The 46,100-nt window shown below is 51.0% G+C and carries 41 protein-coding genes, 1 pseudogene and 1 other annotated feature; of the genes and pseudogenes, 11 read left to right on the top strand and 31 right to left on the bottom strand.

Annotated features, from left to right (window positions below):
• Nucleotides 1-4,970: pseudogene (gene air / locus ATB02_RS22200) on the bottom strand (inverse autotransporter adhesin EaeX/Air); the annotation flags it as partial.
• Nucleotides 4,971-5,172: 202 nt separating this feature from the next.
• Nucleotides 5,173-6,357: a purine ribonucleoside efflux pump NepI gene (gene nepI / locus ATB02_RS22195; protein ID WP_001288548.1), complete on the bottom strand. Its 1,185-nt coding sequence runs from the start codon at nt 6,355-6,357 to the stop codon at nt 5,173-5,175.
• 233 nt (nt 6,358-6,590) lie between these two features.
• Between nepI and ATB02_RS22185 the strand changes: the two genes are divergently transcribed.
• Both ATB02_RS22185 and ATB02_RS22180 read left to right on the top strand, forming a co-directional pair.
• Nucleotides 6,591-6,944 (top strand): type II toxin-antitoxin system RelE/ParE family toxin, encoded by a 354-nt coding sequence (locus ATB02_RS22185; RefSeq protein WP_001521686.1) that lies wholly within the window; start codon nt 6,591-6,593, stop codon nt 6,942-6,944.
• Complete coding sequence (locus tag ATB02_RS22180; RefSeq protein WP_000125643.1) at nt 6,928-7,251, top strand: helix-turn-helix domain-containing protein; 324 nt, start codon at nt 6,928-6,930, stop codon at nt 7,249-7,251. Before ATB02_RS22185 ends, ATB02_RS22180 begins: the two co-directional genes overlap by 17 nt.
• A 115-nt stretch (nt 7,252-7,366) precedes the next feature.
• On the opposite strand, the gene ATB02_RS22175 is transcribed toward ATB02_RS22180, so the two are convergent.
• Entirely contained in the window at nt 7,367-7,819 is a 453-nt protein-coding gene (locus ATB02_RS22175; protein ID WP_001353562.1) for a DUF1198 domain-containing protein, read from the bottom strand.
• A 52-nt stretch (nt 7,820-7,871) separates the two neighbouring features.
• On the bottom strand, nt 7,872-9,206 hold the full coding sequence (gene adeQ, locus ATB02_RS22170; protein ID WP_024166224.1) for an adenine permease AdeQ: 1,335 nt from the start codon (nt 9,204-9,206) through the stop codon (nt 7,872-7,874).
• Between the two features lie 174 nt (nt 9,207-9,380).
• On the opposite strand from adeQ, the gene adeD reads away from it, so the two are divergent.
• The gene (gene adeD, locus ATB02_RS22165) at nt 9,381-11,147 is read left to right on the top strand and encodes an adenine deaminase (protein WP_105272244.1); all 1,767 of its coding nucleotides are present in this window, start codon (nt 9,381-9,383) and stop codon (nt 11,145-11,147) included.
• A 45-nt stretch (nt 11,148-11,192) separates the two neighbouring features.
• Here the strand turns inward: adeD and uhpT are convergent, their stop codons facing one another.
• The 9 genes from uhpT to ivbL all read right to left on the bottom strand — a co-directional run bounded on the left by uhpT (nt 11,193) and on the right by ivbL (nt 21,761).
• Nucleotides 11,193-12,584 carry a hexose-6-phosphate:phosphate antiporter gene (gene uhpT, locus ATB02_RS22160; protein ID WP_000879194.1) on the bottom strand — a complete coding sequence of 464 codons (1,392 nt, stop codon included), beginning with the start codon at nt 12,582-12,584 and terminating at the stop codon, nt 11,193-11,195.
• 137 nt (nt 12,585-12,721) lie between these two features.
• Nucleotides 12,722-14,041: an MFS transporter family glucose-6-phosphate receptor UhpC gene (uhpC, locus tag ATB02_RS22155; protein WP_024211947.1), complete on the bottom strand. Its 1,320-nt coding sequence runs from the start codon at nt 14,039-14,041 to the stop codon at nt 12,722-12,724.
• Between the two features lie 9 nt (nt 14,042-14,050).
• A complete protein-coding gene (gene uhpB, locus ATB02_RS22150; protein WP_001355057.1) occupies nt 14,051-15,553 on the bottom strand; it encodes a signal transduction histidine-protein kinase/phosphatase UhpB in 1,503 nt (500 codons plus the stop codon).
• Complete coding sequence (gene uhpA, locus ATB02_RS22145; RefSeq protein WP_000633668.1) at nt 15,553-16,143, bottom strand: transcriptional regulator UhpA; 591 nt, start codon at nt 16,141-16,143, stop codon at nt 15,553-15,555. Before uhpA ends, uhpB begins: the two co-directional genes overlap by 1 nt.
• A 161-nt stretch (nt 16,144-16,304) precedes the next feature.
• Nucleotides 16,305-17,834, bottom strand: a complete 1,530-nt coding sequence (locus tag ATB02_RS22140; protein ID WP_032185538.1) for a hypothetical protein — start codon at nt 17,832-17,834, stop codon at nt 16,305-16,307.
• A gap of 213 nt (nt 17,835-18,047) precedes the next feature.
• Nucleotides 18,048-19,313, bottom strand: coding sequence for a hypothetical protein (locus ATB02_RS22135; RefSeq protein WP_105272243.1), 1,266 nt, complete (start codon nt 19,311-19,313; stop codon nt 18,048-18,050).
• Nucleotides 19,314-19,574: 261 nt separating this feature from the next.
• Nucleotides 19,575-19,865, bottom strand: a complete 291-nt coding sequence (ilvN, locus tag ATB02_RS22130; protein ID WP_001181706.1) for an acetolactate synthase small subunit — start codon at nt 19,863-19,865, stop codon at nt 19,575-19,577.
• Nucleotides 19,866-19,868: 3 nt separating this feature from the next.
• Entirely contained in the window at nt 19,869-21,557 is a 1,689-nt protein-coding gene (ilvB, locus tag ATB02_RS22125; RefSeq protein ID WP_100733592.1) for an acetolactate synthase large subunit, read from the bottom strand.
• 105 nt (nt 21,558-21,662) lie between these two features.
• Nucleotides 21,663-21,761 carry an ilvB operon leader peptide IvbL gene (ivbL, locus tag ATB02_RS22120; RefSeq protein ID WP_001300753.1) on the bottom strand — a complete coding sequence of 33 codons (99 nt, stop codon included), beginning with the start codon at nt 21,759-21,761 and terminating at the stop codon, nt 21,663-21,665.
• Between the two features lie 564 nt (nt 21,762-22,325).
• On the opposite strand from ivbL, the gene tisB reads away from it, so the two are divergent.
• Nucleotides 22,326-22,415 carry a type I toxin-antitoxin system toxin TisB gene (gene tisB / locus ATB02_RS22100; protein WP_000060506.1) on the top strand — a complete coding sequence of 30 codons (90 nt, stop codon included), beginning with the start codon at nt 22,326-22,328 and terminating at the stop codon, nt 22,413-22,415.
• A gap of 123 nt (nt 22,416-22,538) precedes the next feature.
• Here tisB and ysdE read toward each other — a convergent pair whose 3' ends face one another.
• Entirely contained in the window at nt 22,539-22,613 is a 75-nt protein-coding gene (gene ysdE, locus ATB02_RS26790; RefSeq protein ID WP_211180519.1) for a protein YsdE, read from the bottom strand.
• An 81-nt stretch (nt 22,614-22,694) separates the two neighbouring features.
• Here ysdE and emrD point away from each other — a divergent pair, with 81 nt between their 5' ends.
• Nucleotides 22,695-23,879, top strand: a complete 1,185-nt coding sequence (emrD, locus tag ATB02_RS22090; protein ID WP_024166225.1) for a multidrug efflux MFS transporter EmrD — start codon at nt 22,695-22,697, stop codon at nt 23,877-23,879.
• A 7-nt stretch (nt 23,880-23,886) separates the two neighbouring features.
• On the opposite strand, the gene ATB02_RS22085 is transcribed toward emrD, so the two are convergent.
• From ATB02_RS22085 to ATB02_RS22075, 3 genes are read right to left on the bottom strand one after another with little or no spacing between them, the layout of a single operon-like run.
• Entirely contained in the window at nt 23,887-24,384 is a 498-nt protein-coding gene (locus ATB02_RS22085) for a radical SAM protein (RefSeq protein ID WP_000148071.1), read from the bottom strand.
• Nucleotides 24,381-24,743: a DUF202 domain-containing protein gene (locus ATB02_RS22080; protein WP_001113432.1), complete on the bottom strand. Its 363-nt coding sequence runs from the start codon at nt 24,741-24,743 to the stop codon at nt 24,381-24,383. Before ATB02_RS22080 ends, ATB02_RS22085 begins: the two co-directional genes overlap by 4 nt.
• Entirely contained in the window at nt 24,733-25,080 is a 348-nt protein-coding gene (locus tag ATB02_RS22075) for a YidH family protein (protein WP_000703959.1), read from the bottom strand. The genes ATB02_RS22080 and ATB02_RS22075 overlap by 11 nt, the downstream gene beginning before the upstream one ends.
• A 107-nt stretch (nt 25,081-25,187) precedes the next feature.
• Between ATB02_RS22075 and yidI the strand changes: the two genes are divergently transcribed.
• Complete coding sequence (yidI, locus tag ATB02_RS22070) at nt 25,188-25,637, top strand: protein YidI (RefSeq protein WP_039020312.1); 450 nt, start codon at nt 25,188-25,190, stop codon at nt 25,635-25,637.
• A 48-nt stretch (nt 25,638-25,685) separates the two neighbouring features.
• Here the strand turns inward: yidI and ATB02_RS22065 are convergent, their stop codons facing one another.
• Together ATB02_RS22065 and ATB02_RS22060 are read right to left on the bottom strand one after the other, a co-directional pair.
• The gene (locus ATB02_RS22065) at nt 25,686-27,179 is read right to left on the bottom strand and encodes a sulfatase-like hydrolase/transferase (protein WP_105272241.1); all 1,494 of its coding nucleotides are present in this window, start codon (nt 27,177-27,179) and stop codon (nt 25,686-25,688) included.
• A complete protein-coding gene (locus tag ATB02_RS22060; protein WP_001604219.1) occupies nt 27,176-28,891 on the bottom strand; it encodes a solute:sodium symporter family transporter in 1,716 nt (571 codons plus the stop codon). Before ATB02_RS22060 ends, ATB02_RS22065 begins: the two co-directional genes overlap by 4 nt.
• A 166-nt stretch (nt 28,892-29,057) precedes the next feature.
• Here ATB02_RS22060 and ATB02_RS22055 point away from each other — a divergent pair, with 166 nt between their 5' ends.
• Nucleotides 29,058-29,951, top strand: a complete 894-nt coding sequence (locus ATB02_RS22055) for a helix-turn-helix transcriptional regulator (protein ID WP_001353557.1) — start codon at nt 29,058-29,060, stop codon at nt 29,949-29,951.
• Here the strand turns inward: ATB02_RS22055 and ATB02_RS22050 are convergent.
• Together ATB02_RS22050 and ATB02_RS22045 are read right to left on the bottom strand one after the other, a co-directional pair.
• Nucleotides 29,948-31,270 (bottom strand): 6-phospho-alpha-glucosidase, encoded by a 1,323-nt coding sequence (locus ATB02_RS22050; RefSeq protein WP_039020315.1) that lies wholly within the window; start codon nt 31,268-31,270, stop codon nt 29,948-29,950. The two genes, ATB02_RS22055 and ATB02_RS22050, sit on opposite strands and share 4 nt — an antisense overlap.
• Complete coding sequence (locus ATB02_RS22045) at nt 31,270-32,886, bottom strand: PTS sugar transporter subunit IIB (RefSeq protein ID WP_105272240.1); 1,617 nt, start codon at nt 32,884-32,886, stop codon at nt 31,270-31,272. Before ATB02_RS22045 ends, ATB02_RS22050 begins: the two co-directional genes overlap by 1 nt.
• A 295-nt stretch (nt 32,887-33,181) precedes the next feature.
• On the opposite strand from ATB02_RS22045, the gene ATB02_RS22040 reads away from it, so the two are divergent.
• Nucleotides 33,182-33,898, top strand: a complete 717-nt coding sequence (locus ATB02_RS22040; protein WP_001300779.1) for a GntR family transcriptional regulator — start codon at nt 33,182-33,184, stop codon at nt 33,896-33,898.
• On the opposite strand, the gene ATB02_RS22035 is transcribed toward ATB02_RS22040, so the two are convergent.
• From ATB02_RS22035 to ibpA, 3 genes are all read right to left on the bottom strand, one after another.
• Nucleotides 33,895-35,556, bottom strand: coding sequence for a putative transporter (locus ATB02_RS22035; protein WP_088541972.1), 1,662 nt, complete (start codon nt 35,554-35,556; stop codon nt 33,895-33,897). The two genes, ATB02_RS22040 and ATB02_RS22035, sit on opposite strands and share 4 nt — an antisense overlap.
• A gap of 195 nt (nt 35,557-35,751) precedes the next feature.
• Nucleotides 35,752-36,180 carry a small heat shock chaperone IbpB gene (ibpB, locus tag ATB02_RS22030; protein WP_001243426.1) on the bottom strand — a complete coding sequence of 143 codons (429 nt, stop codon included), beginning with the start codon at nt 36,178-36,180 and terminating at the stop codon, nt 35,752-35,754.
• A gap of 111 nt (nt 36,181-36,291) precedes the next feature.
• Nucleotides 36,292-36,705 (bottom strand): small heat shock chaperone IbpA, encoded by a 414-nt coding sequence (gene ibpA, locus ATB02_RS22025; RefSeq protein WP_001243437.1) that lies wholly within the window; start codon nt 36,703-36,705, stop codon nt 36,292-36,294.
• Nucleotides 36,699-36,771: a sequence feature (ROSE (Repression Of Heat Shock gene Expression) occurs in the 5'-region of heat shock genes and acts as an RNA thermometer to modulate expression.), on the bottom strand. Its footprint overlaps the gene before it by 7 nt.
• A 239-nt stretch (nt 36,772-37,010) precedes the next feature.
• Here ibpA and ATB02_RS22020 point away from each other — a divergent pair.
• Nucleotides 37,011-37,343, top strand: coding sequence for a YceK/YidQ family lipoprotein (locus ATB02_RS22020; protein WP_000620888.1), 333 nt, complete (start codon nt 37,011-37,013; stop codon nt 37,341-37,343).
• Nucleotide 37,344: 1 nt separating this feature from the next.
• Here ATB02_RS22020 and ATB02_RS22015 read toward each other — a convergent pair whose 3' ends face one another.
• Complete coding sequence (locus ATB02_RS22015) at nt 37,345-38,559, bottom strand: DUF3748 domain-containing protein (RefSeq protein ID WP_198600591.1); 1,215 nt, start codon at nt 38,557-38,559, stop codon at nt 37,345-37,347.
• Between the two features lie 100 nt (nt 38,560-38,659).
• On the opposite strand from ATB02_RS22015, the gene cbrA reads away from it, so the two are divergent.
• The gene (gene cbrA, locus ATB02_RS22010; protein WP_105272246.1) at nt 38,660-39,760 is read left to right on the top strand and encodes a colicin M resistance lipid reductase CbrA; all 1,101 of its coding nucleotides are present in this window, start codon (nt 38,660-38,662) and stop codon (nt 39,758-39,760) included.
• Here cbrA and ATB02_RS22005 read toward each other — a convergent pair.
• The 5 genes from ATB02_RS22005 to dgoR form a co-directional block, all read right to left on the bottom strand.
• Entirely contained in the window at nt 39,721-41,058 is a 1,338-nt protein-coding gene (locus tag ATB02_RS22005; protein ID WP_000253459.1) for an MFS transporter, read from the bottom strand. The genes cbrA and ATB02_RS22005 overlap by 40 nt on opposite strands.
• A gap of 74 nt (nt 41,059-41,132) precedes the next feature.
• A complete protein-coding gene (gene dgoD, locus ATB02_RS22000) occupies nt 41,133-42,281 on the bottom strand; it encodes a galactonate dehydratase (RefSeq protein WP_000705257.1) in 1,149 nt (382 codons plus the stop codon).
• The gene (dgoA, locus tag ATB02_RS21995) at nt 42,278-42,895 is read right to left on the bottom strand and encodes a 2-dehydro-3-deoxy-6-phosphogalactonate aldolase (protein ID WP_105272238.1); all 618 of its coding nucleotides are present in this window, start codon (nt 42,893-42,895) and stop codon (nt 42,278-42,280) included. The genes dgoD and dgoA overlap by 4 nt, the downstream gene beginning before the upstream one ends.
• A complete protein-coding gene (dgoK, locus tag ATB02_RS21990) occupies nt 42,879-43,757 on the bottom strand; it encodes a 2-dehydro-3-deoxygalactonokinase (RefSeq protein ID WP_000127068.1) in 879 nt (292 codons plus the stop codon). The genes dgoA and dgoK overlap by 17 nt, the downstream gene beginning before the upstream one ends.
• Nucleotides 43,754-44,443: a D-galactonate utilization transcriptional regulator DgoR gene (gene dgoR, locus ATB02_RS21985; protein ID WP_000174305.1), complete on the bottom strand. Its 690-nt coding sequence runs from the start codon at nt 44,441-44,443 to the stop codon at nt 43,754-43,756. Before dgoR ends, dgoK begins: the two co-directional genes overlap by 4 nt.
• Nucleotides 44,444-44,720: 277 nt before the next feature.
• On the opposite strand from dgoR, the gene ATB02_RS21980 reads away from it, so the two are divergent.
• Nucleotides 44,721-45,377, top strand: coding sequence for a YidX family protein (locus ATB02_RS21980; protein ID WP_105272245.1), 657 nt, complete (start codon nt 44,721-44,723; stop codon nt 45,375-45,377).
• A gap of 43 nt (nt 45,378-45,420) precedes the next feature.
• Here ATB02_RS21980 and yidA read toward each other — a convergent pair.
• Nucleotides 45,421-46,100 (bottom strand): sugar-phosphatase (gene yidA, locus ATB02_RS21975; RefSeq protein WP_105272237.1); only part of this gene is annotated, 680 nt, incomplete at its 5' end.

Raw genomic sequence — 46,100 nt, 5'->3', positions numbered from 1 at the left:
CCGTCAGCCACGGCGTTATCCTGCGTCACCTCCAGACTCGCGATCTGCGCCGTCCTGACATCGGCGATAAACGTGACGTTCCGGCTCTGACTGCTGCTGTTGATACTGGCGGTGACCGCACTGCTGCCCGCCGTCTGGCTGGTGACACTGATTTCCACCGTGCCGTCCTGCCCTGTGATGACAGTCGGAGCGACCGTTGCGCCGTTATCCGCCAACACGCTGACCGCCTGTCCGGCAAGTGCATTCCCGAACGCATCGGTGACCCTCACTTGCAGCGTATTCGCCGTCGCGCCGTCTGCCACCGCGTTATCCTGGCTAACGATCAGATCCGCGATCTGCGCCGTGCTGACATCCGCAATAAACGTCACGTTCCGGCTCTGGCTGCTGTTGTTGACGCTGGCGGTGATCACACTGGTTCCGGCGGTCTGGCTGGTGACACTGATCTCCACCGTGCCATCCGGCTGCGTGGTGACCGTCGGAGCAGTCGTTGCGCCGTTGCCTGCCAACACGCTGACCGTCTGCCCGGCAAGTGCATTCCCGTTAGCATCGGTGACCTTCACCCGCAGCGTATTCGCCGTCGAACCGTCCGCCACCGAGTTATCCCGGGTGACCACCAGATCCGCGATCTGCGCCGTCCTGACATCGGCGACAAACGTGACATTCCGGCTCTGGCTGCTGCTGTTAATGCTGGCAGTGACCGCACTGATTCCGGCGGTCTGGCTGGTGACAGAGATCTCCGCCGTGCCGTCCGGCTGTGTGGTGACCGTCGGAGTGACCGTTGCGCTGTTGTCTGCCGTCACGCTGACCGTCTGCCCGGCAAGCACATTACCGAACGCATCCGTCACCCTCACCCGCAGCGTGTTCGCCATTGCGCCGTCAGCCACGGCGTTATCCTGCGTCACCTCCAGACTCGCGATCTGCGCCGTCCTGACATCGGCGATAAACGTGACGTTCCGGCTCTGGCTGCTGCTGTTAATGCTGGCAGTGACCGCACTGATTCCGGCGGTCTGGCTGGTGACAGAGATCTCCGCCGTGCCGTCCGGCTGTGTGGTGACCGTCGGAGTGACCGTTGCGCTGTTGTCTGCCGTCACGCTGACCGTCTGCCCGGCAAGCACATTACCGAACGCATCCGTCACCCTCACCCGCAGCGTGTTCGCCATTGCGCCGTCAGCCACGGCGTTATCCTGCGTCACCTCCAGACTCGCGATCTGCGCCGTCCTGACATCGGCGATAAACGTCACATCCCGGCTCTGGCTGCTGCTGTTGATGGTTGCAGTGACGGCACTGGTGCCCGCCGTCTGGCTGGTGACACTGATCTCCACTGTGCCGTCCGGCTCTGTAATCACCGTCGGAGCGACCGTTGCGCCGTTGTCCGCCAACACGCTGACCGTCTGCCCGCCCAGCGCATTACCGAACGCATCGGTGACCCTCGCCCGTAGCATATTCGCCATTGCACCGTCTGCCGCTGAGCCGTCTTGCGTCACCACCAGCTCCGCGACCTGCGCCGTACTAACATCAGCAACAAAGTTCACCGTTTTACTATCACTGCTTTGATTGATCTTAGCCTCAACAGTGCTGGCATCCGCTACGGTACTACTCAGCACAACCTCCGCCATGCCATGCACATCCGTCCTGATGTCTGCACTCTGCCCTGCATTGGCAAATACAGCCGCCCCCTTCGTCACCGTAAAGGTGACGGTCTGCTCCGGCAGCACATTGCCAAACTGATCTTCCACCCGGACATTCACCGTATGTCGATCGCTGCCATTCGCCAGCACATCCGGGTTACCCGTTGTCACTTGCATCGAGACAATTTGTGCGCTGGCGGCATCGCCACTAATACTGTAATCATTTGAAGTCAAAGCGCTCGCCCATCCGGACATCTGTAGCTGTGCTTTTAAACCGGTGCCAGGAAGTAAAGCGGTATACGTTGCGGTATAAATGCCTTTTTGATCTTCATTCCAGGTGATGCTTTCCGCTTTTGTATTTGGCAGCTGGATAGCCTGGCTGATAGCGTCTCGTTGCCCCCCGACCAGGTTTTCATAGCTATCCTTGAGCGTTACCGTAACTTTAATCGCACCGCCTGCGGTATAGGTCGTTTTGTCGGTAACGATAGAGGAATAAGCCAGCACAGCTCCGCTTTCGCGGATGACATACGCATCGGATTGCTGCGCGCTACTCCATGTCGATAGTTTCAGCGTGGCGTAATGGCTATTGCCAGCAATCTTCGCGGTTCGGGTGGTGGTGTAAACGCCATCAGACTCTTCGCTCCAGTTACCCGTTTCATTTTTATCTGTACCGCTCACCTCGACCACACCGCTACCCGCCAGCAGCGAAGCCATCCCTTTCACCAGGTTTTTCTGCTCATCCATAAGGGTAACTGACACTTTTATCTTGCCACCCGCGGTGTATGACACATCGTCCGTCTTGATGGTGGAGGTCAGCTGCGAGATATCGCCAGTAATAAAGCTCACTTCCACAGACTGACTACTACCATTGATCTCGGCCTTGATAAGACTGTTTACCGCCTGGTCACTGGCAAGGTTAACGCTGGCAATCCCGTCTTTATCTGTCGTCACAATACCGCCATTTGGATCGGCAAAAACCGCCGCACCATTCACGACCGTGAAGGTAACATTTTGTCCCTGCAGTAAATTTTGATGCACGTCCCTGACCGTCACAGCGACGGTATTGTGATCGCGTCTGGCAACTGCGTTATTCGCGGTGATCTGCATCGCAGCGATTTTGGCGGTATCTTTATCACCCGCAATACTGAACGCATCCGAATGCTTGGTTTGCCAGCCGGGCATCGTCAGCTGGGCCGTTAATTTGTCGCCAATGAGATGGGCCGTATAGTTTGCTTTGTAAACTCCCTCACTTTCTTCCGTCCAGGCACTAACAGCGTCAGTCTTCGTGTTGTCTACTTTAACAGCCTGTTTAAGAAGTTCTTTTCTTCCGGTAACCCCGTTGCCATTCTCATCTTTCAGGGTCACTTTTACGCCTATCGGCTTACCCGCGACGTAATTATTCTGGTCTGTTTCAATCATGGAGTCCGCTCGGGATGCCATATTAGCCACAATGGCAATCAGCGCTGGTGTTTTAGCAACATCGTCGCCGTTAAATTGTGGCATCAGCGACAACGCGCCTGACGTCTTCCCGGAGGTAACTAACTGGGTATAGGTTCCGTTACCGTTGTCTTTCCATTCGCTTAGGGCGAAATCTTGCAAACCTTTCGCATGGGTTTTTAATGTCATACCCGGGATAGGCTTGCCGCTGGAATCTCGCGCGGTATAGGTCAGCGTTGAGATTGATTTTCCATCCGCAAGCAGAATTTGTAGATCGACAGAAAGCGTTGAATCAGCGAGGCTTAGTGTGGGTTTTTCCACGACCACCATACTTTCTTCACGCCGGGAGAAATTTCCTTTCGAATCTTCCGCTGTAACCGCTATCGGGTAAGTGTTGTCGGTTTCAGGCATTACCGTAAATCGGTAGGGTGGAATAGTGACCTGAATATCCTTGCCGGAAACAGCAACTTTCCCGCCCGCATATTGCAAGGAAGCGGCTTCGATGTCATAACCTTTCAGCGCGTATTTGGTTTGTAAGGAAGAAACCAGCGATTTAACCTCGCCCGGCTTGCCTTTCAGCGGATCGGTCAGCGTCAACCGCACCAGCTCTTTCTTGCGATATTCGAGGACAATATTGTTATTACGATCGACCAGGTCATAGCGACTGCCCGCAAGGCTGCGTCGTGCTGCAACTTCAGCCGGATCGAGCTGTTTTTGCAGTGAATGACCGGGTTGCAACGTCAACTCCATACCAATTCGGGTGTCGTTTTCTCCCTGTTTGCCCTGCCGTTGCTCGGCACTAAAGGAGATCAGGGGAACGGGGGTGTAACTCAAACCTGCGGTAATCGCGTGAGGATCATTTTGTCGCTCGTCTTTACCAAACAGCGCCACTTCATCGCCATAATATTGTTCATAGACCAACTTGCCGCCCAGCTGCGGCCAGGCCGGTAACCAGCCTTCGGCGCGAAGATCCCACCCGTTCGCCGGACGTGCTTCATAGTCATTGTCGAGTTCCGGTGCACTACGCCAGTTACTGAGGCGCAGATAACCGTTGCCGCTCAGTTTCAGGTAATCGCGCCAGTATTCAACGCCCATCCCGGTTCGGGTGTGATAGCGGCTCAGGTCATGATCGATAAACAGGTTTATGCCCGACATCCAGCTCGGAGTGAAATAACGCCAGCCGATACCGTGGTTCGTTTGAGTGCGATCATCCGTACGGTGGAGTGCATGCTGGCTGAAGACCAGGTTATCTGGCGTTTCGTACCAGGGATGGAGAAATTCAAATGAAGAGCTTTTAAGGCTGAAATCTTCATCAACACCCAGAGATACCCGGGCAGTTCCCCAGCGGCTGAGCCAGTCTGTCGCCTGCGCAGACACAGAAGAAGCCACCCAGCCACGCGCCATACTCGCAGCCTGTTCGCTGTCCATATCGCGCGCTAAAAGTGTCCCACTTTGTTGCGCCACTTCCGCGACCTGCATTTGTGGATCTTTACCGTCGCGCTCCATCTGCATTGCTTTCAGAGTGCGCGCTTCAGGGCTGTTACTGTTGATGAGTGGTACATCTATCTCATCGCCCTGACGCACATTGTCAAAGCCCCGCGCAAAGGTACGGAACTGATTTAGGCGACGTAATTCATCAACGGTAATACCAAAGCGTGCCGCGACCGTTGGTGGCGATTCCAACGCCCCCAAGGTGTATGGAATAGTTTTAACGTTCGACAGGATCAGTGACGCGGCAGTATCCGAATGCGCAGGGTTAACATGCGTCGGGGCAGCAGCCATAACAGGGAAAATAGTTTGTGTTATCAGGCAAATACCGGCGGTCAGACGACGTAAAAGATCCCCCAATCCACATATGGTTTTATCACCCCGACGATCGCCATTCCCATGCGCTTTCCCTGCCATTTGTCATCCCTGTCGCTATGCGTTCAGATTAAATGACCTTTCTTTAACATGAGGGAAAATGATGATTCATGATTAGCAAATGATGAATACAGGCGGAATAATGGAAATAACAACAAGATAAGAACAATACCTGATCAAGGGTTATCAGGGGGAAGAACAGGAGAGCTTTCCCGCCAGAGCAGTAACCCCTCCTGTAAATACGTTACTTCATTTTCACCTTTGCGGTGACCAATAACGCCGTCAGCAACATCAATGTGCCGGACAACATCAACGGCGAAGTCAGACCAATATTATCCAGCGCATAACCGCCGATTGCCGCGCCACAGGTATTAGCAAGCTGAATAACCGCCACCTGAATAGACCCGGCTTTTTCTGCCTGATCGGCCAGTGAGCGGGTGATCCACGTTGACCAGCCGACAGGAACCAATGCAAAAGTTAGCCCCCAGATAATCGCCACGCCGGTAGCAACGATTTTATCGCTTCCCCACAACGTCAGCACCAACGCACTCACAGCCAGTATTAACGGCGCGCCTGCTAAGGCCAGTTTTACCGAACGTTTAAGAATGAACGACGAAAGCGACGTACCAATAAAGCTGGCGATACCAAAACTCAACAGCACCAGAGTTAAGCCATCCACGCCGAATCCCGCCAGGTTCATATACACCGGGCGAATATACGTGAAGAAAGCAAACTGCCCGGCGAAAGACATGAAGATGGCGATCATCCCTGCCATCACACCCGGACGTTGTAATAAGCGGAAAGTATTTTGTTTCTGATGCGAGGGTTCGCCTGGCAGCGAAGGCAATGATTTGATAATCCAGAAAATACACAGCACGCCCATCACCGCCGCCGCATTAAAGACATTGCGCCAACCGATAAGCTCGCCTAAAAAACTGCCCAACGGTGCGGCAATCACCAGCGCAATAGAAACCGCGCCGAAGATCACCGACAGCGCCTTCGGCACCGTACGCGGCGGCACCAGACGCATGGTCAGCGACGCCGACATCGCCCAGAACCCGCCCAGCGCCAGTCCCAGACAGGCACGACCGATTAAAAGCAAACTGAATGAGTTAGCAAAGGAAACCAGCAAGCAGGAGAGCGTCAGCAAAACGGCAAACAAAATAACAACGTAGCGGCGGTCAGTGGCCTGAATTGTCTGGGTAATAAACAAACTGGCAAACATTGCCACAAAGGCGGTCACGGTCACCGATTGCCCGGCAACCCCTTCCGAAATGCCTAAATCCTGGGCCATTGGCGTCAACAAACTGACGGGCAAAAACTCAACGATAATCAGACAGGCGACGCAAAACGCCACCGAGAAAACGGCTGACCAGTTCGGTCGGGTGATGGCATCCGCGCCGCGGTTTTCGGCAATAAATTCACTCATGGTGTTACCCGTGGCATGTTTCAGAGGAAAAGCCGACCACTTTAACACTGAAATGTGTGACACATTTAACGTTTTTGCAACTTTTACGGTGTTGTGGGAAAAGTTCGAGGCTGCTCGAAGAAATAAAAATCATAGGGCAAGCTGATATGCATTTTCGCGATTGGGTTGGGAATAAGGGATAAAGTATTGCACTTGGTGATATACTTTAATAACAGGACCTCAACGATATGCGCGTGTTTAAAACCAAATGGTTTGCAAGGGAAGCCAGGTCTCATGCAATAACAGATGAAGAGTTGTGCCGGGCCATTTTAGAAACGGAGCAAGGTAAAGCTGATGCACTTGGTGGTGGCGTTTTTAAAAAGCGCCTTCACCAAAATCGTGAGCGTGCAATTATTCTGGCAAAAGGGGGAAGCAATTGGTTTTACACGTTTTTATATGCAAAACAGGATATGTCGAACATCAATAGTCAGGAACTGGCTGGGTTTCGTGAACTTGCAAAGCATTATGCCTTCCTGACGAAAGCCCAACTAACAGCAATGATTAACACTAAAGAACTGACAGAGATCTGCTATGACTGCAAAAACTAAATTTAAAAGTCCTGCATTTGAGGCTATTCACAGCGCAGCGGCTGGATTGTCCAGCGTCGATGCTATTTCTGCCGAAACGATGCGTACTTTTGACAAAGCCTGCCTGACCAGCGTGCAAGACTTACAACCTGTTGAGATAAAAGCACTGCGGGAAAAATTAAAAGTGAGTCAGCCCGTCTTCGCTCACTATCTCAATACCAGCGTTTCAACTGTACAAAAATGGGAAAGTGGCGCTAAACGCCCCAATGGCATTTCATTAAAACTGCTCAGCATTGTGCAAAAACACGGGCTGGAGGTGCTGCTGTAAATAGAACGTAGATAATGCGTTCACCTACTGTCAGTTCCGATGCCGGATGCGGCGTGCACGCCTTATCCACCCACCAGCTCAGGCGCGGTCTGTAAGCTAATAAGACGAAACGGTTTTAATGCAGCCAATGAACGCCCTCGGCAGGCTGAAAGAACGCGTTATAGCGCATCTGAAAAGCATTAATATCCTGCATTTCAGGTTCGGTTTCGCGCAGAAAACCCAGTGCCAGCCTGACCTGAGCGTCGGTAATGGGAGCGGCGAGGCGAGCTTTTTGTAAAATCCGATGCCATTGCAGCAGGTTCTGTTCGCTTCCATCGACAATGACAATTTGCCAGATGAGCAACACCTGCGCGGCGTTTTGCAGGTGCGACTCATCCGGGCGATGCAAATAACGTAAAAATTCCTCACCGGCTGACTTTCCCATTTGATCGACCATCGACTCCACGGGTACGACATCAATATTCAGCCGATCGCTGAGACGGCGAATCGCCTTTCTGGCCCCGGATGTCAGCACCCGAAAACCAATTACAAACACCACCGCCAGCGTAGCGAGCATTATCCAGATCATGAGTTCTCCTGCGTAATCAGAACTCATGATATCTGGAAACCCTCGCCAGTTACTAATCCACCAGAATAATCTTCAGTGCAAACAGAGCAGCGACCACCACCACACACAGGTTCAGATCGCGCCAGCGCCCGGTGCACACCTTCATGATGCAGTACGACATAAAGCCAAGCGCAATCCCTTCGGTGATCGAGAAAGTAAAGGGCATCATCACCGTAGTAATAAATGCAGGTACTGATTCGGTAAAATCATCCCAGTTAACGCGCGCCAGGCTTGAGGTCATCAGCACGCCAACAAAGATTAACGCTCCGGCGGTGGCGTAAGGAGGGACCATTGCCACCAGCGGCGAGAAAAACATAACCAACAGAAACATAATGCCGACCACGACCGCAGTCAGCCCCGTTCGACCACCAACTGCCACACCAGAAGTACTTTCAATATAGGCGGTAACAGACGAGGTGCCGATAAACGCGCCCGCCACCGAACTGACGCTATCAACATATAGCGCCTTATTCATATTAGGGAATTTACCGTTACTATCTATTAAGCCAGCTTTATCAGTCACACCGATTAATGTTCCTGATGAATCAAATAGGTTGATCAGCATAAAGGAGAAAATGATACCAGCGAGTTCAAGTGATAATGCGCCACTCAAATCCACTTCACCAATGACGCCGCTAATATCAGGCGGAATGGAATAGACGCCGCTAAAATGAACATCACCGAAAAATAATCCACAGCAAGACGTCACCACAATAGAGACCAGCACCGCGGCATGAAAATGACGAGATGACAACACGGTTATAATAAAAAACCCTAATATACCTAACAACACACCGTGAGAACTTAAATCACCAATCATCACCAGGGTGTCTTTATTGGCGACAATAACACCAGTATTTTTTAACCCCATTAAGGCGATAAATAATCCGATTCCGCTAGTGATACCAATACGTAAACTTAATGGGATGTTGGAGATCATCCAGTACCGGATGCGAAACAGCGTGAGCAAAAATAGTCCAATTGCGCCCCAAAATATCGCGCCCATCCCGGTCTGCCAGGAGATGCCCATCGCCCCCACGACCACGAACGCAAAGAAGGCGTTCAGCCCCATTGCCGGAGCCAGCGCCACGGGTAAGTTAGCAAATATCCCCATCGCAATACTGCCGATACCGGCAATCAAACAGGTGGTAACAAACACCACTTTCGGGTCCATTTGTGCCGCGCCGAGGATTTGCGGGTTCACAAAAACGATGTACACCATGGTTAAAAAAGTGGTCATCCCCGCAATCAATTCTGTGCGGACGGTGGTCCCATGTTGAGGCAGTTTAAATAATCGCGAAAGCGTCCCTGATTCATTACTCACGTAATCGGTATTGTCATTATTCATTTTTTTGTCCATTGGAGGAGATTTAATCCCTTGCTTTTGTAAAACAAATGACAACAACGGTTCAGTGATAATTATCACATTTCAATTGCGCATTAATGGATATTCTTTAATAATCTCGCGACGTTTCTTTATGATAAATAATAATCAAATTGATAAAATCAAAATGAGAAAAATATGAATAATTCTATTAACCATAAATTTCATCACATTAGCCGGGCGGAATACCAGGAATTGTTAGCCGTTTCCCGTGGCGACGCTGTTGCCGATTATATTATTGATAATGTCTCTATTCTCGACCTGATCAATGGCGGAGAAATTTCCGGCCCAATTGTGATTAAAGGGCGTTACATTGCCGGTGTTGGCACAGAATACACTGATGCTCCGGCTTTGCAGCGGATTGATGCCCACGGCGCAACGGCGGTGCCAGGGTTTATTGATGCTCACCTGCATATTGAATCCAGCATGATGACGCCGGTTACTTTTGAAACCGCCACCCTGCCGCGCGGCCTGACGACCGTTATTTGCGACCCCCATGAAATCGTCAACGTGATGGGCGAAGCCGGATTCGCCTGGTTTGCCCGCTGTGCCGAACAGGCAAGGCAAAACCAGTATTTGCAGGTCAGTTCTTGCGTACCTGCCCTGGAAGGCTGCGATGTTAACGGTGCCAGTTTTACCCTTGAACAGATGCTCGCCTGGCGTGACCATCCGCAGGTTACCGGCCTTGCTGAAATGATGGATTACCCTGGCGTAATTAGCGGGCAGAATGCGCTGCTCGATAAACTGGATGCATTTCGCCACCTGACGCTGGACGGTCACTGCCCGGGTTTGGGCGGTAAAGAACTTAACGCCTATATTGCTGCGGGTATTGAAAACTGCCACGAAAGTTATCTGCTGGAAGAAGGTCGCCGGAAGTTACAACTCGGCATGTCGTTGATGATCCGCGAAGGGTCCGCTGCCCGCAATCTCAACGCACTGGCACCATTGCTCAACGAATTTAACAGCCCGCAATGTATGCTCTGCACCGATGACCGTAACCCGTGGGAGATCGCCCATGAAGGACATATCGATGCCTTAATTCGTCGCCTGATCGAACAACACAACGTACCGCTGCATGTGGCATATCGCGTCGCCAGCTGGTCGACAGCACGCCATTTTGGTCTGAATCATCTCGGCTTACTGGCACCCGGCAAGCAGGCGGATATCGTCCTGTTGAGCGATGCGCGTAAGGTCACGGTGCAGCAGGTACTGGTGAAAGGCGAGCCGATTGACGCACAAACCTTACAAGCGGAAGAGTCAGCGAGACTGGAACAATCCGCTCCGCCGTATGGCAATACCATTGCCCGCCAGCCAGTTTCCGCCAGCGACTTTGCCCTGCAATTTACGCCTGGAAAACGCTATCGGGTCATTGACGTCATCCATAACGAATTGATTACGCACTCCCGCTCCAGCGTCTACAGCGAAAATGGTTTTGATCGCGATGATGTGTGCTTTATTGCCGTACTTGAGCGTTACGGGCAACGGCTGGCTCCGGCTTGTGGTTTGCTCGGCGGCTTTGGCCTGAATGAAGGCGCGCTGGCTGCGACAGTCAGCCATGACAGCCATAATATTGTGGTGATCGGTCGTAGTGCTGAAGAGATGGCGCTGGCGGTCAATCAGGTGATTCAGGATGGCGGCGGACTATGCGTAGTACGTAACGGTCAGGTACAGAGCCATCTGCCATTGCCCATTGCCGGGCTGATGAGCACCGACACGGCACAATCGCTGGCGGAGCAAATTGACGCATTGAAAGCTGCCGCCCGTGAATGTGGTCCGTTACCGGATGAGCCGTTTATTCAGATGGCGTTTCTTTCCCTGCCAGTTATCCCCGCACTGAAACTGACCAGCCAGGGGCTGTTTGATGGTGAAAAGTTTGCCTTCACCACGCTGGAATTCACGGAATAATAAAAAAAGCCCGGCGTCATGCCGGGCAAAAGTCACCAGTTACGTTTATGCCACTGTCAACTGCTGAATCTTTTTCTCGCGGCGGATTTTGCGTTCTTCCATCACCGCCACTATCGCCATCAGGCAGATACAACCAATCGCGGCGATGTCCAGCGCGGCGAAGGTGCCTGCCCAGCCAGTAAGGCCGAATACTGGCGTCCCATCGGCAATCATCCCCAGCCCTAACTTGGCAAAGCTGTCGCCAATCAGGTAAGCAAAGGTGCCTTTAATACCATCGGCAGCACCAATGGCTTTTTTAGGTACAAAACCAACAGCAGCCACACCAATCAACAATTGCGGGCCAAAGACCAGGAAACCTAACGCAAAGAGAGAAGCCAGGTAGATATATTCGTTGCTGGCATGTTGATACACACCGAGCGTGGCGATAATCAGCGCCAGCGCGATGCAGGCCACCAGGCCACGGCGACCGTTCGCCAGGTCAGAGAGCCAGCCCCACAGCAGCGTACCGACCAGCGCGCCAGCTTCAAACAGCGTAAAGCCCTGAATCGCCACCGCTTTAGAGAGTTTCAGTTCCTGGAACGCGTACACGGTTGACCACTGGTCGATACCAATACGCACCACATAGAGGAAAATGTTGGCGAAGCACAGCAGCCAGATCACTTTGTTTTTCAGCACATACTCAACAAAGATCTGCCACTTGGTCATATCGGTAGATTCTGTCTCTTTGTCCTCTTCGCTGATCTCCTCGCCGAACAGCTCTTCAGCTTTGCCGAGGCCATAAGATTCCGGGGAGTCGCTGCCGTAACGCAGGCCGATAAAACCGACAATCAGCGCGATAATCGACGGGAAGATAAACATGCCGATGACATGGCCATCGAACAGGTAATTTGCGCCGAACAGCGCCACACCTGCCGCGCCCGCACCGCCAAGATTGTGAGAAATATTCCAGAAACCGAGGAACGTCCCGCGCTTACGACGCGGCGTCCATTTGGTGATGGTGGAGTAACTGCACGATCCCCCGGTACTCTGGAAAAAGCCGCTTAAGGCGTAGAAGGCAATCATCAGGAACAGACTAACTGAGCCGCTGCCCATACTGGCACTGAAGCCCAACATACAAATGGCAGACAAGATCAGCATGAACGGCAGGAATTGTTTGGTGTTTTTGCCGTCGGCGTAATAGGAAACCAGTGTTTTACCCACACCATAAGTGATGGAGAAGCCCAGGCCGATCATCCCCAGCTGCGTCATGCTCAAGCCGTAGGTCGAGATCATGTCGTTCTGCGCGATGTTAAAGTTCTTGCGAATCAGGTACATCGTCAGGTAGCCGATAAAGACCACCAGGTAGGATTGCATGAACGGTTTGAACCACATTTTGCGCCGCACTTCGAGCGGAAGATCCAGGGTCGGCTTGCGAACCTGGTTTAAGAAAGCCAGCATGGGTTACTCCTGAAATGAATACCTGCGTGAGGTATGCATTGTAAAAATCAGCAGCAAATCAGGCCTGAGATAGCGTCCAGGCAAAACCTGGAAAATTTCTTAGTTTTGCCGGATATGAAGTGAAAAAGTGAGATGCATCACGCTTCGCGCGGTGTCTGGGCATTCAAAAAGGGCAGTAACAGCAGTGCGGAAATCCCGGCGGCAATGGCGATAACCACAAAAAAACCGCTCCAGTGCCAGGTATCGAGTACTTTCGCCAGCGGCCAACCAGCAAGCGACGCCCCCAGATAAGCAAACAAGCCGACAAACCCCGTTGCCGCCCCTGCCGCCTCCTTGTGGGAACACTCTGCTGCCGCCATGCCGATTAACATCTGCGGGCCAAAGACAAAAAAACCAATGGTGAAGAAGCAGCTTGCCTGCATCACGTAGCTGGCAAATGGCATCAGCCACAGCGAGCCGACGGACAGCAAAATCCCGGCGGCGAATATTAAATTCATCGGCCCGCGGTTGCCGTTAAAGAGTTTGTCCGAGCCCCAACCCGCTACCAGCGCACCGATAAATCCGCCCAGTTCAAACATTGTCACTGCCGTATTCGCCGTGACCAGATCGACGCCCAGCGTCTCGGACATATACAAATTGCCCCAGTCGTTGATCGCCGCCCGGACCACATAGACCAGCACATAGCAAAACGAAAGCAGCCAGATATACGGATTCAGCAACACATATTTGGTGAGGATCTCTTTACGTGTCAGCCCTGCCCCTTCTTGTTGTTGAGCGATTTCCAGCGCGTCGTGTCGCCATTCGCCGACCGCTGGTAAACCTAACGCCTGCGGGCGATCGCGCAGCCGCCAGCAGAGAATAATCCCCACGACTATCGCCATACAACCGGCAATCATCATCCCGGCACGCCAGCCGTAATGCAGCGCGCTCGCTGCCATCACAATGGGAATGAGTGCGCCGCCGACGTTATGCGCCGTGTTCCATAATGCCCACCAACCCCCGCGCTCAGTACGTGAATACCAGGTGGTTAACAGACGCGCACACACCGGTGAACCCCAGCCCTGGAAAAAGGCGTTCAGCCCCCATAGCATGGCAAACGCCCACAGCGACGTCGAGAAACCAAACAGAATGTTGATAATGCCCGTAGCGATAAGCCCAATCCCCATAAAATACCGGGCATTTGAGCGGTCGCTGACAATGCCGGAGACAAACTTCGACACGCCGTAGGTAATGTAAAACAGGGTCGCTAACAGGCCGATATCGCTACGGCTGAGCACGCCATTAGCAAGGATTTCTGGTACGGCGGCGTTAAAACTTTTCCGCGTGAAGTAAAACAGCGCGTAACCCAGCCAGATGGTCAGCAGAATATGCCGACGCCAGTAACGGTAACGGGCATCAATTTCTTGTTTATCGCTAATCAACGGCGCGTCAGCTGGCGCTTTCAGAAACGGCAACATCATCAAGCCTTAGACATAACGTTGAGGTAGAGAAACACTGACACGCGTGCCGTGCAAACAGGAGATGGTCAAGGTGCCACCCAGCGCCGTTACTCGCTCGCGCATTCCGGTGAGGCCAAAACCGTGTTGCCCGGAACCCGGCGGTAAACCGCTACCATCGTCTTCAATCACCAGCATCAACCGTTCGTCCTGCTGCCAGCCTTGCAACGTGACCGCACTGGCATCGGCATGTTTCACAATGTTGTTCAACCCTTCCTGGCAGACGCGAAACAGCGTCACGCGCTGGTTTTCGCTTAACGCTGATTCATCGATTCGCCATTCGAGATGGCTGACAATACCGCGCCCTTCCAGCTCCATTTCCCGCATCAGTGAGCGGATGGCCTGCTCCAGAGTGAGATCATCCAGCTGGCGCGGACGTAACCGCCCTAACAAGCGGCGCACCGCGTCGTAAACGCCCAGGGATAACTGTTCGATGAGCTGCCCGCTCTGTTTCACGCGGGCGTTATCCGCCGCGAGCCGCTGGACAATGCCCGCTTGCGTACGAATGGCGGTGATGGTCTGACCGATATCATCGTGTAATTCACGCGCCACATCACGACGCACACTCTCTTCGGTTTCCAGCAAACGTTCAGCCAGATGCTGATTGCGCGCCAGTTCCTTTTGCAGCGACTGGTTAAGTTCACGCAACCGCTGGATGCCAGCGCCAAGTAACAACCCTGTCAGACTTTGCACCAGCAGTGAGAGCAATAAATCGACCGGATGGTCACGCCAGGTTTGACTGGCGATCAGCGCGATAGCGTTCATCAACGTCGCAATCAGCGCCCCTTGCCAGCCGTAGTGCCATGCCAGCGCGATAATCGGCAGCGCCAGGCAGAATGGCGTAAAGCGCGACAGTTCATCCGGCAATCCCAACTGGAGCCAGAGACTGATAACAAACAGCAGCAAGTACCAGACCAGATGCCGCCCGCGCCAATTGATCGGTTGAGAAACCAATGACGGACCGAGCGGCAGCCAGGTGTTATTGGCGAGATAGTGCCAGAACACCAGACATATCGGGGCCAGCGTCAGGCCGCCAGTTAAAGTTAACAGCAGCGCATTCCACGACTCTTTGCCGTACCAAAGCCAGGGCAACGACTGCAACAACGCCGCCGCCGTCAGCGCTGCCCCCTGTAACAGCAGGGTGCGCCAGTCGCGTTGATGGCGATAGCGTGAGATCAGCGCCACGGGCAGTAACGTCAGTAAACTACCGATCATCAATAAGGAGAAATGGCTTAAACCAACCGCCTGCATTAACCAGTAAATCAGCAGCCATTCCGCGCCCAGCAGCACTGGCCAGTATCCGCGTGGGCATTGCAACATTAGCCCAAGTCGAAGGCCAAACGGAAATAACAGCACCGCCATATCAGGGCGCTCAACCAGGTGCAGGCTGATACTCCACAGGCAAAACCATGCGGCAGAGAAGATAAAAAAGCAGGCAATAACGGTAATTAAGCGGGAGAACAACGTCTTCATCACCAGCCATCAAACATGCGGCGCGCCAGTTCCACGTCGTTACTGACGCCCAGTTTTTCCATCAGGTTGGCGCGATGGACGTGTACCGTTTTCGGCGACAAGCCCAGTTCGGCGGCAATCTCTTTCACCGCCATTCCTTGCGCCAGTTTTTCCGCCACCTGGCGTTCACGTTTGGTTAGCGGGTCCTGGCGACCGGATGCCAGTTTAATGGCAATATCTGGCGTCAGATAACAGCCGCCCGTGGCAACCGTATGCACCGCAGCAATCAGTTCGTCAGGGCTACAGCGTTTGGAGAGAAAGCCGCGCGCCCCCGCGTTAAGCGCCTGCTCAACCAGCGCCGGACTGTCATGAACGGAGAGCATAATTGTCGCCATACCTTTCGGCAGCTGGCTTAGCAGCTCCAGACCGGAGATATCGGGCATGGAGATATCGCAAATACACACCTGCACACCGCGTCCCGGCAGCCCCGCCAGCGCCTCGCGCCCCGAACCAAACTCGGCAACTACCTGCAAATCAGGTTCCAGCCCCAGCAGCTGCGCAAAGCCGGAGCGGACGATAAGGTGATCGTCTATAAGGGCAACGGTGATCATGATTGGGTCCTGGCGGATAAAAAACGCGCATACCTTAACGATAAGCGCGATGTTGTTCAAGCTGGATATGGGGTATGTATTGGCTTAATGATGTTGGGCTTATCGTCAAAACGCTTACCTGAAAGGTAAGCGTTTAGCGTGTATGATTTAGAAAAAGCTAATTATTTGATGATTGCAATTGTAATATTACCTGAGAAATTTTTCGTTATAATATCGTTATACTTTTCTGGCATCCAGTAATTATCTTCAAAATCTGCAGAGCTATAAGATTCAGCGGAATACTCATAATTAGTGTCTTTTTTATACGTGTCTTCTTTATAATTGTATTTTTTATAAGTGTATTTTTTATACGTGTCTTTTTCTGGTAACTCACCGGATGTGGTATAGATGAAATTTGCAATATCAAAATCGCTTTTAGCTTCATTTACGACTGCTTTTACAACATGATAAGTTTGTTTGAATGCATACTCTGAAAAGTCAGCAAAAAGCAAATTCATCCTCCCCCCCAACGCACAAAAAATAGGATTATCAGATATTATGCTATAAAGAGAACTTCCTGCCTGAGATACATTAATATCCTTTCCGTCATGGGCCACATGAAATGCCTGTGAACAAGCATAATACAGATTACTAATCCCTGAAACACTAGAGAGACAAGAAACAATACTCGCTATTTTTGCTTTATCAACATGTTCATCCTCTAGAGATTTTCTTACCAAATCACATTGCGCTGGCGTAAATATAATGTCATTGAAAAGCTCATCGAGATTAATTTTATGGGCATCTTGACGCTCAGCCAAAGCCGAGGTTTTCTCCTTCAGTAACTCATGTATAGTACGGTTAATTTTCACCCCACAACATGAAATATGTGAACTCCCCTCTCCCACTTGCCTTTTTGCATCACCAAGAAGTGAGCCAAACTCACCTTTATCAACAGACAGTTTTGTTATGGCCGATTGATAAAGAAAATCATCTGGAATTAATTGAGTTTGTTTTTGCAAAGCATTTGTTAATGGGGATTCAGCTTGAGTTTTATATACATTATTACCTGTTATATAATTACTAACCAGTTCTTTCTTAAGAGCATTTGCAGCAATTGTTAATTCTGAGAATTGTTCTCTTTCCAATTTATCGTGTTGTGAAAGTAACTGTATAAACTCTTCCACATTTCGACCACTAAAAATCCTTACCCTGGTGTTATTTTTCAACTGGTTGCTATTACCATTGTTCTCACGACACCTCTCAGTGACTGTAAATTTATTACTGCCGGTCTGCTCAATTGTTATTTGACTATTTATACCCGTGGTGGCAACCCATGTTTTTTTATCAGCATTCACCGATTCAGGGGTAACATGAAAATAACGGACTAATTTATCACTAACATCATGTCGATAGATATTAAAAGAATCTAAAATATATAATAACAAACTACGAAAAATTTCGCCAAAAGTGGCTTTATCAGACCTTGTTCTACAATTACCGAGCAGGCCACTTTCTTCCATCACATCAAATTTAGAAATATTGCCGTCAAGACTTCTTTCGATACTATCCCTTAGACTCTGATTAAGAAACTGGCTATCATCAACCTCTGTTTTCCTTGAATTCATAGAACCCGTCGCACTAACCATAGTAACCTCACAATATGACATTTTGCATATTCTAACATTGTTAAAAACATGAATAGTTAGCATCATGAATATTTCTATGCCAACCACTACTCTTCATTTATTTCAATAGTAATTATATGGTGTTGTTATTTTCCTTAACTATTTTCCAGTGCAATTGCATCATCAACACAACTTATTAACTATCAAAAATCGCTCATTTTCAAAAACACAGGCAAAAAACAAATTGCTAAGAACACGTACTCACCTTTATGATAAGCGCGCTTTATCAGGGGTAAATTATAAATCAGCGATTGTTGCGGCACCGGAAAATGTAAAAGAAAATAAATTATCGGTGGACTCTTCTTTAATCACACCTTTAGTAAAATAACGAGAGCACTCAAGCTTAACTTCATCCCCATCATTACTAACACTCGCTACATACAGCTTTTGTCTAAAATCTTTTTTGGTAAAATATATTTCATTAACATACTTACCCCCTCCTACCAAAGTATAACCTGATTTACCCGAACTTAATTTTTCCATACTCTTATTCACCCCCTGTAAAACATCTGGAGTTATGCCTTTTAAATAACTTTGATAGGATTGTATGCAAGCATGATAAAAACATGAAATCCCCTGAGGACTAGATAAGCAATCGATTATTTCATCAATCTTATCATCAGTAATGTTACTCTTTGATTGTTTTAATAATTTACTTAACTGAGAAGGTTCATCGTCTTTAAAGCAAACCAGCGGAACTATTTGTTGAAGTGTGCTTTGACTATTCTTTGTTTCGTTTTCAATTATTTTAATTTTGTTTGCAAAAATTTCAAGAATGTCTTTACTTAACTCAACACCGCAGCAAGTTATTTTAGCAGCACCATTTTGCTGACTTTGTTCTTTTATAGTTCTATGCGCATCCATAATTATGGATTCCAAAAAAACATCAGCGCTGTTAAAACTTTCATGAACAGGTAAATACCCTTCATCTTTTTGAATTTGCAGCTTTAACAAATCATATATATTATTCTCAATGTCTGCATTAATTACTTTTTTAGCATCCTTGTTTTTCATAACAATACAATTGACAATACTTTTCCTCAAAAGTGTATCAGCGGAGTGAGTCTCTAGCGCGGCAGTCTTTTCAGAAAGCGACTTGATGATAGTCGCCACAGCCACTCCAGAATATGATATTTCGGTTCGTTCATTTGAATTTTCATCCTTCTGTATAATCTTAAAAGATTTGTCACCTGTTTGTTCGATTACGGTATATTCACTCTCTCCAGTCGCCGCCATCCAGGTACGATTACCATTATTTTCTGTTCCTGGCATAGGATGAAAATAGTCAAGAATATCAGTGCTAACGTTCCGAGAACCGGACATGATATTTACTATTAAGCGTTTTATTTCCTGTAACATCCATTTTGCAAAATTACTGCCTGGTGAATATTTTTTTGCATAATTCTTAATATGAAGCTCATCTGCTATATTTATTTCCTTATCTAAAATAGAGGAAGAGCAGGAATTTGATATCGTTGTTCCATTGTTTATAGGGCTTGCCATAATATACCTCACGATGAGCAATTAATTTATAGAATGCTAGTCATGATCACTGGTATAGACAGCAATCAGAATTTAGCGCCATCGCTGGAAATTTTAGCCCTAACCGTCAACCCGCGAATGACCAGTGCTGGACTCTAATTAACGTCAGGGCCAATAAATTGTGCCTGAGATGGTCTCTGGCACAATTTCACCCTATATATCTGAACGGATCTATCAAAAATCGCTCATCAGTAACTCCCCCGAGCGGTTTAATGTCGCTCCTTACTGAAAAAACACCGCAATCTTGTTAAACATCGTCGGATCGGACTGGTTACGCTGCACTTTCACCACATCTTCCAGCTTGTCGATTTGGCTTATCATCTGCTCCAGACGCTGGTCGTCATTGACCAGTAGCCAGATGTGGCTTTTGTCGCTGTCCTGAATCGGCAGACAAAGAATGCCTTCAACGTTAAAAGCGCGGCGGGCAAAAAGGCCACAAACGTGGGTCATTACGCCCGGATGGTTGCGAACGGTGAGCTCCAGAATTACGTTGTCATGAGTTGTGTTTTGCATGGCTTATTCCCCCACCATTTCAGTATTCGCCGCACCTGGCGGCACCATCGGGTACACTTTTTCTTCGGCATCAATACGCACATGGATCAGCGCCGGACCAGGGCGGTTGATGATTTCCTGCAATGCAGCCTGCGGATCGGCTTCGTTATTCAAATCACAGGTTTCGAGGCCAAATCCGGCGGCAATCTGCATAAAGTTGATTTTGCCCGGATAGGTGGCGGCAAAAACGCCCTGCTTGTAGAACAGACTCTGTTGCTGATGCACCAGCCCCAGCGCTTCGTTATTCATCAGAATGATTTTCACATCCAATTGGTTTTCGCTGGCGGTCGCCATCTCCTGAATATTCATCATCAGGCTGCCGTCGCCAGAGAAACACAATACTTTGCGATCCGGGTTCGCCAGTGCCGCGCCAATGGCCGCAGGCAGGCCAAAACCCATCGTCCCCAGCCCGCCGGAAGTCAGCCACTGACGTGGACGATTGAGCGGATAGGCTTGTGCAGTCCACATCTGATGCTGACCCACGTCGGTGGTGATAATCGCGTTGTCATCGACACAGGCGGCAACGGCGTTGATCAGGCCGTAATGGCTTAACGGATCACACGCTTTCGGGATTGGACACGGGAATTCGCGCTGCAAATCCGCTACCAACTGGTGCCACTCTGCACGCGGTTGCGCGTCCACCTGTGGGATCAGCTGCACCAGCACGTCATCAACATCCGCCTGAATCGCTACGTGCGGCTGCTTGATTTTGCCCAGCTCTGCGCGGTCGATATCGACATGAATAATTTTGGCATTCGGGCAGAACTGCTCGGTTTTACCAATCGCCCGGTCATCAAAACGCGCGCCGAGAACAATCAGCAGATCCGCCTCCTGCAAAATGTAGTTGGTGCTGCGCACGCCGTGCATCCCCAGCATACCCAGCGACAGGGGATGCGCTTTTGGCAATATGCCCAGCGCCATTAAAGTCATGGTGGTAGGCAGCTGCGCTTTCTCCGCCAGTTCACGCACCCGCGCGGGCGCGTTAATGACACCGCCGCCCAGATAGAGCACCGGGCGTTTGGCGGCGTTAATCATTGCAGCTGCGTCACGAATACTCTCTTCACTAAACGCAGGCGCGGCAGCTTTTTCTGTCATACCGGGCTGTTCTTCAATCTCAAAAACTGCCGTTTGCACATCCTTAGGAATGTCTATCCACACCGGGCCAGGGCGGCCTGATTGCGCAATACGGAAGGCATCGCTCATGACCTGCGGGAGTTCTTCGATATGTCTGACCAGATAGTTGTGTTTGGTGATGGGGATAGAGATGCCGTAGGTGTCCACTTCCTGGAAGGCGTCAGTGCCGATCATTGAGGCAGGAACCTGACCAGTGATGCAAATCAGCGGGATGGAGTCCAGTCGCGCATCGGCAATGGCGGTCACCAGGTTAGTCGCACCTGGTCCGCTACAGGCCATACAGACCGCCGGTTTGCCGTCAGTGCGCGCCATTCCCTGAGCGATAAACCCCGCGCCCTGTTCATGGCGAGCCAGAATATGGCGGATTTGCGTGCTTTGGCTTAAGGCGTCGTAAACAGGCAGGATAGAACCGCCCGGAATGCCCGTCACAATCTTAATGCCCTGCTGTTCCAGGAAATGAACGATAAATTCTGCGCCGGTAAAGCGCTTACGCGTCGATGATGTGCCCGAACTTGCCATGCTCCAGTCCTTTTCTTCTGGGCCGACTTTCCGGGAGGTGCTTAAACGAAAAACCCCGCCCGGTTTGCGCCGGCGGGGTTTTGGAATCGTGTGTTGTTCCAGTCCCTACGGCGCATTGCCGACGACCACCACCACACGCACGACGACCACTGCGGCGGATGGCGCAGTTGGTAGTAGTTTTGCGTTGAGCATGGAAGTAGTCATTGGGGACCTTGTTGGTTTTGTGTTTAACAATATTTATACAAGCACAGGTTTACAGGAGAGACAATGGAAAATTTTTCAGCAAGGGAAAATTGAGGGATTGATCACGTTTTGTACTGTACTGCAGGTAACAAAAAACCCCGCCGGAGCGAGGTTTCGTCAGCCGCCCGCGGCTGGTAACCGCAAAGCACACTGTATTATGTCAACACAGAAAGTATACGTGTTCCGCGCAGAACGCGCAATTTCGGCACGAATTTTGACGTATTTAGTACATAGTGGAGTATCGATCACAGTTTACGTTTCGTCTAAATATTACTGTTTATTTATACAGTAAACTTCTATAATATCACTGTACGCAATGTGTTATGCGGGGGCCGCATCGTTACCCGGCGCACTAAGTCCTGGCTGAAACGGGTGGTGCCGTCAGCGCCTTAACCCCGCGTGAGCACACTGTGTTATGTCAACAAGCACAACGTTTCTCCTTGAGATACCGCGTGCACAACAGCTGGCAACAGGCAGCGGAAAGGTACGTCAGCTGGCAGTGCTCCTGAACCACAGGAGACGCGTATGAGCCTGGTGGATATCGCCATTCTTATCCTCAAACTCATTGTTGCAGCACTGCAACTGCTTGATGCTGTTCTGAAATACCTGAAGTAATTCAGATTCAAGTCGCACCAAAGGGGAGCGGGTAACCGCTCCCCTTTTATATTTAGCGTGTGGGTTGGTGTCGGATGCGATGCTGACGCATCTTATCCGACCTACCATCCCTCCCGGCAACATTTATTGCCGCTTTTGTTTACATATTCTGCCGCTAAACAATTCCCCATTCCTGGCGTATATCTGGCTAACATTCATCAATGTGATAGATTCCTCTCCCGCATTTATGGGAATGCGTAGTGACTTATTCTAATTATTTTTATAAAAGCATCCGTGATAATGAAAAGGCATAGAAACGTCAATTTGTTATTGATGTTGGTATTACTCGTGGCCGTCGGTCAGATGGCGCAAACCATTTATATTCCAGCTATTGCCGATATGGCGCGCGATCTCAACGTTCGTGAAGGGGCGGTGCAAAGCGTAATGGGCGCTTATCTGCTGACTTACGGTGTCTCGCAACTGTTTTATGGCCCGATATCCGACCGTGTGGGTCGCCGACCGGTGATCCTCGTCGGAATGTCCATTTTTATGCTGGCAACGCTGGTCGCGGTCACGACCTCCAGTTTGACGGTGTTGATTGCCGCCAGCGCGATGCAGGGGATGGGCACCGGCGTAGGCGGCGTGATGGCGCGTACATTGCCGCGTGATTTATATGAACGGACACAGTTGCGTCATGCTAACAGCCTGTTAAATATGGGGATTCTCGTCAGTCCGTTGCTCGCACCGTTAATCGGCGGTCTGCTGGATACGATGTGGAACTGGCGCGCCTGTTATCTCTTCCTGTTGGTACTTTGTGCCGGTGTGACCTTCAGTATGGCGCGCTGGATGCCGGAAACGCGTCCGGTAGATGCACCGCGCACGCGCCTGCTTACCAGTTATAAAACACTTTTCGGTAACAGCGGTTTTAACTGTTATTTGCTGATGCTGATTGGCGGTCTGGCCGGGATTGCCGCCTTTGAAGCCTGCTCCGGCGTGCTGATGGGTGCGGTATTAGGGCTGAGCAGTATGACGGTCAGTATTTTGTTTATTCTGCCGATTCCGGCGGCATTTTTTGGAGCATGGTTTGCCGGGCGTCCTAATAAACGATTCCCGACGTTGATGTGGCAGTCGGTTATCTGCTGCCTGCTGGCTGGCTTGCTGATGTGGATCCCCGACTGGTTTGGCGTGATGAATGTCTGGACATTGCTTGTTCCTGCCGCGCTGTTCTTTTTCGGTGCCGGGATGCTGTTTCCGCTGGCGACCAGCGGCGCAATGGAACCGTTCCCCTTCCTGGCGGGCACGGCTGGCGCGCTGGTCGGCGGTCTGCAAAACATTGGTTCCGGCGTACTTGCGTCGCTCTCTGCGATGTTGCCGCAAACCGGTCAGGGCAGCCTGGGGTTGTTGATGACCTTAATGGGATTGTTGATCGTGCTGTGCTGGCTACCGCTGGCGACGCGGATGTCGCATCAGGGGCAGCCCGTTTAAGCTCACGTCACCGCAGCATCGTCATCAGCTCCATGGGAGAACGATGCTGCTTTATCAGATCACGCATCACCCGCATATGCGGCGCGGAGTAAGAATAAAACGCCTGATAGCCCGCACAAAGCACGTTGTCTGGCGTCTCCTCCCGAGCGTGCGGGCACAGCCGATGCCAGTCGCACGCCTGGCAGCCACGGCCCGGTTGCGGGTTTTCGCTGCCACACCATTTTTGTAGGGTGGCGTCAAAAAGCTCAATCGAGATACGACTGATATCTGCCCGTACCCAACACTCGAACAGGGCAATTAAAAATTTCCCCCACAGCTCTGCTGTCACCGAAGCGGCCGTCAGATCGCCCCGGTCATCAAATTCAAGATGGGGAATAAGCTGTACGGAGCGGATGCCCCGCTGTTTGAAATTGTAATAAAAATCGGCAGGTTGCAGAGCATCCTTATACTCTACAACCAGTTTATGCCTGTCCTCTTCAGCATCAATGACCTGACTTCCTGTCATGCGACTCTCTCAATAAATACGATAAGTTGATGTATATGCGTTACAGCAAACAGTATTGCGAGAGATAACACCGCGAGGGAGATCAAAAATTTGTCACGGACTACGTGAAATTGGGAAAAATCGCTATTCGTGACATCCATTAAATTGCGATTACGGGTGTAGTGCCAGAGGATCAGCGCCACGATGGCGAGGATGCCAATCGAAATCCAGAATAACATGCCCGCCTGGTGCCAGTTGTGTTTGATAGCCAACGCCATCAACGCGCCGTAGCCCAGCATGGTACGAAACCACGCCAGTGATGTACGCTCCGGCTGCAGCCCTGGGTCGGCAATGCGTCTGGCTTTGCGGCTATCCGGCATACAACACCAGTCCCATAACGATCACCGCCACGACCATCAATATTAAGCTGATGATTAATAAGCTGTTGGTATAGGGCAGGTCCTCTTTCAGACGCATCGCTTTTTCATTGCGTAACCAGCGCAAGTAGCCATACATCGCTAACCCGCCGGAAAACAGACACAACAACAACGCCAGCAGTTCGCGAATGACGGGCGTGGCGAAATCTGGCGCAAGTTGATCAAGCCCAACCCCCGCCGCCAGAAATCCTAGTGCAGTACGGATCCACGCCAAAAAAGTACGCTCATTAGCCAGCGAGAAGCGGTAATCGGGCGCTTCTCCGAGGCGGGAAATTTTCATTGTTGCTCCTTTGCAATTTCACTAACGCTCTACCTTTAGCGGTTTTTTTAAGAATTTCGTCCGCCCGTTTCCTGATATGCTTTTGCCATCCGCTACAAGGAGGTCAGATGGGTATCATAGCGCAAAATAAAATCAGTTCATTGGGCATGCTGTTCGGTGCCATCGCTTTAATGATGGGGATTATCCACTTTTCATTCGGCCCTTTTTCCGCACCACCGCCAACGCTTGAAAGCATCGTGGCGGACAAAACGGCTGAAATTAAAAGAGGTCTTCTCGCCGGAATAAAAGGCGAAAAAATTACCACCGTGGAGAAAAAAGAGGATGTAGATGTCGATAAAATCCTCGATCAAGGTGGAATCGCACTGGCCATTGCCGCGCTACTTTGCGCATTTATTGGCGGTATGCGTAAGGAAAATCGCTGGGGCATTCGCGGCGCTCTGGTTTTTGGCGGCGGGACGCTGGCTTTCCATACCTTACTTTTTGGCATCGGCATCATCTGCAGCCTTCTGCTGATATTCCTGATTTTTTCTTTCCTGACCGGCAGTTCACTGGTTTAAGCAGCCTGAATATTTTGCCCGCTGGGTTATCGCCAACGGGCATTGTCGTCAAAACTTCTGTTTTTTCTCTTCCACCTTCACCCCTTGTGTTGGCAGGCCGGTGTCATAGTCGCGTACTACCGGCGAATAGCCATCATGTGGGCGTGGACGGAACGCCCCCATCCAGCGCGGTTGCGCATCTTTACGCCACGGACGCAGACTCCATTGGTAACTGCGGAACGGATCGCGAATTTTGTCCATGTAATCCAGCAATGCGCCATGCATTTTGCTGCGAACGTCGGCAAAACGGATATCATCGATCAGGTTATGCATTTCATTTGGGTCGTTACGGCGATCGTAAAGTTCATCACTGGTGAAGAGGTTTAGCACCAGTTTAAAATCATCCGTCACCCAGCAACGCACCGGAATAAAACCGCCAAAGCTGTCATGCTCAATCTCATAACGGTTAAATTCCACCATCACGCCACGCGGCTCTTTCACAGCAAGGATATTTTCCCCTGGCAGAATGTCTGGTTTTTCAATATCTGCCAGCGCCATCATTGTCGGCAGTAAGTCAATATGGCTGACTGGCGTATCGACCTGCCGCCGCTCCCCTTGCGGCGAACGGATGATCAGCGGAATACGGGTGATGTCGTCATACATCGCCGCTCCTTTACTGATCAGCTTATGTGCGCCCATCATTTCGCCGTGATCGGAGGTATAAATGACCCACGTATTTTCACGTTGCTCTGGCGTTAAGGCATTGATGACCCGTCCGATTTGGTCATCAACAAAGTCATTGCAGGCAAAATAGAGCGGATGGTGATAAAGCCCGTCATCACCGACTGGCGATGGCATTGCCTGCGCCCATAAGCGGTGATGTTCCGGTTTGTTCGCCAGGTCATCCTGTGATTTCTCGCCAAGTTCGTAGTAAAAATCAGCGTATTTCTCTAAATACTCCACCGGACAGGTGAACGGGTGATGCGGCTCATCATACGAAACCACCATCAGGAAGGGTTCCTCGGCGCGCGCGGGCTGTTGCAGAAAATCTACCGCCCGATTGCTGATGCGGTGCGCCCAGGTGAAGGTTTCGTCGATCTGGTTCGCCTGTAAATCCTCAACACTGTTTAGGCCATTGCGCCACAGGCTGATCTCTTTTTCCGTCAGTTCGCTAAGGTAGTTCGCCCCATCGAACCAGTAATCAGCGTCCCACTCCGGCGGACACTCGCCAGTGCCGAAATAGTCATGACCGTCGAGATGCCATTTGCCAATGTAACAGGTGTGATAGCCCGCATCCTTAAAGTAGCGTCCCATAGTGGAGATGTTTTTGCCCGGCGCGACGTTATTGGTCCACGGGCCGGACTGGTTAGCGTAGATACCGGTAAACAGCCCGGCGCGCGCTGGTGTACAAACCGGTGAACAGGTATAGGCGGAATTAAAGCGAATACTTTCCGCCGCCAGACTATCAATATTTTGCGTATTCAGCGGCTTACCGCTATAGCAACCGACCATATTGGTGGCCTGGGTATCGGTCATGATGAACAGAAAATTGGGGCGTTTCATAGGCTATCCTTCGCGTCGGGAGTAAAGGTTACGGCTGGGTCGTGACGATGCCGCCAGCTGTCAAAAATCAGGTAGACAATCACTACGGCAGCGATGAAATAACTGATCATCGCTAACCAGCGCGTACCGTAGCCGCCGAATTCAGCCAGCCCGGCATAGACGCCAATCATAGCGAACAGGATACCAATTGACGCGATCTTGACGTTTTTCCACGGTTTCATGTCCACCGCAAACGCATCTTTGAAGGTGAACGGCGTGGCGCGCGGTTTGATAAAACCGATCACCAGCATCACTACCACGTTGATACAGAACGTACAGGCCAGCACATAGAGGAAATGGAAGTCGAACTTCACCAGATAGTTGATGGTGATGTAGCTGATTATGCCAATCCCCATCGCCACTTTTGCCGCCAGCGCCGGAATGCGCGGGAAGAAAAAGCCCATAATGATGATGGTAACCAGCGGCACGTTGTAAATACCGTTGAGCTGTTTCATCCAGCTATACAGCCCCTGCGGCGCGTTGGCGATCCACGGCGCGACCAGCACCGAAACGATGGCGATAAAGAAACCAAATTTGCGCCCAACGGTGACCAGCTGTTGCGGCTCGGCATTCTGGTTAATGATGCGCCGGTAAATACCCATACTGAATAACGTACTGGCGCTATTCAGAAAGCCGTTGAAGGTACTGATCACCGCACCAAATAACACCGCGCCGAAGAAACCCACCAGTGGCACTGGCAGAACGTTATTGACCAGCGTCGGGTAGGCCATGTCGGCTTTAGGTAAATCCTGATACAGATGAAACGCAATCAACCCTGGCAGCACCAGTACCAGCGGGTCGAGCATTTTCAGCACCGCCGTTAACAGCGCCCCCTTTTGCCCTTCCGCCAGGCTTTTTGACGCCAGCGTGCGTTGCACGATGCCCTGATTTGTACACCAGTAAAAGGTGTTCACCAGAATCAAACCGGTAAATGCCGCGCCAATCGGCAAGGGATCGGTCGGGCCGCCGACTGAGTTTAACTTCTCGGCGTGAACGGTGGTGAGTTGCTCAATGCCCTGCATAAAGCTGCCCTTGCCCATCGCGATCAGGCCAAATATCGGCACCATCAACCCGCCAATAACCAGCCCAATACCGTTGATGGAGTCCGCCACTGCCATTGCGCGCAGTCCGCCGATCACCGCATACAAAATTCCCGCTAGGCCAAGCAAAATAACCAGTAGCCAGATCGCTGCGCCGTGGGAAATTTGTAACGATTCCCCGACGTGAAACAGGCTGTTGAGCGCCAACGCGCCGGAGTAGAGAACAATCGGCAGAAAGCAGACACCGGTGGCAATGAGGAAGCAGAAGTCGATGATAATACGCGTCGTTTTATCATAACGTTCCTCCAGGAAATCGGGGATGGTGGCAATGCCACGCTTCAGATAGCGCGGTAAAAAGATTAGCGCGAGGAAGATCAGCGTCACCGCAGAAGTGACTTCCCAGCCCATCACCGACATGCCACTTTTGTAGGCCTGCCCGGAAAGTCCAACCAGTTGTTCCGTGGAAAGGTTGGTTAACATTAACGAAGCGGCAATAACCGGCGCTTTTAGTGAACGTCCGGCAAGAAAATAGCCTTGTTGCGATCCGGTATCTGTTTTGCGGACCTTCCACCAGGTGATGACCGCCACCAGCAGCGTAAAACCGACAAAACTCAAGATTTGTAACGAATTCATCTCATAGCCCTTATTTATGTTTATGTCCCGGACGCATGAATATAGGGAGAGGTAAAATGCGTCGGGTCAGGCAGTCAGATTCTTAAAATACAAACGTCGTATCCCTGAACGGATTGTTTTCTGTTAAGTTCAGGTTGTGAGCATAATTCGCCGGAGGGATATTAAAATGAATGGAAAATTGCAAAGTTCGGATGTAAAAAACGAAACTCCGTACAATATTCCCTTATTGATTAACGAAAATGTGATCTCCAGCGGAATTTCTCTGATCTCGCTCTGGCATACCTACGCCGACGAGCATTATCGGGTGATCTGGCCGCGGGACAAGAAGAAACCGCTTATCGCCAACTCATGGGTTGCGGTGTATACCGTACAAGGATGTGGGAAAATTATTTTAAAGAATGGTGAACAAATAACACTGCATGGCAACTGTATTATATTTTTAAAGCCAATGGATATTCACTCTTATCACTGTGAAGGTTTAGTCTGGGAACAGTACTGGATGGAATTTACCCCCACCAGTATGATGGATATTCCCGTCGGTCAGCAAAGCGTTATTTATAATGGCGAAGTTTATAATCAGGAACTCACCGAAGTTGCTGAATTAATTACTTCACCAGAAGCAATAAAAAATAATCTGGCAGTCGCTTTTCTGACGAAAATTATTTATCAGTGGATTTGTCTTATGTACGCAGACGGTAAAAAAGATCCACAACGGCGGCAAATTGAAAAACTAATTGCCACTTTACATGCCAGTCTGCAACAACGCTGGAGCGTAGCTGATATGGCTGCCACGATCCCCTGTAGCGAAGCCTGGTTGCGTCGTCTGTTTTTACGCTATACCGGCAAGACGCCGAAAGAATATTACCTCGATGCGCGTCTGGATCTGGCGCTATCGCTATTAAAGCAACAAGGGAACTCGGTTGGCGAAGTCGCTGATACGCTCAACTTCTTCGACTCCTTTCATTTCAGCAAAGCCTTTAAACATAAATTTGGTTATGCGCCGTCAGCGGTGCTGAAGAATACGGACCAGCACCCAACGGATGCCAGTCCACACAATTAACGTAACTCTGGCCAGTACGCTTTGTTGGCCTCCAGCAACTCATCCAGAATAGCTTTGGCGACCGCGGCGCTCGGTACCGTTTTCGACAACGTAATCGCCTGCCACAGGTGCTGATATGAACGCTGTTCCCAGGCGTCCACGACCAGTTTTTCCACCGCCACTTGCTGACTCATTAACCCTTTCTGAAACTGCGGGATATCGCCGACCACCAGTGGTTCTGGTCCGTTGTGCCCGACCAGACACGGGATCTCGACCATCGCTTCATCATCAAAGTTATGAATTGCCCCGTTGTTAGGCACAATCAGCAACATCCGCTCCTGAGTGTTAAAGGCGATTGCCGCTGCCAGATCGACGATGTATGACGCATGTTCGTCAATTTCCAGCTTGCCCGCCGCCGAATTTCCTGCCGCCGTAATGGCGCGGCAAGCATCGAAAACCTGTTTCTCGCGATGTTCCATCACCTCATTCGCGCGGGTATGTTCAGGGTTGGAATGCTGAACGACATAATCCGGGAAGAGATAATATTTCAGATAGGTGTTTGGTAATGTATCCGGATCCAGTGCCTGGACATCCCGCGCTTTTGCATAGGTGTCGTTCCAGCTCGCTTCGGTATGCGTATCTTGCTGCGGTGGAACATAACCGTGCTTTGAGACATATTGCCGCAGCTGGGGCATCAGGTCGTTGCCTTGCAAATCTTCAATTGATGTCCACCAGCCAAAGTGGTTCAGGCCGTAGTAGCGCACGCGCATCTGTTTGCGATCTTGCAGCCCAACAATTTGCGCCATCCGGCTTTCAATACCGATTGGCATGTCACAGATGTTGAGGATTTTCGCGTTCGGACGCAGACGACGTGTGGCTTCTGCCACAATTGCTGCCGGGTTGGAGTAGTTGAGCATCCAGGCATTTGGTGAATATTTTTCCATATAATCCACCAGTTCCAGGACGCCACCGATAGACCGCATGCCGTACGCTATTCCGCCGGGTCCGCAAGTTTCCTGACCGACAACGCCGTGGCGCAGCGGTATTTTTTCATCCAGTTCGCGCATCGGATATTTGCCGACACGAATGTGCGCCATGACAAAATCAACGTCGCTGAACGCCACTTCAGGATCGGTGGTGTAGCTAAACTCAATGTCCGGCGCTTTCTCTTTAAGAATAACTTTACAGGCTTCGGCAATCACTTCCTGCCGTGCGCCATCGTTATCATAAAATTTCAGTGCGCGAAGCGGGAAACGATCCTGATTCGCCAATAACATCAACACGATGCCTGGCGTAAAGGTGCTTCCACCGCCTGCGACAACCACTGAGAATTTGGTCATTATACTGCCTCCGTAATGGCAACTTTTTCTGCTAATTGATGAGAATTAATTAAGCTATCGAGCTGTTCACGCAGCTGGGAAACATGCAAACCAATGATCACCTGAATGGCATCACCACTACGGAAGACGCCATGCGCTCCCAGCTTTTTAAAGACTTCGTCATCCAGCGTTTGTGACATGTCATGCAGTGCAATACGTAGACGCGTCGCGCAATTGTTGATGCTGGAGATATTGCCCACCCCGCCCAGGGCTTGCAGGATGCCGGCAGCCTGCTCCAGCTCTTTTTTGGGCTCTGCAGCGGTAGTTTGGCCTCGCGAGGCTTTGTATTCGGCTTTCGAGTAGAGCTTCACCTCCGCATCTTCACGCCCCGGTGTGCACATGTTGAATTGCAGAATCAGGGTGCGGAAGACAACGAAGTACAAGAGGGTAAAGCACAACCCAATGGCGATTTGGGTCAGCATCATATCCGCGTGGTTGCTGAACATCGGGATCCAGTTTTGCGGTAAAACCTGGTCTATCAGACCACCGCCCATGTTGCCCACCACACCAAAGAGATACATCACAGTCGACATTGAAGCTGCCAGCACGGCATGTACCGCAAACAGCAACGGTGAAATGAACAGGAAGGTAAATTCCAGCGGTTCGGTAATTCCCACCAGCACGGCGGTTAAGGTTGCGGGGATCAGCAAGCCCGCCACTTTTACCCGATTTTCCGGTGCAGCAGTGAAGTACATCGCTAAAGAAATGCCCACGGCACCAAAGATTTTTGAGTTACCGTGCAGGGCAAAACCGCCTTCCGGGAACAACGATTTCAGCGGCTCGGCGCTCAAACTGAACTCTTGCAGATGCTGCGCCCAGTACATCTGAATGCCGCCCTCAACAGCTGCCGGACCAAAGATAAACGGTCCGTAGATGAAGTGGTGTAAACCGGTTGGGATCAGAATGCGTTCGAGGAAGGTGTAAACCCAGACCCCAAGCGCACCCGCCGAACGCAGGAACGCTTGCAGAGATTCAATCCCCATTTGTACTTTTGGCCAGCCGAGCAATGTCAGCCACGCGCAGGGGATCATCACCAGGAAGGCGATAATCACCACATAAGATGTCCCCTGAAAAATGCCGAGAAAAACCGGCAGTTTTTTATCGAACAGACGGTTATGCAGCGCCGTCACAATGCCAGAAATGATAATCGCGCCGATAATGCTGGTATCGAGGGTTTTAATTCCGGCCATCATTGTCAGCCCGCTACCTGCCACCGCGTCCTGAGTGAAATCGACGCCGAAGTAGCTTCCCCAGGTCATTCCCATCGCGTTGATGAAATAGTTCCAGGTCAGGAAACTCACCATCACCGCCAGACAAGCACGCCCCTGCGCTTGCTTCGCAAGGCCAATGGGTAAACCGACAGCAAAAATCAGCGGCATATTACGGAATACCGTCCAACCGCCCTCTTCAATGATGTGTACGATTTGCGCGAATAAACTGTTCGGATCGGTCAGTGATTCCCCGACAAACATCGGGTTTTGCAGCAAAATGGCAAGACCCACCACAATCCCGGCGAAGGGAAACAGCAGCACTGGCGTGAACATCGCGCCGCCAAAGCGTTGAATTTGACTGAGCATTTCCACATCCTCTTTTCTCAATTCTGTAAGTAGGAAGCCTGATTGGTTATGCGGCAGGCCTGGAGCGAGGATAGGAAGATGCTATCGGCAGAACATGACGACCCAGTGGGATTCGTGATCGCTTTCATGCTTTTCGTTGAGCGGTAGAGATCTACGTTTTCGCGAAAAAGTAGACATCTGTGAACACGGGTACACAGCATCGAACACATCACTAAAAAAAAGATGCTTTTTCAACGGATTAATCGAAATTTGTGGGCGCTTTACCCGGGCTTGCAGGCAAAAAAGAGATCTAGAGATGATCTACAAAAGCATTGCGGAGCGGTTAAGAATTCGACTTAACTCCGCGGATTTCACGCTAAACAGTCTTCTTCCCGGTGAAAAAAAGCTGGCGGAAGAATTTGCGGTATCACGGATGACCATCCGTAAAGCCATTGACCTGCTGGTGGCGTGGGGGTTGGTGGTCCGCCGCCACGGCAGCGGTACCTATCTGGTGCGCAAAGATGTACTGCATCAAACTGCCAGCCTGACCGGGCTGGTGGAGGTGTTAAAACGCCAGGGGAAAACGGTCACCAGCCAGGTGCTAATATTTGAAATCATGCCTGCGCCTCCGGCCATTGCCAGCCAATTACGGATTCAAATCAACGAGCAGATCTACTTCTCCCGTCGCGTTCGTTTTGTGGAAGGGAAACCGCTGATGCTGGAAGATAGCTATATGCCAGTAAAACTGTTCCGCAACCTTTCGCTGCAACATCTGGAAGGGTCGAAGTTTGAATATATTGAACAAGAGTGCGGGATTCTTATTGGCGGTAATTATGAAAGCCTGACGCCGGTTCTCGCCGATAGACTGCTGGCGCGGCAAATGAAGGTAGCGGAACACACACCACTGCTGCGGATCACCTCGTTGTCCTATAGTGAGAGCGGTGAGTTTTTGAATTATTCAGTGATGTTCAGAAATGCCAGTGAATACCAGGTGGAGTACCATTTACGGCGACTCCACCCGGAAAAGAGTTAACCGATACTCCAGAAGAGCACCGCCAGTAATTGGGGGGTGATAATGCGCAGGAACATCACCAACGGATAGACAGTGGCATAAGAGAGTGCCGCCGCACCGCTGGTTGGATGAAGATTATTAGCAAATGCCAGCGCCGGAGGATCGGTCATGGAGCCAGCCAGCATCCCGCACATGGTCAGGTAATTCATTTTGGCTAACATCCGCGCCAGAATGCCGACCGTAATCAGCGGAACGGCGGTGATGAGAGCACCATAACCAATCCAGCTTAGCCCTTCGCCATTGATCAGTGTATTGACAAAATCCCCACCGGATTTCAGACCTACTACCGAGAGGAACAGTACGATCCCCAGCTCCCGCAGCGCGAGGTTGGCGCTTGGCGGCATAAACCAGTACAGCTTACCGATACTGCCGATACGCCCGAGGATCAACGCCATAATCAGCGGACCGCCCGCCAGTCCCAGTTTCAACGCCGCCGGGAATCCCGGCACAAAGACGGGAATAGAACCTAACAATACGCCAAGCCCGATACCAATAAACACCGGCAGCATCTGAACCTGTTGCAGTTTCTGCTGCGCATTCCCCAGCACATTGGCAACGGCATCAATTGCGGACGGACGCCCCACCAGGTTGAGGATATCGCCGAACTGCAGGCTGATATCACCACTGGCGACCAGTTCGACCCCGGCACGGTTCAGACGCGAGATAACAACGTCATAGCGTTCTTTAAAGTGCAGATCGCGAATACGCTTACCAAGCACGTTTTCATTGGTGACCACCACACGCTCGACGCGTAAATCAGTGCCTTTCGTGGACAGCGAGGTATCGACCTCCTGACCAATCACCAGTTGCGCATTATGTAAATCCGCTGGCTGCCCCACCAGATGCAGCAAATCGCCCAGTTGGATAATGGTATCAGGCGAAGGTACTTTTAGGGTTTCTTCTCGTTTCAGACGCGAACAGATAATTTTGTCCCCGTTGAGAATCGGTACATCTTTAATGGCTAAATCATGCAGGTTAGGGTTCTCAACGCGAATATTGATAGTCCTGATCAGCGCGCCGCCATTGGTGCGTGAAGACTCGTGCTGCTGGGCTTCTGTCTCGACATTGACGCGGAAAATAACCCGCAACATCCACATGGTGAACAAGATCCCGCAAATGCCAAATGGATACGCCATCGCATAGCTCATCCCCATCTGATCGACCATTTCCATTGGTGTACCCAGATCGCGCAAGATCTGCTGCCCCGCCCCCAGTGCTGGCGTATTGGTTACCGCACCGGAGAAAATCCCCAGCACGACCGGCAGTGGAATATCAAACAGTTTATGCAGGATGGCGGTAACCAGACCACCGATGATGACGATCAGAACAGCAAACAGGTTGAGGCGTAATCCGGAGACGCGCAATGAGGCAAAGAAGCCCGGCCCCACCTGAATCCCGATGGTATAAACGAACAGGATCAGGCCAAATTCCTGAATAACATGCAGCATATCGCTACTTAATGTCATCCCCGCCTGAGAAACAAAATGGCCGACGATGATCCCACCAAACAGCACGCCGCCAATACCTAATCCTATGCCGCGAAATTTGACGTTGCCGATAAACAAACCGACGACTGCCACCAAAGCCAGAATACTGACCGTTAATGCTATATCACTCATCGTCCATTTCTCTTGAGATAACATTTTAATTGCTACGGATTATGGCTGAATCGGTGAAGCAGATTTGCCTTATAGCGCACATTATCACGGGAAAGAACGTGCCGAAATATCTTAAACAGGCGAAATTTAACGCTTTGTTGAGTAAGAAAGACAAAAAAAGCCCCACCAGAATGGTGGGGCAAAGAGAATAGCTAGTTAGCTATTTAACGCGGGACGTTCGCTGATAGCGATACGCTGCGCTGCGATGGGTTCAGGCTCATTACGAATTAAATCAATATGCAGTAAACCGTTTACGAAGGTTGCACCAGAGACTTCCATATTTTCAGCCAGCGTAAAGCTCAGGCTAAATGGCTGATTCATAAGCCCTTGATGCAGCCATTTTTTCTCTTCTTTTGGCTGCTCCGGCGTGCCTTTTACGCTCAGGCGCGTACCTTCCAGTTGAATATCTAAATCTTCCTGACGAAAACCTGCCAGCGCAAGGGTAATGCGGTAGTGGTTATCGTCGCTTTTCTCAATGTTGTACGGCGGGAAGCTCTGGCTTTCACCGGCGTTTTGCAGTGCGTTGGCCAGTTTGTCAAAACCGATCCATTGACGCATCAGTGGGGATAAATCGAAGTTACGCATAGTCATTTCTCCTTCTAAGAAGCGAGTAAGTACCTGCAAATCCGAAGATTCGCATATGCTCCCTGACGGCGAGCATGGAGATATCAGGCCGCGCCAGGCGGCCTTAGGGAATTAGTTGATTTCGATACGGCGCGGTTTTTTCGCTTCCGGAATCACACGTTCGAGATCGATATACAGCAAACCATTTACCAGGTTAGCACCACGAACATGAATGTTCTCAGCTAACTGGAATTTGCGTTCAAAGTTGCGTTCAGCGATGCCCTGGTACAGATAGGTGCGCTCTTTTTGTTCGTCGGCATGAGCACCTTTCACCACCAACAGATTATCCTGGGCGGTAATCTCCAGTTCGCTCTCAGCAAAACCAGCCACAGCGATAGCAATGCGGTAATGGTTTTCGTCCACCAGTTCAACGTTATACGGAGGGTAGCCGCCATTACTCTGGCTCTGGTTGTTTTCTAAGTGGTTAAACAAACGGTCAAATCCAATAGCAGAACGGTAAAGCGGGGATAAATCAAAGTTACGCATAATCAATAGCTCCTGAAATCAGCGAGAATGTAAGACCTTCCACAATGGACAGGTCAGGTAGCCAGAACACCCATCAGGCGCGTCCTCATCGGCTACGATGTAAAAATGGGTCTGGAAATGAACTTTTCAAGCCTTATCAGCGGACTTTTTTTTGCAGTTTATGGTCTATTGCATAGACTGAGGGGGCAGCACGAAACGTTAAAGTGCGATAGCCGCCACAGTGCGACGTAATGATGATGTTATTTTCAGCAAGGGATCGCTATAACTCATCAGGCCAACACCCACGATCAACAGATGAATTTATTATGATAAGAAATGTGTTGTTAGCGTTCATGATATGCAGCGGAATGACATTACTCGGAGGATGCTCCAGCGTGATGTCCCATACCGGGGGAAAAGAAGGAACGTATCCCGGCACCCGCGCCAGCGCCACCATGATTGGCGACGATGAAACCAACTGGGGCACTAAGTCGTTGGCGATCCTCGATATGCCGTTTACCGCTGTGATGGATACGCTTTTACTGCCGTGGGATGTATTCCGCAAAGACAGCTCGGTGCGCTCACGCGTTGAAAAAAGCGAAGCCAACGCGCAAGCCACCAATGCGGTTATTCCACCCGCCAGAATGCCTGATAACTGATTTAGCGATCAGTTTCGGTGATCCACAGCTGGCCGCCTTCCATCCACGCCAGCCATCGACCATCCGGCGAGAAGACCACGGCGTCCGCAGAAGGTGGATTGGCGTGGTTTTCGGTTAAATACTCAACCTCGCCGCTTTGCGCATGGGCGCAAGCAATTCGATTATCCAGCACAAAGCCCAACCATTCTCCTGACGGATGCCAGTTAAATGCAGACTGAATATCCGTTTTGTTATGGGTTAACTGGCGCGGCTCGCCGCCCTGTGGCGAGATAAGCCACAGTTGCACAATGCCGTTATCATCACGCATTAAAAACGCGATTTGCGTACCCTGCGGATTACAGCGCACCCAGTGGCGCGGGACGTTGACTAATCCCGGATAAGCCCGATGGTGGGTAAAGGTTAAACGTCGCTGCACGACGCCACGCGGTGGCGCGGGCAGGGTTGTTTCCGTTCCACTTAACGGCGCATCACCTGCTGCTTTCCAGCCAGCTTCATCTTGCGGTAACTCAACGATAAACAGCTCCGGCACTTTCTCGCCCTTTGGCGAAAATGTGTCGCCAATAAACGCCAGCGCGTGGTTTCCTACCCATCCTTCTTCATAAGCACGATTGATTTCATCACTGCCAGGCTGCGGCGTGGGCGTGGTGTTACTCACCAACACGCACCAGTGGCTGCCGCTGTATTCACGCGGATGCTGCTTTTGTACGTTGACCGGGCCAAACGGTGCAGCAACACCGACATTTCGCAAATCCAGCGCCGGATCGCGTTCATGCATTACATGGTCGTTATAGGTAAAGCTCACCATTTCACCGTTCGGGCTAAAGACATGTACATGGCTGCCGCCACGCAGCGCTCCTGGCGTATACGGCGCGGTAATATCCATTGCATCGAGATTGCTCACCTTGCCGCTTTCAGCAATCACGCCGCGTCGATGATGGAAGTCGTAATGCCATGTTTCATCAGGATTTTCAGGGCCGTGAATAAAGACATATTTCTCTGACTTCGGATGAACGGTCACCACGCCGACGTGTGCGCCCTGTGACGCACGGTAGATAACCTCGACCTCACCGGTATGAATATTCACGCGCTCAATGGTCTCACCGGTAAACGACGCCCCAGAAGGACGCACGTCAAATACCAGCCACTGGCTGTCGGGCGTCCAGGTGTTGGTATTGGTGAGCAGGTGATTACGGGGAGCAAAGGTTATCTGTTTCATGGCGCGGTCCTGATACAAAACGGTTCCCGCCATCATACTTCACAAGGACTTCACTTTCAGACAATAGTCTTTTGCCATCGTGATGAATGTGAGTGAAAAGATGGAACATTTCGACGTGGCGATTATTGGCCTCGGCCCGGCAGGTTCAGCGTTGGCGCGAAAGTTAGCCAGCAAAATGCAGGTGATCGCGCTGGATAAAAAGCACCAGCATGGTACTGAAGGTTTCAGCAAGCCTTGTGGCGGTCTGCTGGCACCGGACGCTCAGCGATCTTTTATTCGCGATGGACTGACGCTTCCTGTCGATGTGATCGCCAATCCGCAGATTTTCAGCGTCAAAACCGTCGACGTAGCCGCATCGCTCACGCGTAACTACCAGCGAAGCTATATCAATATTAATCGCCATGCTTTCGACTTATGGATGAAATCGCTGATCCCCGCCAGCGTTGAGGTTTACCACGATAGCCTGTGCCGGAAAATCTGGCGCGAGGATGATAAATGGCATGTCATTTTTCGTGCAGACGGTTGGGAGCAGCATATTACCGCCCGCTATCTGGTCGGTGCCGATGGTGCCAACTCGATGGTGCGGCGACATCTCTACCCGAACCATCAAATTCGTAAATATGTCGCTATCCAGCAGTGGTTCGCAGAGAAACATCCGGTGCCGTTCTACTCCTGCATCTTTGATAATGCGATAACTGACTGTTACTCATGGAGTATCAGCAAAGACGGTTATTTTATCTTTGGCGGTGCCTATCCAATGAAAGACGGTCAGACGCGTTTCACGACGCTGAAAGAGAAAATGAGCGCCTTTCAGTTCCAGTTTGGCAAAGCGGTGAAAAGTGAGAAATGTACCGTGTTGTTTCCCTCACGCTGGCAGGATTTTGTCTGCGGTAAGGACAATGCCTTTCTGATTGGTGAAGCGGCGGGATTTATCAGCGCCAGCTCACTGGAGGGGATTAGCTATGCGCTGGATAGCGCAGAGATTCTGCGTTCGGTGTTACTCAAGCAACCGGAGAAGAGCAACGCCGCCTACTGGCGCGCCACCCGCAAACTGCGTTTAAAACTCTTCGGCAAAATAGTAAAAAGCCGATGCCTGACCGCACCGGCTTTAAGAAAATGGATTATGCGCAGTGGTGTGGCGCATATTCCACAGTTTAAAGATTATCCAACGCGCTTCACATCGCCCACCAGCAGGATGTAAGAGAGCGCGCCAATCAACGCGACGGCGGAGATATAAACCAGTGCAGGCGCGAAACCGTAACCCTGCGCCAGGTACCCCACCACCAGCGGAACGGTGATGCCGCCCAGACCACCGGCGAAGTTAAACACGCCGCCGGTTAAACCAATCAGCCGCATCGGTGCCAGAGAAGAGACTAACGACCAGGTAATCGAAGCAAAACCGTTGCCGAAGAATGCCAGCGCCATCAGGCACATAATCATCATCGGATCGTTGGTGTAGTTAGCGCCCATAATGCAGGTGGAGATCAGCAAACCGCAGATAATCGGCGTTTTACGCGCAAAGCCCAGTGAAAAGCCCTTACGTACCAGCAGATCCGCGACCCAGCCTGAGAGCAGGACGCCAACAAACGCCGCAAGGAATGGCACCGTGGTCATAAAGCCCGCTTTCAGCGCTGTGATTCCTTTTTCCTGGGTTAAATAGTTCGGGAACCAGGTTAAGAAGAACCACAGTGTAGAAGCCACCGCAAATTGCCCAAGATAGACGCCGATCAGTTTACGATGGAACACCAGTTTCCAGTCTTTGGCTGTTAGCGGCTGACGCGACTCTTTTTTCACTGGCGCATCGCCATCCACCAGACCGCCGCCGTCACGAATGTAATCCAGTTCAGCTTTGCTAATGCCTTTGGTCAGGCGCGGCGGCTGATAAACCTTAAACCAAATCAGCGACCAGATAATGCCGATACCGCCGGTGACAATGAACACCCAGTGCCAGCTCAACATTTCCTGAATCCAGATCAGCAGCGGAGTCAGAAACGCCAGACCGACAAACTGACCAGACGTATAAAAACCCACGGCGGAAGCGCGTTCATGTTCCGGGAACCAGCTGGTCACCATCCGGTTATTGGTCGGGAACGCGGGCGCTTCGAAAATACCGGTTATCGCGCGCAGACCAATTAATGACATTAAGCCCGTGGCAAAGCCCTGGAATAACGTCGCCACTGACCAGCCAAATATCGCAATAAAATAAGTCACGCGAGAACCTACGCGATCTAAAAACCAACCGCCGGGGATCTGGCATAAGGTATATAGCCAGGCGAAGGCCGAAAATACATAGCCCATTTCCGCTTTGGTAATGCCGAACTCTTCCTGAATATGGGCGGAAGCCACGGCCAGGTTAGCGCGGTCAACATAACAAATGACCACCGTAATAAAGATCATCACCAGCGTCAGATAACGCCGACGCCCCGGTTTTGCTGCATTAACGGGAATATCCATAGCGAGCTTTCTCCAGATTTTGGGCATAGCGAAGCCGCTCACCATGCCCTGTAATGTACAGAGGGTTATATTTTTGTATTGCTGTTTTAGTGCCCGATGAGGGGCTTACGTGGCAGGAATTACCACTCTGCTACGCTGTTATCTTCATGACGCCAGAGCGGATTACGCCAGTCCGGGGCATTTTTACTGAACTCAATGACTTTGGCTTCGTCGATTTCCACGCCTAAGCCCGGTTTCGTTAATGGTTTAAAGAAGCCGCCGACCATGCTGAAGTCTTCTTTATTTTTCACAAAGTCGAGTAACTCCGCGCCTTTGTTGTAATGAATGCCCATACTTTGTTCCTGAAGTACCGCGTTATAGGAAACAAAGTCGATATGCAGGCAAGCCGCCAGTGCAATCGGGCCGAGCGGACAGTGCGGCGCAAGGGTCACGTCATAGGCTTCCGCCATTCCGGCAATTTTGTAGCATTCGGTAATACCGCCTGCGTGGGAGAGATCCGGTTGCAGAATCGAAATACCGCCAGCTTCCAGCACGCGTTTAAAATCGAAGCGTGAGAACATGCGCTCACCCGCCGCCAATGGAATATGCGTTTGTGCCGCCAGTTTCGGGTAGTATTCGGCTTGTTCCGCCAGCACCGGTTCTTCAATAAACAGAGGGCGATACGGTTCCAGTTCTTTAATCAGCACTTTCGCCATCGGCGCGCTGACGCGACCGTGGAAATCAAGACCAAACTCAATCTGATTGCCAAAAGCTTCACGAATTTGTGCCACGGTGTTGACCGCCGCATCTACCGCGCGGGAGTTATCAATCAATCCCAGTTCTTCACAACCGTTCAGTTTGAAGGTATCGAAGCCGATTTCGCGTAGCGTTTTAATGCCGTCGATAACATCCGCCGGACGATCGCCGCCGACCCAACTGTAGGCTTTAATTTTGTCGCGAACCAGGCCACCCATCAGTTGCCAGACCGGCGCATTCAGCACTTTACCTTTGATATCCCATAACGCCTGGTCGATCCCGGCGATGGCGCTCATCAGAATCGGACCGCCACGATAAAATCCGGCGCGATACATCACTTGCCATAAGTCATTGATGCGCGATGGATCCTGACCAATCAAATAGTCACCCAGCTCGTGAACTGCCGCTTCCACCGTGCGAGCGCGGCCTTCGATCACGGGCTCGCCCCAACCGACCACGCCTTCATCAGTTTCAATTTTCAGGAACATCCAGCGGGGAGGTAAACGATACGTAGTAATGTTGGTGATTTTCATTGCACTGCCTCTCGATACGCCTTAACAAATGCTGCAGCCTGCTGCGCGGTGCGTTCTACTGATTGCCCGGCGCGATAGAGATCGCTGCCTAAGCCCGCCCCTGCACAACCTGCGTCTATCCACTGCGCCAGGTTTTCTGGCGTCACACCGCCTACGGCAAAGACCGGGATGTCCTGCGGTAATACCGCTTTTAACGCTTTGATGTATTGCGGCCCAAAAGCCGATGACGGGAATATTTTCAGCGCCTGCGCGCCCGCGTCGATCGCGGTAAAGGCTTCTGTCGCCGTCGCGCAGCCGGGGCAAACGGTCATGCCATAGCCCACCGCGCGGCGGATCACTTCACTATGGGTATTGGGCGTAACGATGAGCTGACAGCCCATCCTGGCGAGCGCATCGACCTGTTCAGGTTTCAGTACCGTACCTGCGCCAATCAACGCTTTGTCGCCATACGCATCAACGATGGCGGGAATGCTTTGTTCCCATAGTGGAGAGTTCAGCGGGATTTCTACCGCATCGAACCCAGCGTCAATCACCGCGCCAACATGCGCCAGCGCCTCGTCGGGCGTAATGCCGCGCAAAATGGCGATCAGCGGGAGTTTAGTTTGCCACTGCATGAGCGATGCTCCTTATACCAGCCTGAAATGCCGTGTCGCCCGCCACCGCCGTCACGTCGCAACCCATCGCCTGAAAGGCTTGCTGGTAGCGTGCAGTCAGCGATGTTCCGGCGACAAGGGTGATGACGTGTTGATGGGCCACGTAGTCGCGCATACTGGCGACCTCTGCGCCAATCAACAATCCAGAGAGAAATTCGCTGACCTGTTCACGGGGAAGTGTTCCCAGCACATGCGAAGCACGAACTTCAAAAAGCTGCGGCAATATTGCGGGCGCATTAAGGCCGCGCTCAAGGCCAGCCGCGAAGGCATCGGCAGAGTTTTCCTGCTGCGGTAAACCTGCGCCAATCAATGAGTGATTTAACAGTAAATGATGTAACTCACCGGTCATTACGGTGCGAAAATCGTTGATTTGCTGGCTATCGGCCTGCACCCATTTGCAATGCGTACCGGGCATGACATAAAGAGAGGAAGGAGCCAAAGCACGCGCTCCGATCAATTGTGTTTCTTCGCCGCGCATCACATTGTGGTTATCATCATGAGAAACGCATAATCCGGGAATAATCCAGATATTGTCGCCAACAGACGTTAATTGTTCGCCAATAGATGAAAAACGGGCAGGAACAGATAAATACGGTGCAACTTTCCAGCCGACATTGCTGCCGACCATTCCTGCCATCACCACTGGCGTATTCTCTTCACGCCAGTCGGTCGTCACTTCCGCTAGCACCGCAGCCGGAGATTTTCCGTTCAGACGCGTGACGCCTGCTTCTGATTGCCTGCTGTCCAGGCAGTGGTCGCCCTGATAAAGCCAGGCGCGCAGATTGGTCGATCCCCAGTCAATTGCGATGTAGCGAGCTGTCATGTGATTTCCTTTAACCTTCGTGTCGAGCTGGCGATCATGGTAAGCGCCGCCTGCTCTGCCGCATCGCCGTCCTGATGCCGTATCGCATCAAACAGCGCCTTATGTTCCTGGAGCGTTTGCGGCATGTTGGCCTCATCGCCCATCCAGGTTCGTTCAAAAACCGCCCGCTGTAATGAACTAATCGCAATGCTAAGTTGCTGTAACACCGGGTTATGCACTGATTGCAGTACCGCCTCGTGATAGCGAATATCCGCTTCGTTAAACGCTTCGCGGTCCTGATTGTTGGCGATCATCTCGTTCAGCGCTGATTCAATCTGCGCCAGATCGCTGGAAGTCGCGCGCTCTGCCGCCCAACGGGCAATCGCCGGTTCCACCAGATTTCGCACTTCGCTCATTGCACTGATAAGCCGTGGGTCGTAGTCGTTTTCCAGCACCCATTGCAGCACGTCAGTATCGAGGTAATTCCACTGATTACGCGGTGCCACAAACGCCCCGCGATAACGTTTCATTTCAATCAGCCGCTTCGCCATCAGCGAACGAAACACCTCACGGATGATGTTGCGCGAGGTTGCAAACTCCTCACAAAGTTCCGCCTCGGCCGGAAGCGGCGAGCCTGGCACGTATTTGCCGTGAACGATCTGTTTGCCCAGCGTAATGACGATGCGATCGGTTTTATTGAGAGTCATGGAGAGTCCTTGTGCTCTGTATGTACTTCTCTACTTTACCCCGATCGATGCATAACGCGGCAATTTTGTAGTACCAGCGTGATGACGTTCGCGTTTGCTGTATGCGTAATGTAGTACAAAGTTATATTGTTGTACTACAATTTAGATCACAAAAAGAACAATGCATAAAAAAATGACATGCGTCGGGCAGAAATCTGAAAAGGGATATCAGGCGCAAAACAGGAGGGAAAGAAGAGTATGCTTTCAACGGCTTAGCTACTCGTTTAAAGGATTAGTCATGAAGTTGAATTTTAAGGGATTTTTTAAGGCTGCCGGTTTGTGTTCTTTGGCATTTGCGTTGACCGGTTGTCTCACTTGGGGGTTGGTTTCCAATACCGCAAGTCCTCCACATGCCGAGCAATGGCGGTCAGACTCGATTAAGGGGTTATCGCTGGCAGAGGATAGTAACGGTACGAAAGGCTATGTTTTTGTTGGTGAATCGTTGGACTATCTGTTGACCACGGGCGGCGGCGAGGTGGTTAAAATGCTGAACGATCCGGCAATTCATGGCGAAAGAATCACCGTTTCCGATAACGCGAAATTTATTCTAAGCAGCAGTGATACTAATTTTTCTGGTTCAATAACGCTCTATTACGACTGGGATAATGAGGAAGATAAAGCACTGGCGACACAATATGGTTTTATTTGTAATACCCAGCGTTGTACCTGGGCACTTGACGGCCTGAAAGGCTCTATCCACCAGAAAAATAAAAAAGCGGATTACTCAAACGTGATGGTTTTCCATCAACCCTTTACGGTGGGATTTTATAAGTACAAAGCAACTGATGGCGTTCCGCGCGGCCTCGCTAATGCGCTGCTACCAGTCACTCTTACGCTGGATATAGTAACGTCACCACTCCAGTTCCTGATTTTATGCACGACCAGAAATTGTTAATCGCTGCGGGCAAACGCATTTATGCAGTTTGCCCGCCCACTGATTAATTCAGCACATACTTCTCAATAGCAAACGCCACGCCATCTTCCAGGTTGGATTTGGTGACAAAGTTCGCCACTTCTTTCACCGAAGGAATAGCGTTATCCATTGCCACACCAACACCTGCATACTCAATCATTGCGATGTCGTTTTCCTGATCGCCAATCGCCATGACTTCTTCCGGCTTAATGCCTAACACGTCGGCCAGTGATTTCACACCCGTACCTTTGTTAACGCGTTTATCGAGGATTTCGAGGAAGTACGGCGCACTTTTCAGCACAGTGTATTTTTCTTTCACTTCCTGCGGAATACGCGCAATGGCCTGGTCGAGGATGGCGGGTTCATCAATCATCATCACTTTCAGGAACTGAGTATTGGGGTCCATTTTCTCCGCTTCGCAGAACACCAGCGGAATAGTGGCAACGAAAGATTCATGCACCGTGTAGTAGCTGATATCACGGTTGGCGGTGTACAGCGTGGTGCGGTCCAGGGCGTGGAAATGAGAACCGACTTCGCGAGAGAGTTTTTCCAGGAAACGGTAGTCTTCATAGCTCAGAGCGGTTTGCGCCACGGTGCTACCATCGGCGGCCTTCTGTACCAACGCGCCGTTATAAGTAATGCAGTAGTCGCCCGGCTGTTCCATATGCAGCTCTTTCAGGTAGTTGTGAACACCTGCATAAGGGC

The sequence above is a fragment of the Escherichia sp. MOD1-EC5189 genome (genome assembly GCF_002966045.1).
Classification (GTDB): domain Bacteria; phylum Pseudomonadota; class Gammaproteobacteria; order Enterobacterales; family Enterobacteriaceae; genus Escherichia; species Escherichia coli_F.
Note: the sequence above shows the minus strand (reverse complement) of the source record. Positions and strands in the feature narration are given on the sequence as shown.

What these genes read in the sequence shown, in the direction of transcription:
- nepI (WP_001288548.1), bottom strand. Translation starts at nt 6,357, where the DNA reads ATGAGTGAATTTATTGCCGAAAACCGCGGCGCGGATGCCATCACCCGA.
- ATB02_RS22180 (WP_000125643.1), top strand. Translation starts at nt 6,928, where the DNA reads ATGACTGCAAAAACTAAATTTAAAAGTCCTGCATTTGAGGCTATTCAC.
- ATB02_RS22175 (WP_001353562.1), bottom strand. Translation starts at nt 7,819, where the DNA reads ATGATCTGGATAATGCTCGCTACGCTGGCGGTGGTGTTTGTAATTGGT.
- adeQ (WP_024166224.1), bottom strand. Translation starts at nt 9,206, where the DNA reads ATGAATAATGACAATACCGATTACGTGAGTAATGAATCAGGGACGCTT.
- adeD (WP_105272244.1), top strand. Translation starts at nt 9,381, where the DNA reads ATGAATAATTCTATTAACCATAAATTTCATCACATTAGCCGGGCGGAA.
- uhpT (WP_000879194.1), bottom strand. Translation starts at nt 12,584, where the DNA reads ATGCTGGCTTTCTTAAACCAGGTTCGCAAGCCGACCCTGGATCTTCCG.
- uhpC (WP_024211947.1), bottom strand. Translation starts at nt 14,041, where the DNA reads ATGTTGCCGTTTCTGAAAGCGCCAGCTGACGCGCCGTTGATTAGCGAT.
- uhpB (WP_001355057.1), bottom strand. Translation starts at nt 15,553, where the DNA reads ATGAAGACGTTGTTCTCCCGCTTAATTACCGTTATTGCCTGCTTTTTT.
- uhpA (WP_000633668.1), bottom strand. Translation starts at nt 16,143, where the DNA reads ATGATCACCGTTGCCCTTATAGACGATCACCTTATCGTCCGCTCCGGC.
- ATB02_RS22140 (WP_032185538.1), bottom strand. Translation starts at nt 17,834, where the DNA reads ATGCTAACTATTCATGTTTTTAACAATGTTAGAATATGCAAAATGTCA.
- ATB02_RS22135 (WP_105272243.1), bottom strand. Translation starts at nt 19,313, where the DNA reads ATGGCAAGCCCTATAAACAATGGAACAACGATATCAAATTCCTGCTCT.
- ilvN (WP_001181706.1), bottom strand. Translation starts at nt 19,865, where the DNA reads ATGCAAAACACAACTCATGACAACGTAATTCTGGAGCTCACCGTTCGC.
- ilvB (WP_100733592.1), bottom strand. Translation starts at nt 21,557, where the DNA reads ATGGCAAGTTCGGGCACATCATCGACGCGTAAGCGCTTTACCGGCGCA.
- ivbL (WP_001300753.1), bottom strand. Translation starts at nt 21,761, where the DNA reads ATGACTACTTCCATGCTCAACGCAAAACTACTACCAACTGCGCCATCC.
- tisB (WP_000060506.1), top strand. Translation starts at nt 22,326, where the DNA reads ATGAGCCTGGTGGATATCGCCATTCTTATCCTCAAACTCATTGTTGCA.
- emrD (WP_024166225.1), top strand. Translation starts at nt 22,695, where the DNA reads ATGAAAAGGCATAGAAACGTCAATTTGTTATTGATGTTGGTATTACTC.
- ATB02_RS22085 (WP_000148071.1), bottom strand. Translation starts at nt 24,384, where the DNA reads ATGACAGGAAGTCAGGTCATTGATGCTGAAGAGGACAGGCATAAACTG.
- ATB02_RS22080 (WP_001113432.1), bottom strand. Translation starts at nt 24,743, where the DNA reads ATGCCGGATAGCCGCAAAGCCAGACGCATTGCCGACCCAGGGCTGCAG.
- ATB02_RS22075 (WP_000703959.1), bottom strand. Translation starts at nt 25,080, where the DNA reads ATGAAAATTTCCCGCCTCGGAGAAGCGCCCGATTACCGCTTCTCGCTG.
- yidI (WP_039020312.1), top strand. Translation starts at nt 25,188, where the DNA reads ATGGGTATCATAGCGCAAAATAAAATCAGTTCATTGGGCATGCTGTTC.
- ATB02_RS22065 (WP_105272241.1), bottom strand. Translation starts at nt 27,179, where the DNA reads ATGAAACGCCCCAATTTTCTGTTCATCATGACCGATACCCAGGCCACC.
- ATB02_RS22060 (WP_001604219.1), bottom strand. Translation starts at nt 28,891, where the DNA reads ATGAATTCGTTACAAATCTTGAGTTTTGTCGGTTTTACGCTGCTGGTG.
- ATB02_RS22055 (WP_001353557.1), top strand. Translation starts at nt 29,058, where the DNA reads ATGAATGGAAAATTGCAAAGTTCGGATGTAAAAAACGAAACTCCGTAC.
- ATB02_RS22050 (WP_039020315.1), bottom strand. Translation starts at nt 31,270, where the DNA reads ATGACCAAATTCTCAGTGGTTGTCGCAGGCGGTGGAAGCACCTTTACG.
- ATB02_RS22045 (WP_105272240.1), bottom strand. Translation starts at nt 32,886, where the DNA reads ATGCTCAGTCAAATTCAACGCTTTGGCGGCGCGATGTTCACGCCAGTG.
- ATB02_RS22040 (WP_001300779.1), top strand. Translation starts at nt 33,182, where the DNA reads ATGATCTACAAAAGCATTGCGGAGCGGTTAAGAATTCGACTTAACTCC.
- ATB02_RS22035 (WP_088541972.1), bottom strand. Translation starts at nt 35,556, where the DNA reads ATGAGTGATATAGCATTAACGGTCAGTATTCTGGCTTTGGTGGCAGTC.
- ibpB (WP_001243426.1), bottom strand. Translation starts at nt 36,180, where the DNA reads ATGCGTAACTTCGATTTATCCCCACTGATGCGTCAATGGATCGGTTTT.
- ibpA (WP_001243437.1), bottom strand. Translation starts at nt 36,705, where the DNA reads ATGCGTAACTTTGATTTATCCCCGCTTTACCGTTCTGCTATTGGATTT.
- ATB02_RS22020 (WP_000620888.1), top strand. Translation starts at nt 37,011, where the DNA reads ATGATAAGAAATGTGTTGTTAGCGTTCATGATATGCAGCGGAATGACA.
- ATB02_RS22015 (WP_198600591.1), bottom strand. Translation starts at nt 38,559, where the DNA reads ATGAAACAGATAACCTTTGCTCCCCGTAATCACCTGCTCACCAATACC.
- cbrA (WP_105272246.1), top strand. Translation starts at nt 38,660, where the DNA reads ATGGAACATTTCGACGTGGCGATTATTGGCCTCGGCCCGGCAGGTTCA.
- ATB02_RS22005 (WP_000253459.1), bottom strand. Translation starts at nt 41,058, where the DNA reads ATGGTGAGCGGCTTCGCTATGCCCAAAATCTGGAGAAAGCTCGCTATG.
- dgoD (WP_000705257.1), bottom strand. Translation starts at nt 42,281, where the DNA reads ATGAAAATCACCAACATTACTACGTATCGTTTACCTCCCCGCTGGATG.
- dgoA (WP_105272238.1), bottom strand. Translation starts at nt 42,895, where the DNA reads ATGCAGTGGCAAACTAAACTCCCGCTGATCGCCATTTTGCGCGGCATT.
- dgoK (WP_000127068.1), bottom strand. Translation starts at nt 43,757, where the DNA reads ATGACAGCTCGCTACATCGCAATTGACTGGGGATCGACCAATCTGCGC.
- dgoR (WP_000174305.1), bottom strand. Translation starts at nt 44,443, where the DNA reads ATGACTCTCAATAAAACCGATCGCATCGTCATTACGCTGGGCAAACAG.
- ATB02_RS21980 (WP_105272245.1), top strand. Translation starts at nt 44,721, where the DNA reads ATGAAGTTGAATTTTAAGGGATTTTTTAAGGCTGCCGGTTTGTGTTCT.